Origin of the sequence: Pseudoalteromonas luteoviolacea NCIMB 1942 (genome assembly GCF_001625595.1) — a bacterium.
GTDB classification, from domain to species: Bacteria; Pseudomonadota; Gammaproteobacteria; order Enterobacterales; family Alteromonadaceae; genus Pseudoalteromonas; species Pseudoalteromonas luteoviolacea_A.
Window position 1 is genome coordinate 1 of sequence record NZ_AUXT01000214.1, and the last position, 57671, is coordinate 57671.

Annotated in this window: 60 protein-coding genes (1 of these 60 running past the window's edge); 26 read left to right on the forward strand and 34 right to left on the reverse strand. The window is 41.0% G+C overall.

Translation table 11 applies throughout. The features are described from left to right. From N482_RS21930 to N482_RS21975, 10 genes are all read right to left on the reverse strand, one after another. On the reverse strand, nt 1-5876 hold a 5876-nt coding region (locus N482_RS21930; RefSeq protein WP_196765370.1), incomplete at its 3' end, for a beta strand repeat-containing protein. After that, nucleotides 5876-7060, reverse strand: a complete 1185-nt coding sequence (locus N482_RS21935; RefSeq protein WP_081228170.1) for a TIGR03032 family protein — start codon at nt 7058-7060, stop codon at nt 5876-5878. The genes N482_RS21930 and N482_RS21935, both read right to left, overlap by 1 nt. 58 nt (nt 7061-7118) lie before the next feature. After that, nucleotides 7119-8192 (reverse strand): S8 family peptidase, encoded by a 1074-nt coding sequence (locus N482_RS21940; RefSeq protein ID WP_196765371.1) that lies wholly within the window; start codon nt 8190-8192, stop codon nt 7119-7121. Between the two features lie 90 nt (nt 8193-8282). Beyond that, nucleotides 8283-8831 carry a phage tail protein gene (locus N482_RS21945; RefSeq protein ID WP_063379084.1) on the reverse strand — a complete coding sequence of 183 codons (549 nt, stop codon included), beginning with the start codon at nt 8829-8831 and terminating at the stop codon, nt 8283-8285. Between the two features lie 13 nt (nt 8832-8844). Further along, nucleotides 8845-9372, reverse strand: coding sequence for a phage tail protein (locus N482_RS21950; protein WP_063379085.1), 528 nt, complete (start codon nt 9370-9372; stop codon nt 8845-8847). Nucleotides 9373-9386: 14 nt separating this feature from the next. Continuing rightward, nucleotides 9387-9935 (reverse strand): phage tail protein, encoded by a 549-nt coding sequence (locus N482_RS21955; RefSeq protein WP_063379086.1) that lies wholly within the window; start codon nt 9933-9935, stop codon nt 9387-9389. Nucleotides 9936-9964: 29 nt separating this feature from the next. Further along, nucleotides 9965-10270 (reverse strand): DUF6916 family protein, encoded by a 306-nt coding sequence (locus tag N482_RS21960; RefSeq protein WP_063379087.1) that lies wholly within the window; start codon nt 10268-10270, stop codon nt 9965-9967. Between the two features lie 57 nt (nt 10271-10327). Next, entirely contained in the window at nt 10328-10840 is a 513-nt protein-coding gene (locus tag N482_RS21965; protein WP_196763579.1) for a GNAT family N-acetyltransferase, read from the reverse strand. Nucleotides 10841-10882: 42 nt separating this feature from the next. Beyond that, nucleotides 10883-11503 (reverse strand): aspartyl/asparaginyl beta-hydroxylase domain-containing protein, encoded by a 621-nt coding sequence (locus N482_RS21970; protein WP_063379088.1) that lies wholly within the window; start codon nt 11501-11503, stop codon nt 10883-10885. Then, entirely contained in the window at nt 11503-12222 is a 720-nt protein-coding gene (locus N482_RS21975) for a hypothetical protein (RefSeq protein WP_063379089.1), read from the reverse strand. Before N482_RS21975 ends, N482_RS21970 begins: the two co-directional genes overlap by 1 nt. A gap of 559 nt (nt 12223-12781) precedes the next feature. On the opposite strand from N482_RS21975, the gene N482_RS21980 reads away from it, so the two are divergent. The 6 genes from N482_RS21980 (at nt 12782) to N482_RS22010 (ending at nt 21949) form a co-directional block, all read left to right on the forward strand. Continuing rightward, nucleotides 12782-16627, forward strand: a complete 3846-nt coding sequence (locus tag N482_RS21980) for a TOMM system kinase/cyclase fusion protein (RefSeq protein WP_081228171.1) — start codon at nt 12782-12784, stop codon at nt 16625-16627. Next, nucleotides 16628-16867, forward strand: coding sequence for a hypothetical protein (locus N482_RS21985; protein ID WP_063379090.1), 240 nt, complete (start codon nt 16628-16630; stop codon nt 16865-16867). 35 nt (nt 16868-16902) lie between these two features. Further along, nucleotides 16903-17859, forward strand: a complete 957-nt coding sequence (locus N482_RS21990; RefSeq protein WP_063379091.1) for a hypothetical protein — start codon at nt 16903-16905, stop codon at nt 17857-17859. Beyond that, entirely contained in the window at nt 17856-19418 is a 1563-nt protein-coding gene (locus N482_RS21995; RefSeq protein ID WP_063379092.1) for a hypothetical protein, read from the forward strand. Before N482_RS21990 ends, N482_RS21995 begins: the two co-directional genes overlap by 4 nt. 803 nt (nt 19419-20221) lie before the next feature. After that, nucleotides 20222-20611 carry a hypothetical protein gene (locus N482_RS22005; protein ID WP_155730677.1) on the forward strand — a complete coding sequence of 130 codons (390 nt, stop codon included), beginning with the start codon at nt 20222-20224 and terminating at the stop codon, nt 20609-20611. A gap of 732 nt (nt 20612-21343) precedes the next feature. Continuing rightward, nucleotides 21344-21949, forward strand: coding sequence for an outer membrane beta-barrel protein (locus N482_RS22010; protein WP_063379095.1), 606 nt, complete (start codon nt 21344-21346; stop codon nt 21947-21949). Here N482_RS22010 and N482_RS22015 read toward each other — a convergent pair. Beyond that, complete coding sequence (locus N482_RS22015; protein ID WP_063379096.1) at nt 21946-22827, reverse strand: LysR family transcriptional regulator; 882 nt, start codon at nt 22825-22827, stop codon at nt 21946-21948. The genes N482_RS22010 and N482_RS22015 overlap by 4 nt on opposite strands. A 105-nt stretch (nt 22828-22932) precedes the next feature. Between N482_RS22015 and N482_RS22020 the strand changes: the two genes are divergently transcribed. From N482_RS22020 to N482_RS22030, 3 genes are all read left to right on the forward strand, one after another. Further along, on the forward strand, nt 22933-24135 hold the full coding sequence (locus N482_RS22020; protein WP_063379097.1) for an MFS transporter: 1203 nt from the start codon (nt 22933-22935) through the stop codon (nt 24133-24135). Beyond that, complete coding sequence (locus N482_RS22025) at nt 24111-24641, forward strand: GNAT family N-acetyltransferase (protein WP_063379098.1); 531 nt, start codon at nt 24111-24113, stop codon at nt 24639-24641. Before N482_RS22020 ends, N482_RS22025 begins: the two co-directional genes overlap by 25 nt. A 181-nt stretch (nt 24642-24822) precedes the next feature. Then, nucleotides 24823-26775 carry a methyl-accepting chemotaxis protein gene (locus N482_RS22030; protein WP_063379099.1) on the forward strand — a complete coding sequence of 651 codons (1953 nt, stop codon included), beginning with the start codon at nt 24823-24825 and terminating at the stop codon, nt 26773-26775. A gap of 330 nt (nt 26776-27105) precedes the next feature. On the opposite strand, the gene N482_RS22035 is transcribed toward N482_RS22030, so the two are convergent. Further along, complete coding sequence (locus N482_RS22035; RefSeq protein WP_063379100.1) at nt 27106-27429, reverse strand: hypothetical protein; 324 nt, start codon at nt 27427-27429, stop codon at nt 27106-27108. A 331-nt stretch (nt 27430-27760) separates the two neighbouring features. Between N482_RS22035 and N482_RS22040 the strand changes: the two genes are divergently transcribed. Next, nucleotides 27761-28216: a hypothetical protein gene (locus tag N482_RS22040; RefSeq protein ID WP_063379101.1), complete on the forward strand. Its 456-nt coding sequence runs from the start codon at nt 27761-27763 to the stop codon at nt 28214-28216. A gap of 250 nt (nt 28217-28466) precedes the next feature. Here the strand turns inward: N482_RS22040 and N482_RS22045 are convergent, their stop codons facing one another. Both N482_RS22045 and N482_RS22050 read right to left on the reverse strand, forming a co-directional pair. Beyond that, a complete protein-coding gene (locus tag N482_RS22045) occupies nt 28467-28988 on the reverse strand; it encodes a hypothetical protein (protein ID WP_063371369.1) in 522 nt (173 codons plus the stop codon). A 477-nt stretch (nt 28989-29465) separates the two neighbouring features. Then, nucleotides 29466-29894, reverse strand: coding sequence for a cytochrome c (locus tag N482_RS22050; RefSeq protein ID WP_063379102.1), 429 nt, complete (start codon nt 29892-29894; stop codon nt 29466-29468). A 115-nt stretch (nt 29895-30009) separates the two neighbouring features. Between N482_RS22050 and N482_RS22055 the strand changes: the two genes are divergently transcribed. After that, nucleotides 30010-30624 carry a cytochrome b/b6 domain-containing protein gene (locus N482_RS22055; protein ID WP_063379103.1) on the forward strand — a complete coding sequence of 205 codons (615 nt, stop codon included), beginning with the start codon at nt 30010-30012 and terminating at the stop codon, nt 30622-30624. Nucleotides 30625-30667: 43 nt separating this feature from the next. Here N482_RS22055 and N482_RS22060 read toward each other — a convergent pair whose 3' ends face one another. The 8 genes from N482_RS22060 to N482_RS26170 form a co-directional block, all read right to left on the reverse strand. Next, complete coding sequence (locus N482_RS22060; RefSeq protein WP_063379104.1) at nt 30668-31306, reverse strand: 4'-phosphopantetheinyl transferase family protein; 639 nt, start codon at nt 31304-31306, stop codon at nt 30668-30670. Nucleotides 31307-31437: 131 nt separating this feature from the next. Continuing rightward, on the reverse strand, nt 31438-31719 hold the full coding sequence (locus N482_RS22065; protein WP_063379105.1) for an acyl carrier protein: 282 nt from the start codon (nt 31717-31719) through the stop codon (nt 31438-31440). Beyond that, entirely contained in the window at nt 31716-32879 is a 1164-nt protein-coding gene (locus N482_RS22070) for a beta-ketoacyl synthase N-terminal-like domain-containing protein (protein WP_063379106.1), read from the reverse strand. Before N482_RS22070 ends, N482_RS22065 begins: the two co-directional genes overlap by 4 nt. A gap of 1 nt (nt 32880) precedes the next feature. Beyond that, the gene (locus tag N482_RS22075) at nt 32881-34179 is read right to left on the reverse strand and encodes a beta-ketoacyl-[acyl-carrier-protein] synthase family protein (protein ID WP_063379107.1); all 1299 of its coding nucleotides are present in this window, start codon (nt 34177-34179) and stop codon (nt 32881-32883) included. 9 nt (nt 34180-34188) lie between these two features. Next, nucleotides 34189-34965: an SDR family NAD(P)-dependent oxidoreductase gene (locus N482_RS22080; RefSeq protein ID WP_063379108.1), complete on the reverse strand. Its 777-nt coding sequence runs from the start codon at nt 34963-34965 to the stop codon at nt 34189-34191. Then, nucleotides 34952-35884, reverse strand: coding sequence for an aromatase/cyclase (locus N482_RS22085; RefSeq protein WP_063379109.1), 933 nt, complete (start codon nt 35882-35884; stop codon nt 34952-34954). Before N482_RS22085 ends, N482_RS22080 begins: the two co-directional genes overlap by 14 nt. Before the next feature lie 133 nt (nt 35885-36017). Then, entirely contained in the window at nt 36018-36482 is a 465-nt protein-coding gene (locus N482_RS22090) for a hypothetical protein (RefSeq protein ID WP_063379110.1), read from the reverse strand. A gap of 2 nt (nt 36483-36484) precedes the next feature. Further along, the gene (locus N482_RS26170; RefSeq protein ID WP_063358301.1) at nt 36485-36685 is read right to left on the reverse strand and encodes a helix-turn-helix domain-containing protein; all 201 of its coding nucleotides are present in this window, start codon (nt 36683-36685) and stop codon (nt 36485-36487) included. 342 nt (nt 36686-37027) lie between these two features. Between N482_RS26170 and N482_RS22105 the strand changes: the two genes are divergently transcribed. The 7 genes from N482_RS22105 (at nt 37028) to N482_RS22135 (ending at nt 41074) form a co-directional block, all read left to right on the forward strand. After that, a complete protein-coding gene (locus N482_RS22105; RefSeq protein ID WP_063379112.1) occupies nt 37028-37450 on the forward strand; it encodes a MarR family winged helix-turn-helix transcriptional regulator in 423 nt (140 codons plus the stop codon). Between the two features lie 89 nt (nt 37451-37539). Beyond that, complete coding sequence (locus N482_RS22110; protein ID WP_063379113.1) at nt 37540-38055, forward strand: hypothetical protein; 516 nt, start codon at nt 37540-37542, stop codon at nt 38053-38055. After that, nucleotides 38052-38675, forward strand: coding sequence for an antibiotic biosynthesis monooxygenase family protein (locus N482_RS22115; protein ID WP_063379114.1), 624 nt, complete (start codon nt 38052-38054; stop codon nt 38673-38675). Before N482_RS22110 ends, N482_RS22115 begins: the two co-directional genes overlap by 4 nt. After that, entirely contained in the window at nt 38672-39316 is a 645-nt protein-coding gene (locus N482_RS22120; protein WP_063379115.1) for an antibiotic biosynthesis monooxygenase, read from the forward strand. Before N482_RS22115 ends, N482_RS22120 begins: the two co-directional genes overlap by 4 nt. Before the next feature lie 8 nt (nt 39317-39324). After that, a complete protein-coding gene (locus N482_RS22125; protein WP_063379116.1) occupies nt 39325-39894 on the forward strand; it encodes an antibiotic biosynthesis monooxygenase family protein in 570 nt (189 codons plus the stop codon). 15 nt (nt 39895-39909) lie between these two features. Continuing rightward, nucleotides 39910-40626 (forward strand): SDR family NAD(P)-dependent oxidoreductase, encoded by a 717-nt coding sequence (locus N482_RS22130; protein WP_063379117.1) that lies wholly within the window; start codon nt 39910-39912, stop codon nt 40624-40626. Nucleotides 40627-40651: 25 nt separating this feature from the next. Then, complete coding sequence (locus N482_RS22135; protein WP_155730679.1) at nt 40652-41074, forward strand: hypothetical protein; 423 nt, start codon at nt 40652-40654, stop codon at nt 41072-41074. Nucleotides 41075-41173: 99 nt separating this feature from the next. Here N482_RS22135 and N482_RS22140 read toward each other — a convergent pair whose 3' ends face one another. The 4 genes from N482_RS22140 to N482_RS22155 form a co-directional block, all read right to left on the reverse strand. Continuing rightward, complete coding sequence (locus N482_RS22140; protein WP_155730680.1) at nt 41174-42223, reverse strand: hypothetical protein; 1050 nt, start codon at nt 42221-42223, stop codon at nt 41174-41176. A gap of 6 nt (nt 42224-42229) precedes the next feature. Further along, nucleotides 42230-43285, reverse strand: coding sequence for a hypothetical protein (locus N482_RS22145; RefSeq protein WP_063379120.1), 1056 nt, complete (start codon nt 43283-43285; stop codon nt 42230-42232). Nucleotides 43286-43576: 291 nt separating this feature from the next. Next, nucleotides 43577-44620 carry a diguanylate cyclase gene (locus N482_RS22150; protein WP_063379121.1) on the reverse strand — a complete coding sequence of 348 codons (1044 nt, stop codon included), beginning with the start codon at nt 44618-44620 and terminating at the stop codon, nt 43577-43579. Between the two features lie 249 nt (nt 44621-44869). Continuing rightward, nucleotides 44870-45643 carry a helix-turn-helix domain-containing protein gene (locus tag N482_RS22155; RefSeq protein WP_063379122.1) on the reverse strand — a complete coding sequence of 258 codons (774 nt, stop codon included), beginning with the start codon at nt 45641-45643 and terminating at the stop codon, nt 44870-44872. Between the two features lie 114 nt (nt 45644-45757). On the opposite strand from N482_RS22155, the gene N482_RS22160 reads away from it, so the two are divergent. Genes N482_RS22160 through yiaA form a run of 3 tightly spaced genes read left to right on the forward strand, consistent with a single transcriptional unit; the run spans nt 45758 to nt 47396 of the window. Continuing rightward, complete coding sequence (locus N482_RS22160) at nt 45758-46105, forward strand: hypothetical protein (protein ID WP_063379123.1); 348 nt, start codon at nt 45758-45760, stop codon at nt 46103-46105. An 11-nt stretch (nt 46106-46116) separates the two neighbouring features. Then, nucleotides 46117-46932: a DUF2145 domain-containing protein gene (locus N482_RS22165; RefSeq protein WP_063379124.1), complete on the forward strand. Its 816-nt coding sequence runs from the start codon at nt 46117-46119 to the stop codon at nt 46930-46932. A gap of 2 nt (nt 46933-46934) precedes the next feature. Next, complete coding sequence (yiaA, locus tag N482_RS22170; protein WP_063379125.1) at nt 46935-47396, forward strand: inner membrane protein YiaA; 462 nt, start codon at nt 46935-46937, stop codon at nt 47394-47396. A 34-nt stretch (nt 47397-47430) separates the two neighbouring features. Here the strand turns inward: yiaA and N482_RS22175 are convergent, their stop codons facing one another. Next, the gene (locus N482_RS22175; protein ID WP_063379126.1) at nt 47431-47856 is read right to left on the reverse strand and encodes a GNAT family N-acetyltransferase; all 426 of its coding nucleotides are present in this window, start codon (nt 47854-47856) and stop codon (nt 47431-47433) included. A 436-nt stretch (nt 47857-48292) separates the two neighbouring features. Between N482_RS22175 and N482_RS25050 the strand changes: the two genes are divergently transcribed. Further along, complete coding sequence (locus N482_RS25050; RefSeq protein WP_155730681.1) at nt 48293-48433, forward strand: hypothetical protein; 141 nt, start codon at nt 48293-48295, stop codon at nt 48431-48433. 62 nt (nt 48434-48495) lie between these two features. On the opposite strand, the gene N482_RS22180 is transcribed toward N482_RS25050, so the two are convergent. After that, on the reverse strand, nt 48496-48975 hold the full coding sequence (locus tag N482_RS22180) for an ester cyclase (RefSeq protein WP_063379127.1): 480 nt from the start codon (nt 48973-48975) through the stop codon (nt 48496-48498). A 129-nt stretch (nt 48976-49104) separates the two neighbouring features. Between N482_RS22180 and N482_RS22185 the strand changes: the two genes are divergently transcribed. Further along, entirely contained in the window at nt 49105-49503 is a 399-nt protein-coding gene (locus N482_RS22185) for a winged helix-turn-helix transcriptional regulator (protein ID WP_081228176.1), read from the forward strand. A gap of 12 nt (nt 49504-49515) precedes the next feature. Here N482_RS22185 and N482_RS22190 read toward each other — a convergent pair whose 3' ends face one another. Beyond that, nucleotides 49516-50583 (reverse strand): Kelch repeat-containing protein, encoded by a 1068-nt coding sequence (locus N482_RS22190; RefSeq protein ID WP_063379128.1) that lies wholly within the window; start codon nt 50581-50583, stop codon nt 49516-49518. A 215-nt stretch (nt 50584-50798) separates the two neighbouring features. Next, entirely contained in the window at nt 50799-51185 is a 387-nt protein-coding gene (locus N482_RS22195; protein WP_063379129.1) for a thiol-disulfide oxidoreductase DCC family protein, read from the reverse strand. A gap of 249 nt (nt 51186-51434) precedes the next feature. Here N482_RS22195 and arsH point away from each other — a divergent pair, with 249 nt between their 5' ends. Together arsH and sigZ are read left to right on the forward strand one after the other, a co-directional pair. Continuing rightward, nucleotides 51435-52178, forward strand: coding sequence for an arsenical resistance protein ArsH (arsH, locus tag N482_RS22200; protein ID WP_081228184.1), 744 nt, complete (start codon nt 51435-51437; stop codon nt 52176-52178). 46 nt (nt 52179-52224) lie between these two features. Next, nucleotides 52225-52782: an RNA polymerase sigma factor SigZ gene (gene sigZ, locus N482_RS22205; protein WP_063379130.1), complete on the forward strand. Its 558-nt coding sequence runs from the start codon at nt 52225-52227 to the stop codon at nt 52780-52782. Between the two features lie 454 nt (nt 52783-53236). Here sigZ and N482_RS25330 read toward each other — a convergent pair whose 3' ends face one another. Next, the gene (locus N482_RS25330) at nt 53237-53410 is read right to left on the reverse strand and encodes a hypothetical protein (protein ID WP_196763644.1); all 174 of its coding nucleotides are present in this window, start codon (nt 53408-53410) and stop codon (nt 53237-53239) included. Nucleotides 53411-53466: 56 nt separating this feature from the next. Continuing rightward, on the reverse strand, nt 53467-53664 hold the full coding sequence (locus N482_RS22210; protein WP_063379131.1) for a hypothetical protein: 198 nt from the start codon (nt 53662-53664) through the stop codon (nt 53467-53469). 434 nt (nt 53665-54098) lie between these two features. On the opposite strand from N482_RS22210, the gene N482_RS22215 reads away from it, so the two are divergent. Further along, nucleotides 54099-55292 carry a CobW family GTP-binding protein gene (locus tag N482_RS22215; RefSeq protein ID WP_196765372.1) on the forward strand — a complete coding sequence of 398 codons (1194 nt, stop codon included), beginning with the start codon at nt 54099-54101 and terminating at the stop codon, nt 55290-55292. A gap of 417 nt (nt 55293-55709) precedes the next feature. Here the strand turns inward: N482_RS22215 and N482_RS22225 are convergent, their stop codons facing one another. After that, nucleotides 55710-56993: a sensor histidine kinase gene (locus N482_RS22225; protein ID WP_231100913.1), complete on the reverse strand. Its 1284-nt coding sequence runs from the start codon at nt 56991-56993 to the stop codon at nt 55710-55712. Next, on the reverse strand, nt 56990-57671 hold the 3' portion of the coding sequence (locus tag N482_RS22230; protein ID WP_063379135.1) for a sigma-54-dependent transcriptional regulator. It continues 644 nt past the right edge of the window; the window shows 682 of its 1326 coding nt (coding positions 645-1326); the start codon falls outside the window, past its right edge; the stop codon is at nt 56990-56992. Before N482_RS22230 ends, N482_RS22225 begins: the two co-directional genes overlap by 4 nt.

A 57671-nucleotide genomic window follows, 5' to 3' on the forward strand; every position in this document is an offset into this window, starting at 1 on the left:
GCTTTGGTGTCCACCGTAATCGGCAATTGTGTCGCTGCTGTATTGTTATTACCCGCTGCATCCGTGAAGGTATCTGCCGCAATATCCAAGGTTGCGTTGGTTTCTGAATTCGCCGTGGGTGTCAACAGCACGCTGTACTGTGTGCTCGACGTGGCACTGAAATTACTCAGTGTACCGCCACTCACTGTGATATCGGATGATGCAAACGTACTGCTCGCTTCACTCAGTACAATACTTATCGTCGCCGTTTCGCCCACTTTTAAGTTGCTATCTGAGGCGCTGAATGTGGTTACCGTCGGTTTGGTTTTATCCAGTGTCGCCGTATCGGTAACCGCCGTGGCTGCATTACCCGCGGTGTCGCTTACTGTCACCGACAAGGTTAAATTACCATCATTTAGCCCGCTGATATCCGACAAGTTGACGGTTTGGCCCGCGCTGGTGATATTGCCATTGCCTGTCACCGCCGTGCCACCATTATTACTGCTCAAGGTATAGCTGTATGTGGCCCCTACTTCTGCACTGGTAAAGCTAAAGCTAACACCACCCGTCTCAGCGCTGTTATAACTGGTATCGTTTAAGGCCACACTATGCCCGCTGGGCATGGCGGTATCTAAAGTGCTATTGGCAGTGACCGCAGTTGCTGCATTACCTGCGCTATCCGTTAAAATCACTGACAGGGTCAAGGTGCCATCATTCAGGGCACTGAGATCTAAATTGGTAAGCTGCTGCCCTGCCGACGTCACAGTGCCATTACCCGTGACATTGGTGCCACCGTTACTGCTCGAAATGGTATAGCTGTATGTTGCCCCCACTTGCGCACTGCTGAAAGTAAAGGATGCCGTGCCTTTTTCAGTGTTCGAGTATAAGGTGTCGCCAAACGATACGCTGTGACCGCTTGGCGCCTGAGTATCAACAGTGAGTGATAAATTACTCGCGGCGCTCGTCGTATTACCCGCATTGTCAACTGATTGTGCCGAGATCGTATGGCTGCCAACCTGTAAAGTAGATGACGTAATACTCCAAGCGCCACCGGAAACTGTGGTACTACCTATATTGCCATCGAGATTAGAAGACAAATTAATGGTGTCACCGGTAGTGCCCGTACCTGTGATTGTTGGCGTTGTATCATTGGTAATATTATCTGTAGTTGAACTACCCGAATCGCTACCGGAGGATAGATCAGGAGCGCTAGGTGCGTTTGGGGATGTGGTATCTATGATCACACTTAATGCGCTAGAGGCACTACTCTCATTGTTACTAGCGTCAGTCGCTTTTGCAGTGATTGAATGCATTGTCGCTGTTAATGTACTGGACGTAATTTGCCAATTACCACCTGTCGCAGTTGCGCTTCCAAGCACTGTGGAACCGGTTTGATCACTGTAGAGCCTGACGATGCTGCCCGACTCTGCTGTTCCGCTAAATGTTGGCGTTGTGTCGGAGGTATTATTGTCAGTATTGGAACCACCGGTATCTGAGCCCGAAATTAAATCGGGTGTCGAGGGCACATTCGGGGCTACGTCATCCGATACTGTTACAGTGAATGACTTTTGAAATGTGGTCGTTCCATCATTGGTTTGAATACATACGATATAGCTACCAGCACTAAGCGCCGCCTGTGTTTGTAAATTGGAGCTACTAATTTGAAAACTAGCGTTCCCCGAGTTCGCGGAGCAAGTACCGCTTGCGCTGCTGCCGCTGGTCACAAGTGTATAAGATTGGCTATTCCCGATATCAACATCGGTGGTAGAAAGACTACCCACATTAGTGGCTGCACCTGTAGCTGATTGATTTATACTCGATGCCGACAGCGTGATGTCCGTTGGAGCATCATTTTGAGCAGTTATATTCACAACCGCTTGGTTCGTACCAGTACTATTTGCAGTGCTATCGTTAAACGTATAATCGAGCGTGACACTTGAAGGCGGATCTTCCGAGGTACTAGCATAAGATACCGACTGCATCACACCGTCAACAATTGCAGAGGTTGCATTGGCATTAAATGTCAGTACTAAAGTGCCCGCAGAGTTAGTCGTCACTGTGCCCACACTGGTTCCATTATAAGAAAATGAACTGCCTTGTGTCAGGGTGCCCAGTAAATTTAAATTAGCAAATACATCTTGTGCATTAGCACCGCCGCTTCTAGAAATGGTTAATGAAGCCCCATTATAATTACCATTGCCGCCATTAAGTGCATCAAGTTCTGTATCAGCTACAGTCACATCGCTGTCTATCGCAACTGCTGAGCCATTCTCTGTAAAAGTGGACAACCCATTGAGCGAGCTGAAAACTGGCTTATCATTAGCTGCTATCAAGGTGATCACAGTGTTGGCACCACTGTCAGTGACAGTATAATCAAGCCCTGCACCTGGCGAGTTCGACAGCGTCAACGCAATTTCAACACTCGTAAAATCAGTAGCATCGGTATCGACTTGTAATGTGCCACTACCATTAAAACGGACATTACTGGTCGTTAAGCCTGTAACACCTGTGACTGTAATCACATCGCCTACGGCGAGATCGGTGATCGTGTCTCCATTTAAGTCCGACGCGCTACCAATAAATGTATCGTTACCACCGTTGCCAGTCATCGAGTCAGTACCTGCACCAGGTCGCAACGTGTCGGTGCTATTCCCGCCGGTGAGCATATCGTTACCAGTTAGATTAGTAGCTGAAATCACTAAACTATCACCAGCAAGGGCGGAGGCATTAATGGTGACACCAGCATTGATTGCAGAACCAGATGAATTACTTATGGTTACACTTCCCCCATTTGAAGAGAAGTTATCGGTAATGGTCAATGACGTAACACTATTTGACCCCAAAGAAATATTTTCTACGCTCGATACGCTTGTGGAGCCAAAGTTAAAAGTCCCACCGCCAACAAGATTCAAAGTTTCACTACCCGCAGCACCATTAATAGCCGTAGAAAAATCACTGATATTCTGAGCATCTATGGTCACTGACGCGCCACTTGCTAATGACAACGTGCCCATATTGGTAAAACTTCCACCAGTTGTATTCGCGCCATTACTCGCTGATACAATATCGGCTACAGAGGCCTCACCGGTCAAGCTACCTGTAAAGCTCTGCCCCCCGATATTGAAAGTCACTGCATCACTTGCAGAGGTTGCAGTAACACTCGTTGTCGCGCCCACATTGACTGTTCTGGTATTGGAAGAGTCATCACCGATTGTGTAGTTTTCAATGCCTGAAAGCGTCGTTATATCTCCATCACCACTTATTATGACTGTTTCAGACCCACCCGCTGTTACAGAGCCATTAAAATTACCATGCTGATTCGCAGTCATGGTCACCGACGCACCGCTTACCAGCGAAAGGTTAGTTACATTGGAGATTGTCGCGCCGCTGATGTTTGCACCGTTCGACATGCTTAGCGTATCAGCATTGGTATTGTCCCCGGTAAGTGTGCCTGTATAGGTTAACGTGCCAATATCAAAAGTGACTGAATCACTTGTGCTGCTTGCTGTCACAGAATGGCCAGCAGCGGCAACAGTCACACTTCGTGTGTTTGAAGAATCATCACCAATTACATAGTTTTCTATACCTGAAACCGTTGAAAGATTGCCGTCACCGCTGATAGAAATGGTTTCAGTTCCCGCTGCCGTAACTGTGCCTGAGAATTGCGACAACTGAGATGCACTCATTGTTGCCGATGCGCCACTTGATAGGATTAAATTCTCAAAACCAGACACTGTTGCACCAGCGATACTTCCTCCGTTTCCTACAGATAGAGTATCTGTACCCGAGCCACCAGCAAGTGTACTAGTTGCTGTCAAAGTGCCAATATTGACCGTATCATTGTTTGTGCTACCAGTCAGGTTTTGGCCAGCGGCACCTAAAGTAAATGAATTTGCAACAAATAATATGTATGACTCAATTGCCGAATTACCCGTTAACCCGTTAGTTGCAGCCGAAATCGTAATCGTATCTGTACCTGCTGCCGTAAAGGAGCTGAAACTATCATGCTGGGCTTCGGTCATAGTAACCGACGCACCTGAGTTCAATTCTAGTACTTCAACATTAGATACTGTCGCCCCTGCGATATTTGCACCATTTGACAAACGCAATGTATCCCCGCTACCACTACCCGCATTAAGTGTGCCCGTAGCAGTTAAAGTGGCAGCGTTAATCACATCATTGGCACTACTACCCGTTACATTTTGGGATGCGCTCCCCAAAGTTAAGGTCATCGCAGCATTCAAAACATAGGTTTCAATGTCAGCATCAGCGGTCAACTCACCATTACCATTGGCACTAGATATCGTGAATTGATTTGTATTGACACCATTTATTGTCGTAAAAGACTCATGTTGAGATTCCGTCAGTGTCAGATCGCCATTGTTTGCCGCGTTTAGTGTTTCAAAGTTAGTAAGTGAAGTGAGCCCACTGATATCGACCCCATCAGACACATTGAGCGAGTCTGTTCCGCCGCCTCCATCAGCTGTAGATCCTGATGCATGTGAAGTTTGCGCAATAGTCAGTGACTCATTTTCACTGGTAAACAAAATAGCTGGATTTAAATTTACGCCGGTTGTGGTATTAAACGATGCGCCAGAAGAGGTTGTCGATGTGACGTTGGTAACACTCACCGTTGACGTGCGTGAGACACTGTTATCAGTGCCATCATTGACAACCACAGTCACAACCCTAGCCGTCGTACTTGGTGTAGACGATGTGTTGTTGAATGTTATTGCATCCAAAAAGGTTTGAACCTGTGCCAAGGTCGCAGTTGCCCCCGCAATCGATATCGTGTCTTGCAAAGTGATATCTGATTTGCCGCTCACGCCATTCAAAGCATTTTGAGCTGCGCCGGTTACATTCAAGCCTTCAGTGGCTCCATCTTGATCATTTGTGAGTGATACCGTAATCGTTTTTATTGTATCTGACTCTGCATCAGTCACACTGGCACTATTGGTAATGCCAACACCACCACTGCCCTCTGCAAAAGAAGACGACCGATTATTACCACCAGCCGTAGAGTCTAAATCCACTACCGGCGCCGTATTAGCAGCTGTCACAGTGGCGCCGACTTTAAAGGTGTAGGCTCCCTCATTCGGGTCATTGCTGGTTATCGTAACCGTCGCGTTGGGAGAGCCAACGGTTGTTGGGTCAAGCTGCACAACAAAGGTTGTGCTTGTCACGCCATTGAGAGAGCTAGAACCTGGTTGACTCGAAATGGAAAAGTCACTAGAAGCTGAAATACTTACTAATGGAGAGCCACTTAAAGTCAGTGTGGATGCCGCTATCACATTTTCGATAGTGAACGTACGAGTAAAGTTACTGCCACCGGTTTGGTGCGAACCAAAATCCGTGTGGTTACTCGCACTTAAAGTCGTAGTCCCAGAAGTAATCGATTGGTCATTCCCTTTCAAATTGATATCGGGGTCAGGAGTCGCCGCGGTACAATCATTGGTATCTGGGAACCAAACACCAGGACCCGGGCCAGCTTCACAACTTGCTTGGCTACCATAGGCAGTCGTACAACCAAAACTAACTTGGCAAGAGGCGGCGAGTTCTTTAGCAATGCTCACTTCACCATTGACCTGCGTGGAATTCACACCTCCACTATCAAGAAGCCCTTGTTCAGCTAAAAACGCCAAAGTGGCAGACTTTGCCACTTCTTCAACTACTGGCGTCCTATTTTGATTGTTAATATCAAATGCTTCCGCTTTTCTTCGCTCACTAGCCGCCATTTGCTGAAAATACTCGGCATCACCGATTATCATTGAATCTAAGCGTGGTACGTCATGAGATGATGTAAAATAGCTATCAGTAATACTGGGAGAAGAATTGGCGACGACGAGAGAAGGGATCATCACGCCCAAAATAGAAGTCGCCATATCAAGCTTTTTCATTACAGTACCTCCTGCGTATATTCATACAAATGCGCTGAAATAGCGTCATCACCACTGGTCATTTCAGGGTAGGTCGAGTTCGGAATAATGCACAAGTCATAGAGCTGACTTACATCACCTTTAAATTGCAATTTGGATAGGATTTTGCCATCGCGTTTGTTGATAACCCATATACCGCAAACAGTATCATGCTCAGTATGTGATTTAGTCAAAGGAATGTCACTCACCACTTTGGTTGCCCTTACATGACTAGTTGCTACTAACACGAGGTCACCAAAAAATGTTAACCCGCGGGTAAAACCAGGTAAGGTACAAACAATACTAGTTTCTTGTGTAATTGGGTCGAATCTAATCACTTCTCCCGCCCCTGAATTACACAGATAAACCTCTCCCTCATGACATCTGGGAGAATGAGGCATAGACAAACCACTGAGTAAAATTTCGTTTTTTTCCACGTCCATCAATGACCCATTGAGCTCAGTTCGCCAAGAGTCTTGATGATCAAGGGTATTAAATGTGGTGACATACTTTGGTTTTCCGTTGAGCATCGCCATACCGTTTAAGTGGCATCTGTCTTCAGGTGCTAACTCACTGATAAAGTGAGGCTTCCAACGTGCAGTAAAACCATTTTCGGCTGACAAGGTAGCAAGGCAAGAAAAGCTCGAGTTAACAACCCATAACCCTTCATCACCCCAAGCTATATCATGGGTATTCAGGGTGCCTGTTGTAAGAGACGAGCGCTCAGTAAACAACACATCGCACTGTTTTATCGCATTTATCTGCTCAGCTCTAAGTTCTTTAAAGGTCGCTGTATCTCGTTGCTCATCGCGTAATTTACTGGCTAGCGAGTCAAGTTCATCTAATTGGCCGCTAATTACACTGCTGCGTGACATACTACTGGCTTTAAAGTTGACAACCCGGTTGACTGTACTTACCAAAAACCTGTCTTCACTGACACTTAACCCCATAGGCCGAACAAACTTTTTAACGCCGCAGCTAAGCTTATTTTCTCTACTTCGCAGCAGCATCACGGCATGTGACTGGTAGCTAGAAACAGCCAGAGAAATACCGAGTGCTTGGAGAATTTTAGGAAAGTTCTCACTATACTCGCTCGCAAAATCAATATTGACGAAATCACTTTCATCACTCGTGCTTCCATAGCCTTGTTCCTTATACCCTTGCATGTCTATACTCCTTAGCGAACGGCCTACTCTATCCGTTCGACAATCAAACAAGCTTGTTTTAATTTTGATTTTTTAGCCCAATTTCACTGCTCGAAAGGCCACACCCTAACAAGTACGAAATCTCCCCTGTCACCATCGCAGCTGCTGAGGAAGTGCCACGAACAGCTATATTTACAGTTTGCTTTTTAAGTAAAAAAGCAGCAGGTGCATATAAATCTACACACTTGCCATAGTTAGAAAATGCCGCGAGAGACCCCCCCTCTGAAAGAGCCCCCACGGTTGTTACACCTTCAATCTCAGAAAGCCTATTACCAATACATGCATCTTGGGCGTGATTACCTGCTGATACGACAACAAATGAAATACCGCTATGGCTTAATCCATAGCGAATAACGTTACCCAACACTTGAGAAGCCAAAGGTAACGTCCAGCTACTATTAATGATGTCTACATGCATTTTTTGAGAAACACTGAATGCCAGAATCATGGCCGAGTTAAGTGTACTGGCTTGATGAATAGCCACAAGCTCTGCAATGCCTGTTGAGTTTTTCTCTAACCTGGATTGCAATTGAGTTGCAATTACCCCGGCAACCACATTGCCGTGGCTCGCACCCGCTTTTTCTTTGTGAGGGATTATGCGTTGATTGTCCGCATCATATTCAAGCATCACATCAAAGGCTGATAGCCATGGTTGAGACAGGTCAAAGCCATCGTCAATAATCGCAATACGTTTAGGCTTTACAGATGAGCGACATTGGAAACCCTTCAACCGTTCAAACTGATTGTTTTGAATCTCTCGATGACGGTTTTTTGCTGGTTGCTGAGTCTTTCGCACTATTGCGAAGTCAGGCTGAACAGTACCAGTATAAGGTAAATTGTCAATTCGATTGTATGTTTGTATAAAAGCATCAATAGACGGGGTTACTAAAACAATAATTTCATCACCTAGTTCAGCCAATACCTGAATTTTAATGACCCCCTCAACCCTATCCAGCTGATATTTATGTTGCTTATTAATTTGAACGACAATTTTTTGATTTAAATATAATTGCAGCCCGACATTGCTGTTAAACACATTTTCTTGTTGTGAGGTATATAACTCAATGCTCTGCTGATAGTTTTGAAAAGTCAAAAAAGGTTGCTTGGAGTTATCCGAGGCGATAACTCCATAACTTAAAAGCATTATTAGACAATAAATGAGTCTCACTGTCTGGCTGCCTATCTAGCTTCTCGGAGGGAAAATACCATCTATGCAAATACAAAATTGTACAGCTAAGTATGGTTGTCTATTTTCATGAGCCTGATTTTGCCCATTACTCAGAACAGCTTGCGGATTTAACGTGATATTTGAACCGCCAAGGTCGTCCGAACTATAGACTCGTGCTACGCCTCCTGTTGTCGCTCTGGCAGCAGATAAAAGCCCTGTACCATTAGACCTATCGACAAGACCATCCTTAATTGTTTTACCTGCATATAATTCATGAGTATGCGAAGGTAACTCGCTTTCCATCAGCACAACATCTGGTAAACCGACTCTATCTCCTAAGTCTCCTGGAGACAAACCAGGTCCAGTACCAAACATAGTTGGGCTCCTGCCTTGCAAATCTGGCATTTGCATATTCGTTTGACCATTGCCACCGTACGTCGTGCCAATAACCGCGAAGAGCGCTTGATTTTGAGATATATCAACGAACTGCCCGTCACAAAATGTGTAACCAACCGGAGCGAAGGTGTAAGGCAACATATCAACCTGACCAATAAATGGATCCATTGTAATACTCCTTTTAGTTGCGAGACGGATATAGTCCGTTCATACAAATAATAAAACCGAGATACAGCATCGGCATTCTGTTTTCATGTGCTTCATCGCCGCCAGTTGCACCAATCGCGCGGCTGCTAAATGGATTTGTTTCTAAACCAGCCATCGAATCGGGTAAAAAGTGCAGCTCACTACCCACGTAAGACTGCCCATCCACAGGGGCTTGTAATTCAGAAGTGGCACTTGTAACCTGCACAGTATGACTATGCGCTGGCAATTGCTCTGTCGACAACACAACTTGTTCAACCCCAAAACGCTGCCCTAAACCGCGATTTGTCAGGCCAGGGCCTTGACCATCCCCCACCGGGATTCGCCCACGCATATCAGGTAACCCGTAGGTAGTGCGGCCATCGCCACCATAATAGGAACCCAATAAGCTAAACAAAGATTCATTGTCAGTTATCGTTTGTAACTGGCCAGCACAATAAGACCAATGGTACGGAGAGTACACGCCAGCAAACATGCGAATTTCTCCTAAATATGCATCACTCATATCTTGTTCCTTTTTTAATTTCTCGGCGGGTATGTACCATTGAGTGCAATAATAAAACCAATAACTGTGGTTGGCTGCACGTTTGTATGAGATGCACTTGACCCCACAGTACCCATGCTTTGAGATGACAACGTGTCAAGGCCTCCAGAATTATTGGCATAAAACTCCTTCACCCCTGTTGGAAACTGCGTATTTGCCGCCGATATTGTGTAACGAGCAGTTGGGTCTGAGTTACTAAAAGGCAAAAAGCTGTCGCCTTCTAACGAGTCGACTTGAAAATCATGATTGTGACCCGTTTGCGCATCATTCAATATCACGTCTTCAAAACCGCCTTTCTGCCCTTGCTGAACAATACCATAATTGCCCTGATACACAGGTGCTCGCCCTCGCATGTCTGGCAGGCCGAAGTTCGTTCGTGCGTCACCACCAAAGGTACCTCCAAGTAGTGAAAATAACGCCAGATTATCATTCACGGGGATTAGCGCGCCATTGCATGCAGCCCAGTGTACTGGTGGAAAGTTAAAGGCAATCATCTGTATCATGCCTAAATACGGATTAACCATAAAAACCACTCCTTACTTTTGATTTGGGTTTAACCCACTTCTTGATTGCGCTTTCGAGAAATAATGATCTGATATTTATCCACATCGTGAATGCTCATAAACATCGGGTACTCACCAAACGCGCTGTGCTTAAACAGATAATTATCTTGAAGTAGTTGGTTTTTAGGATCTCCAAGCAATGAAATACTAAAAGATGAAAACTCTTCCGTATCAATTTTGCCTTTCTCAACCCTACTGATCGCGAGCTTTCCAACTGGTTGTTCATTTTGCAAAGAGAATACATCGACCTCTTCACCCACCAATGAATTCATTAGCTCTTGTGTCACTTTTTCCATTTATTGCTGCTCTTGTTTTTTGATTAACAGTGGCTCTGATCAATTAGCAAAACCGAATTAAACGCCTACAATGCTCTTCATCGCGGGAGGGTACCAAATCATCAACTCATAAGGAGGCTGAACCTCTAATATTTGAAATCCGAGCTCTAAATACAATCGTTTAACACCCAAATTATGGCTCAAAACAGATAAGGTCACTGGAATAGCAGACTGCGCCGCGCAGTGTTGAAAAGACTGAATAATTGCTCGCCCAAAGCCGTGACCTCTAGCCGCAATCAAAAAGCCGATATCAATCAAACGGATTTCATTGTGGCCAAAATCTAATGTCGCTTTGCCTATTGCTTCACCATGCTTTTCAATAATAAAGTACATGGCGTTAGGATACTGAGCCCCATAGCCTTGAGTTTGCGCTTTAAGCTGCATATCAACAATAGACTCAATGAAATCACGTTCACCATCTATACACTGCAAATCCTGCCTTACTTCTCTGTGCAGCTTTTCAATAAATGGTTTATCACTCGCTGTTGAAGGGCGGATGTGAAGCCCTTCTGGTATGGTAAATTGCACCATATTCCTTATCCTCTTTTGTGCATTTGTTGAGTATATGCAGCTTTAAAATTTTTGCTCGGAACTTTTTATGATATTTTTCAGCCAATCCTCTACTTTACAGTCAATAACCAAATTGACTCTCGATTCAGCGCCTAGATTGGATACGCTATGTACTAAATGTGCATTCAAGTACCACACATCACCACGCATCATTGGTACCCTTTGACCATCCACTGTGAAGTCAACATGATCAATACCACTGATTGGTACATGAATTCTCGCTTCGCCGTATTCCATAGAGACTTGGTGGTCGTTATGCGGCAGTATCTTGCTGCCACCTTTAAGCCTCATCAGCCTGACTGATTTCAAAGAACATTTAAATTGCGCTAAAAATAAAGCCAGCGCAGGAAGGCTTTTCATGGCCGGTAGTGGTGTAAAGGTTGCGTCTGTTTGTTCAATTGAAAAGCACTGCAATACAGGATGCGCCCCGACATGCTCCTCTTTGCTATACAGAGGTAACACATCCCAAGAGCCGCTATAGCATGCTTGATTAACATGCTCATACCATGGCGAATTGAACAGCTTTTCAACTTCTGTGGTGATGGCTTCGAGATCAATCCACATAGCTAGCTTTGCAAATGCAATAGGTTGTTCTAAGCGATCAAGCTGGGCTCCCATATTCATTAACCTGCGGGCCTTCCATACATATCAAAGGTATAAAGAATATCCCTGAACTTGCCACCCAATAAACGTATTGTTTGATATCCATCAATAGAAGACAATGTTGCGCCTCTCTCAAAAGCGCTCGGCGCATAGCTGAATTGATAGATACCTTGTCCATCAAACACTTTCACATTGTTTGAATAAGCATTTAAAACGTGGACTAAACCTCGCTCATCTGAAGTTATCGATTTAATGCCACTTAACTGATGGGGTAACTCGATACCAAACTCACCAAATATGTTTTGTATCTGGCCATGAAAATTAATCACATAAATTGAGTGTGTATTTCCGCTTGCAATAAATATTCGCTGTCGTTTTTCATCGACTGCAAAATCCCTGATATGGCCAACTTTTTCAGGCAGTGGAATTGAACTAAATTGCTCCCCCAGCCCATTAAATATGGTAATGCCTCTGGAAAGCTCAAATAAAATATACACATGACTCGAATAGCGCCTTGCTATTACAGGCTTCAATGAAACTTCTACGGGGATATCTTGTGGATTTTTAACTAGTCGAGTAGGAAATGGCAGCTGTAACTGCAACAAATCGTCATTAGATAATCTCTGAGTGTACGCGTTTAATTCAGAGTCATTTAACTGAGCCCATAGACGCCCAGATGACAAAAATACACTTGTTGCACACACAGATATTGATGACTTCAAAAATGAACGACGTTCCATAACCAACCTACCTAGTATCTTTGTTAGACGATCGAATCGATTATTACAAAATACAACATAATAATAAATTACACGATATTACACCAGACCATATAACTAATTAATTCATGGTAAAATCACTGCCCAATTAACATTTAGCAATCCATATGGGTAAGCTAGTATGGTAAGAATTTTCTAAGTAGGGCAACAATTTACAAAATCACAACCATACTTTGCTTTAGAAAAACTTGTTTACATGCTTCATACAACCATGTATACCTAAAAAATAGTTTGCATCACAGACCACGAGGGTTTGGCGCAATATATTCAATAATTTTGAAATAAAGAGTATATAAACTCCTTTTTCTACCTTTGCTTTGAAAGCTAATCAATACCAAAATTCAGGATAATCAATGTTGCACCATTATTTCTTACTAGGTCAAAAATCGTATATTTTTTCGATGCCAAATTAAATAGAACTTGTAATCGTCATCTCCAAAAAAACGATGTAATATTCGCACTGGCGAACAATAACAATCATATTCTGGCAGCAGATAAATAACTCGAAGAAATAAGTATCATGTCACTAACTCATTTTTCTGACCCATACATAGAAAACCGCTTCGACTCGACTCAATATGAGCTTCTTTATAAAATTGGTGAAGGTGGTTTCGGCAAAGTATTTAAAGCTAGAAATAAAAATACTGACCAAACGGTGGCGATTAAATTTCTCGCTCTCGAACCCCATTTAGAAGAAGCAAAGAAGAAACGCTATATTGAAAGGTTCAAACGAGAAACGGCGTTAAGTGGACAACTAGAGCATCCACACATTGTTAGATTATTAGACAAAGGCCAGGTTGATGAGCACTTACTATTTGGTGTTTTTGAATATGTAGAGGGTCAATCTCTGCGTGAATATTTAATGCAAGAAGGCGCATTAGATGCAGTTAATGCCACTGATATCATGCTACAGGTATTAGATGCATTAATTCATGCGCATAAAAAAGGCATTATTCACCGAGATATAAAGCCTGCCAATATCATGCTTTCAAAGTCTGGCGCTAAGACACATGCCAAGATCCTAGATTTTGGTATCGGCACACTCACACAAGAGAACCGACATCAAGACTTTTCAACCATTACCCTAACGCAAGAAACAATCGGCACCCCCTCTTACAGTGCACCCGAGCAACTAAGGGGAGAGCCTGCGTCTGAAAAAACTGATTTGTACGTATGGGGTCTGGTTCTTTTAGAGTGTTTAACGGGTATACCAGCCGTCACAGGATCGAGTGTCGCATCTATTTACCACAAGCAGTTAAGTGATGTTCATATTCCTATTCCAAGTGCGCTTTTAGGACACCCGCTATCAGGCCTTTTACGCCGAGTCTTGCAAAAAAATGCCACAGAGCGCGTGATTTCTGGTCAAGAGATCTTCTCTGAATTAAATTTGATGAACGTCTCTAACTTAGTAGGTATTTTAGCTGACGTTCAAGCGCAACATGGCTACGATGACAATACGGTTGTATTGAGAAATGATGACCCAAACAGCCCGCTTGCTCATGACTACACGACACTCACAGAGCGCAAACAAATCACCGTACTCGCTCTGAGGTTAAGCGCAAAACGACTCAATGATAGCGCCAAAGATTTAGATATTATAGACACGCTTTTCAAATCTCAGCGTAATCACTGTATCGATATTGCAACACGTTTTGGCGCATACCATGTCGGTAACTTAGCAGACACAATGCTGTTTTATTTTGGCTATCCAGTTGCCAGTGACAATGATACGAGATTGTGTGCACGTACAGCCTTAGAGGCAATTAGCGAACTTTCAAAACGCAACGCATTAATGCAAGAAGCCCACGGAATTCAACTTAATGCGCATGTAGGTATTCACTCAGGTATATTTGTTACATACGCAAATGCAGTGCCTGAAGGAAACGTTGCAAATACAGCAATGGAGCTAGCTCGTCTTGCTGGAGAGAGGCAAATTTTATGCTCTGTGGAGTCACGCTCTATTTTAGAACCATATAGCGATTTTGACTATTTCGATAATATTCAAATTGGTTTATCTTTTGAGCAGCTTACTATATACAATCTCAAAGGTGAAAAACGCATAGAAGCATTTGGTTTTATGCGCGGAACCAAAACCAATCATAAATTGATAGGTCGTCAATTAGAGTTAGATAAAACACTGTCAGTAATTAACGGTGAAAATAACACTCGCATTGCACATATCTATGGTGAAGCTGGAATTGGTAAATCTAGATTACTACAAGAAGTAAGAGACAATGCCAGCAAATACCAACACTTAGTCGCGCAATGTTTGCCTGAACACCAGAATAACGCACTCTACCCTATTCTAAACCTGATAAGGTATTTATTTAACACAGACAACGTCCCCACCACAGATATCATACTGTTGTTTAGAGATTTTCTAGCAGAGTATGGGTTAACTCAAACAAGTATTGAAGCCACAATCCCGGTACTTATGGCTTGGCTTGCTATCCCGCTACCTGATGAAGCACAAACATCTTCTCACTCACCAGATGAACAAAAAGCTCTCCTGTTTACGGGACTAAGCGCTTTACTTCTGTCTCGCAAATCCGGTATTACAGAATTTAAGCTGTATATTATTGAAGATATTCATTGGTCTGATGCAGTTACTCTCGATTTTTTGCGTCATTTTGCAGGTCAATTACAAGACGGCAGCGTAATGATAAGCACATCTAGACAATCATGCCCTAGTAGCCTGCACGACTTAACACTGCTTGAAATAGAACTTAATAAGCTTACCAACAAAGCTACGACCGATTTCATAGAGCAGCTTTTCGAATGCAAACACGTTTCAGAAAATGTCCGCTCAGTGTTGGTCAAGCGCACTGATGGCATTCCTCTATTCATTGAGGAACTAGTGAGCATGCTCAAAGACAAGCGACTTATACACGAAACAAACGGTTCAATTACGTTTATCAGCCCTGATAGATTAGAGCAGGTACCGAGCAGCTTAAGAGAATCACTACAACAAAAATTAGATAACTTGGTGCATGCTAAAGAAACAGCACAGCTTGCGGCTACTATAGGTAGAGAATTTGATTACGCACTATTGGTTGAAGCTTCAACACTCAGTGAAGACCAAATACAAAATGACTTGAATGAGCTTTTAGAGAAAGAGCTGGTCATCCAACAAAGGCGTGTAGAAACTGATAGTTATATATTTAAGCATGCTTTAGTGAGAGACGCAGCATACGATTCCCAAACCCAAACCGAAGCGATAACAAAGCATGAATTGTTCTTGGGAGCGCTTGAGCGATTAGATCTCTATAAAGAGCAACCATTCATTACTGCTTTTCACCTACAAAAAGTGAAACAATTTGAAAAAGCAGCAAATTTGATGATCGAATCCTCCAACTCAGCAAAACAGTTATACGCAATTATAGAAGCAGAATCGTTTTTGCAAGAAGCATTGAGAATTTGTCTAACTGGAGAGCTCAGTGACTCACCGCTGTATATAAAAGTCAAAAATGATTTGGCTTCCATCCGGATTGCTGGAAATGGGTGGGTTGACGAACAGGCGAATCATGCACTACAAGAAAACTACCAAGCTCTCTCAGAAGACACAGAGGCTAAAGAAAGATTCACCACAACCCGTGGATTATGGCTACAGCTTTATGCAACAGGAAAAACTGAAGAAGCCCATGAAATTGCATTAGATCTCCATAAAAATGGCAACTGGGTACCAAACGAATTTAAACCTGTCATATACGAAATAATTATACAAACATTATTCTCAAAAGCTGAATTCTCTGAGATTTTGCGTGTACTCGACGAAATTCCTGACAACTTCTTTAAGAATGACTCAGAAACTATCTCAAATAATTTTGGTTTTTGTTCTGAGCTAGTCTGTATCGGCTTTAGAGCCTTTGCCGAGTTACACCTGAGTAACCAACAAAGTGCTGATGCCCTCATAGACACTCAAACACAGCTTGCAAAGCAAATAGGTATTATCGATGTCTTGGCTGCAACAAACGGCTTCCAAGCTGAGTACCATTTAAACAAGGCATTGCTCTGTGAACAAAAAGCCGACTTTTTAGGCTATATCCGTGCAGCTCAACTCAGCGCTCAAACAGGTATAGATCTGGCTAAAGAGGCTAAAAATGAGGGCTGGCAAGGTTATTGCGAAATGCTTTATTTCATAGCAAGTGTTAATGTCGATACGACCGTTGAGAAGTTTGAAGAAGGCATAAAGCAATTTTCTGGCTATTTATCTCACCGAGCATTTTACTACTCAATATTGGCTAAAATGACCTACTTACTACGCGGCGAAGTAAACACTCTATTCCTTGATATTGCAGAAGAGTCATGTGATATATCAAGTTCATTCTATGTAAAACCTCAACTAAATACACTAAGGAAAATTTAGATGAAAACTTATCCTAAAGGGTTACTTTCTTTTACTTATAACGCAGCTAACGATCCAGAAGTAAGAGAGCTTGTTCTGCAAAACCTACCTCAAGCAATGGCTTTGTTCGACCTTTCAGAATCACAACAAGAGCTAGTTCAGAAAGTAGTTAAAGAGTCATTTTTAACAGATGACCTTTGGTCACAATACTGCGAAGAGCTTCGTCCTGAAATTGACGATGATATTGCCAAAATCTGGTAATGGAGACATGCGGGGCGAAAGCCCCGTATCACCTTATGAATAATCTATCTCAACTACATCAGCAACTATGCAGCTCCCATGGCTTTTTGATAAATCAAAATAACCAAGAGGCAACTAAATACTTAGCAGACAAAATCCCACAATTCACTAAAGGAGTATGCTACGAATATAGGGCTGCTGAGCTTAATCACCCATGTGACTTTCTAGTCGCTTATGACACTTCAGAACAAACGGTTAAGCAACTGAGGGCGCTTTTCTCATCAATAAAACAACACCAATCTCAAAGTATCAATCAATTTTTAGATTTGTACGATCAGCATCGCTGCTTGAGAGACATACAATTAATCTGGCTAAGCTTCGATTGGAGTAAAAACCATTACCCTGTGATCCCCACGTTTTATGTGAGTACTCAACATTACAGCTATGTGCAAGGCGAAAAGCTAAACGATACCGTGGATTATGCTTTATCGACCTTGGCGCCTCAGTCTCTTAAGCTAGGTAATGCGCTAGTTAGGAAGTTAGATTGGGGTAAACTAAACCATATCGGATTTACTTTTGCCAGAGAAAGCTTAAAAACAAAATTCACCATCACACTTGATTGTGACAAAGTACTGCAGCAGCTTAAACTGCTAAACTGGCAAGGCTCATTTGATAAACTCACACCGATTGTAGACATCGCTTCACAGCTTTCCAAAACTATACAAATTAGTATTTCATTTACTGATGTTTTAAGTAAGAAAATTGAGGTTGAATTGCCTTGGGTTAGGCAATCCAGTGCAAATTATGTAGACGCTGAATTTATTAATAATGTTATTCGCTTATGTAATGGTGATACCAATTACGATAGACTAAGCGAGCTCACAAAATGGTTAGAAAACAACCCTAATAACAAAGCCTTTTACACCAAATTCTCAATTTTTGAAGACGATAGCTGTAACTTAAAAAGCTACCTCCATTCTAGCCCACAACCGAAAAAAAGGTTATTTGGATGATTAAACCACTTTCTCTGTTTTCAGGTGCAGCTATATTGAGCCTGCTCAGCACAAACTTGTTTGCAACACAGCAATATGCAACATTTCCAGATTGGCTAAGTAAAAATAGCTGTGACTATGAAAACCACAGTTTATTTCTCCCTGATGACATTACTACGTTGCCTTATTTCCCGCCAGATGCGTATAACAAAAAAATCTGTAGAACAATTAAGCCTCTGACTCCAAGTGACAGTGATTACCAAAAAAAACTATCGTTTCTTACCAATCAATATGACCTGTTTTCATGGGCTCAATTTATTACGTTAAACCGTGAAGTTGATAAACAATTTAAGGTCACAGCTAAAAACTTACAAAGCTGTACAAGCGGTGAATGTAATACGCCTATTTGGTTTCACTGGAGAGATACAGACAGTGTTTTCATGGAAAACGGTTGCACTCCAGCCAAGTGGGACTTTACCAAAAATGCGGCTATTAACCCTGCACTAAAGGCAATAAGTCAAGTTGCACCATCGGGCATGGACATCAGCCAAGCTATCTTAATAGATCAAAATAAACAACCCGTTTATTACCAAAAACTTTTATCACCTAATATCTTTAATTTGGTGGCCCAATTTGAAAACCAAAGCGCGCTCGTTAAACCTTATCAACTATATAACATAGATGGTCAAATAGATTACTTGAAGAGTTATGGGCAAGTCATCGCCAATACTGGCGGATACGTCAATTGCCCTGATGATGTAAATAAAATATGCAACAACATACCAGCCTTGGAAAACTATGGCCCTACAGACAATACTGGTGGATTAACTGTAAAAGTCGCATGGAAAGTGTTGGGGAAGAATGACGACCCAAGTAAATTCATACACATGAAAAAAAGCGTAAAAGTATATGAAAATTTGGACAAGGGGGAACAAAGTAAGTCAACCAAGACAGTGACAAAGACATTAGGCGTTGTCGGCTTTCACATTATGCATAAAACGGTTTCTTCGCCAAATTGGATCTTCACTACATTTAGTCATCAGGGCAACATTGCAAGCAAAGACCCTCTGTTCAATGATCGAAATTGCCCTACCTGTCCAGTAAACCTTGCCAATGGGGGTGAAACCAAAACGCAGGTAACAAGACTGGAACACCTCAACCCTATTACGGAAGAAATTAATAGCTTTGTAAAACAAAAGTTAGCCACAGAAAATTCCGTCCTTCAGTATTACAATTTAATTGGTACACAATTCTCGACTGATAGTAGCGATCCAGAGCGTCAGAGCTTACCAGAGAAAATAGCTAACTATTCAGGCGGCTCTCCTTACCCTGTATTCCTCACCAATGAGGTACTTGAAACCTTCCTTCAACTAGGCAATACACCAATGGGTAAAGATCAGGAGTTATTTTATAAAAGTTCATCTTGCATGAATTGCCATGTCAGTGGAGGGTTTGCAGCTGCGGCAATTAAAAATGTTCCTGAAGATCAGCGTAAGTCTAGCTATTCAGTTTCACCTACAGACTTTATGTTTATATTTGAAGATGCACATTGGTTAAATAGCCAAGCGTGCAATAAATAAGCACCAAAAACACCAAGCGGTGTAAACAGCTTGGTGTTTGAATCGATAGAGATGAATTAAGCCCTCAGTTAGGGTTGTACCTCTCGAATAAAGAGCACTCCAAAATGAGCAACCAACAAGTTTACGCAGCATTTATTGAACTTGCCGACAAGCTCCCCCATGACAAAAGCACACATGCCAATTTGTAAAATTACTCAATGACAAAGATCGTAATGAGTTTTTTTGTGATTATAAAATAATGTTAGACGACCAAATCGAGCAAAAAGCATATTTTTGTATTCAAAAAGACGAACAGAAAGAACTAGCTGTGTTTGCTGATTTACTTGAAAGTGCGCTTTAACATTTCTTGCTGGCCATTGAGCAGTTATTAACTATTTCATTTGCCCGATTGATACCGTAATCATGATTACATACTGGTTCAAAGGGTCAACTGGAAAACTTCCTAGGTTATAATTTATATGCTGCGATCTGGTAGTTTATAACTGCTCTTTGTAATCGCGTTTAGCTGCTCAGCAGCTAAACCATTGCCAAACCATCAGCTGCATGATGTTGATTGCGAAGATTATGCTTCGGTCACGAAAGAACCGAGCCCTTGCTCTCCTGCCGCCATAGGCGGGGGTCAGGTAGGCAACGGTCAAGGGTTTTTAACATATTCACTTAAGCACTTTTATGCTATCAATTGTCCAACTGAACAAGGCAAAACTATAACTGACCCAATCTAGCTGAGTAAAGCTACGAACCATCTTGGTTCAAATTTACCACCTCGATTTCAAAAGTTATACGAAAACACACCACTGTTTGTTGTGTCTCCCTCTAAAAACCCACAGGGCAAAGTGCTTTACGACAGCCAAGGCAGGCCAGCTTATTATAAAACACATATTAATTCAGAAGCGTACCACCCCTTTACACGCTCATCTGATGATATTCCGCTAAAGCTACCAACAGGATCAGAGAGCGCTTCATTGCAAAAACTCGGGGCTATAGCTCTAAAGTCAGCTTGGAAGTTGATAGATGAAAAAGATCCGCACACTTACATTACTACACCTGCTTTAGTTGTCTCTGCGCAGTCAGAATACAAATGTGATTTAACAGAACTCGCACTGATCAGCCTTCATGTCGCCAGCAAAATGGCGCCTTTGAGGTATAGCGAACACTTTTATCAATATGCAATGCAACCAAGCGTACATTTTTAAATGTATCTTCTTGGTCTTAGGCAACATATGAGCACAAATTTAATGCACCAACAAAAAGTGACTTAACGGACTTACATTCAAGTAAAAATACTTACTGATCTCTCTTTAATGCTAAAATGTTGACTTCAACACAGCAACAAAAACATGCTTTAACAACAATGGGGACTTCGATATGAGCCTAAAAGCGCAAGCTGCTTGTATCTTAAACAAGCCCCTATTGTCAGGCACCGCTATAACAAGGCTAAAGTAACACAACTGAGACATTAAGATGGAAGACATATCCTTAGCGTCTTGTAAAAAGTGCGTGGAGTTAGATAAAAATGGGAATTATGTTAAACAGTGTGATTACTTAGACAATACCGCTTGCAACCTGTATTTGATGCAGAAAATAGTTCGTACAAACACTTACAGATACTAAGCAACTACATTTTAGAAAATGTACAGTGGGTCGACTCTAGAGGAGTGCCTAGACCTATTGCAACCAATCAGGGTGAAGTATTATTGAGAAATATCGCATTATAGCCATTCACGTTAGACTCTAATTGTGTTTCATGTCACGTAAGTGCACAAACAGGTGGTTTTGTGTTCACTCCAATGAATCGTTAAATTATTTACGATAACAGTGACATCACATAAAAATGAAAATTTGGGGCATACTTTATTTTTTCAGCCTCTCCTTTTATTCATTTATTTATGCCAAAATAGCCACAGACCAGCATATAAGGACAATATATGAAAAATATTCTTTGCCTAATTACGAGCTTGGGCTTACTAAGTTCTGTCAACCTTGCACACGCTGATGACTCAGGATTTGGCGTTTCTGTGTTTGGCGGCTATTCAACTAATCACGACCTAACAACTAGCAAAAACTTCAAAATAGACCTTGAAGACAATAGTCATTTCGGCTTTTCAGCGGACCGTATCGTTAATAATACGCGATATGGACTATTCTATAGCTTCAATGAAACTGAGTTTGCTGACAACGCTATTGCTAAAGTAGATATGGAATATTTACTGTTTCAAAGTGCCATTGAAAGGCAAATCAGCCAAAATATCAACTACTATGTCGGCGCACAAATCGGTGTCAATAGAGTTACCCCAAACTTTGCTGAATCCGATGACTTCTTCGCTTCTGGTTTATTTACGGGGGTTGATTACTCTATTGGTGCAGGTTTCCATGCTTTCACAGAGCTACGCTGGATGGCGACCATAGTCAAAAATTCATCGTCAGTTGTTTGCGATGATAACCCGCAAACGACCGATAACTGCATCTGGCATTTTGATGGTGACGTGTTAAACCAGTTTCAGCTAAGTGTCGGTATTAATTACCGCTTTTAACTGCCCAAGCTGCGTTTTAGCTCATCAATGAAAAGACGGGTTTTATAGGGCGTGAAGCTAGAGTTTGGATAGTAAGCCCAAAGCTGCTTCACCTCTGATCTTAAATTTGGCAACACGGGCACTAGCGCGCCTTGCTTTATTTCTCTAGCAACGTATTGAGGCGAAATAAAAATAAGCCCCATGCCCTGCACCGCAGCTTTCATCATGGCATCCAAATGGTCAGAGACAAAGTTATAATTATTGAAATCAAATAGCGTCCCATCTTCTAAAATAATGCCGCCTTTTTTCTGATAATAATTACTCAGCAGCATCTTGTGAGATGCCAGATCTGCCACCGTTCGGATCTCCTCACACTGTGACAAATAGCTTGGCGCACCAAACAGCATCATTTGATAATCAATTAGCCGAGTCCCTTTATGTGCAGCGGAATCAAATTCTTCATGGTATCGCGTGATTACAAGATCATGTTCAAGATCAGGTGGGGCGCCCGGCGTCAAAACATTGAGATGGATTGTTAAATCAGGGTACTGCTCCAAAAACCGCTTTATATTTGGCATGAGTACGCTACTTCCTATCGCCTGAGTCGCAGCAATTTTTAAGGTGCCTTGAGGCTTTAGCTCACTGCCCTGCGCTTGCTCTAACATGTTTTCAAATTGATTAATCCACAGCCTTGCATTTGGAAGAAACTGCATGCCGTTTTCATTTAAACTCACCTGCCTTGTTGTTCTAATGAACAGGGTTTGCCCGAGTTGCTTCTCTAACCAGTCAATTCGTTTGCTCATAGCAGAAGCTGATATGCCCATGATATCGCCAGCTTTTGTAAAGCTTTCCATATCTGCAAGCACCACAAAGCTGCGCGCTGCGTTTAACCAGTCCACATTAATTCCTCACAAGAAAAAGTCTTTTAATTATTACCTTATTTTTAGGACATTAAAAGCACGATATATTACTGGCTACATTTCCTAGTCGTATTCCGGAGAATCATGAATAGGTACATCTCCTTGGCCGCTTTATTGACCTCTTGCTCTCAACTAGCTAGCCAAATTTTTATGCCTGTCCTTCCGGATATAGCAGACAGCCTTGCTTTGTCACCTGGTGCTAGCCAAGCAATTATTATTAGCTTCTTTCTTTCTCTAGGTTCAGCGCAACTTCTCGTCGGGCCACTGTGTGACAAATACGGCGAACGGCCAATATTTGTCGCAGGCCAAATCATATTAATTATAGGAACTTTAATCTGTGCTTTGGCTGACGGGGCAAACAGTTTTATGGTCGGCCGAGTATTGCAAGGTGCAGGCTGTGCAGCCCCAATTTTAGTAAGCCGTGCTGTTTTATACTCATGCTTTCAAGGCGCAAAGCTTAACAGCGCAATGGGCAGTCTAGCTATTTCAGCAAGTCTTGTTGCACTCATTACCCCGTTAATGGCTGGTACGTTAGCGGAACTGCTCTCATGGCAAGGCATGTCTTTGATGTTAATTTGCTTTTACATCTGCATTTTTCTATTTGGTTTAGCTACGTTCCCAAAGCCCAAAAAACGCCTCGTTTCATTAAAGCCCGCTGCACTCGTGGAGCAATATAAATGTATCGCCACAAGCCCCGCTTTTATACCCGTGGCATCGCTAAAATGGGCGCCAACATTTTTATACTTAACATTGCAGCTCTACCTCCCCTTTTTCTTGCGTAATGAGTTTACATATTCCACAGAGCAAATAGGACAAGCCATGATGACTTCTATGTCTGGGTTATTGGTGGGCTCAACTCTTGCCAAATTCATGCAAAAACGCACTCATCATCTAAAAATCGCGATGTATTTGTGGCCAGCACTGCCAATAAGTGCCCTCACCTTTTTGTTTTTTAGTGAACATGTGCATGCAGTTATTTTTGCCCACTGCGCCATTATGTTTATTTTTGGCAGTTACTTTCCTAGTTACATGTATTACGTTGGCCACTTTTACAAATCACGCTCTAGCACAGCAAATGCGCTAGTGGGGGCAACAGAATTACTGTTATTTTCAAGTATTGCTTGGCTTGCTAATCAATACTTAATTACAGGCCCTAGCTCTATCGCTTTTTTAACTGCAGGATGCGCATTGCTCGTACTCATTTGTTTAAAAGCGCTCAAAAAGCAAGGTAATGAAAAAATCAGTCAAAAAGGAGTTAAGTTATGCGATTCGAAACTGCAAGGTTAACAGTTAGGCCTCTACAGCAAAGCGATTTAACGGATGTATATCAATCAAGAAAAAACCCTGATACGTCAAAATATATTGGTGATCCAGCAACAATAGAAGATGCCAAGCTATGTATTAAAGAAGCGACTCTACCCTGGCAAGTTATTGACCATCAAAAAATGATGCTAGCCATACGGTGTAAAACAACAAACCAGTTTATCGGCGAATTGTTATTTAAGTTCACCCAAAAACAGTGCCACATTGGCGAGATTGGATATCGCCTGAGCCCGCTGCACTTGAGTCAAGGCTATGCACTTGAAGCGGCGAGTATGTTTATTTCACATTTATTCGAACAATTCGAGCTCAACAAAGTCGTCGCAGTTTGTGCGATAAATAACATTGCATCATGGCGGTTAATGGAAAAATTAGGCATGCGCCGAGAAGGTGAATTACGCGATAACATGTACTTACAGGGTAGCTACCACGACAGTTTTCTTTACTCTATTTTGAGACGAGAGTTACAATAATGGCTCTTTGAGATTCATTTGGTCCTTCGGAGCTTCTAAATCATGCAATTTGTACTCGCGTATATGCAAAACCATTACCAATTTAGCAATATATCTCATCATTAAATTTCTTTATATCTCAAGTACACAGGTCAGAAAACAGCATCTATACTGTTTAAAAGCCAAATAGTTGGAGCTATATATGAGAATGCGGCAAAAGCTGATCGGCAGCTTTGTACTGACAGTCATTATTCCTATTCTAGCAATATCAATAATGAGTATTACCCGCACCAAGCAGGAGTCGAACACCAGCTTTATTACAACTTCTGAAAATGAAATCAGGCAAGTAGAGAATGCATTCATTTTGTTTTTTGAACAAATGAAGAATAACGCCCGCTTTTTAGCACAGAGCGAAGCTGTGGTGAATGTCGCTAAAAACACTACCACATATTTTGGCGACGAAAAGATGATGGAGCCTGAGTCTTCAGGACCCGAAGAAGCGGCTATATTTAAACTTTTTGAAAGCTTTGGGGTCACCCATCCTGAACTTTTGTTTGTGTATCTTGGTACACCGCATGGTGGCTTTATCCAATATCCTGTTGAGCCCTTGGGTGGCTATGACCCACGTAAAAGACCTTGGTATCAAGAAGTCACCCAATCCCAATCTGATGTTCTCATTACCGAACCTTATCAAGGGGTTACAGGGCAGGCAATGGTGTCTATTGCAACCGCGATTAAACGTTCAGGAAGCTTAGTTGGCGTGCAATCTCTTGATGTTACGCTGGCCACTTTGACTGATATTGTCAGTAATATTCAGCTTGGACAAACCGGCTATCTCATGTTGTTAGATGGGAATGGCACTGTGCTGGCCGATCCGAAAAATCCCGAAAGTAACTTTAAAAGTGTATCCTCCCTTGATGGCCCCAAATACAAAGCTATTAATAACCCCTCTGACGATACTTTGATAAAAATTGATACTGGAGATACAGTTTTGCAAGCTAGGCTTTATCACTCCAAGGCGCTCAATTGGACATTTGTTGCACTGATTGAAGAAGATGAGATTCTCTCTTCAGCTTATGCTATGTCATACAATATTGGACTCATCTCTATTGCCATGTTGGTGTTGTTTATTTTCATCGCCATCGCATTAGCCAATAAAATCGTTTATCCCATCGAAATGGTTTCTGATGGTCTTAAAGAGATTGCACAAGGTGAAGGTAACCTATCGAAAAGGTTACAGGTCATAGGCAATGATGAAATAAGTGAGCTCGCCTCTTGGTTTAACCAATTCCTTAACTCTATCAATGGCCTAGTTAGAGATATAAAAAGCAACGCCAGCAACCTAAATGCCCAAGCGCAGCAATCTCATAGCAGCGTCGATGATATTCGTGGTCAGTGTCATCATCAAGCAAGTACATCTCAACAAACGGCACAGCACACACAAGCCATGGAAAACATGGCCATGACCGTTAATGACAATTGCACTCAAGCATTGAGTGAGATCTCAAATACAGACAGTCACGCAAAACAAGGTAATGCGCTTATCCAAAGCACCGTGAGTCAGGTGGTAACACTCAATGATTCTCTTGATAGTTCTGCACAGGCAATGAGCGAGTTAGAAGGACAAAGTAAAGACATCACCAATATTTTAGAGGTGATACGTACAATCGCTGAACAAACCAACTTACTCGCTTTAAATGCAGCCATTGAAGCAGCTCGAGCGGGAGAGCAAGGGCGTGGCTTTGCTGTTGTAGCAGACGAAGTACGTACTTTGGCACAGCGCTCCCACGATGCAACGCAAGATATAGAAAAGGTGCTCACTAAACTGACAGATCAGACCCGTTCAGTATCGAAGCATATGACACTGAGTGTTGAGGAATCTAAAACCGCCATTGAGCAGTCAGATCAAGCGCATAGGGCTTTTGAAGAAATAGCCAATTCAATAGAAAGAGTAACACCGATTATTGCCAATATATCCCAACAAGCAGAGCAACAAGGCGCCTATGCAAGTGAAAGTAAAACACAAATCGAGGGCATTAATCAGTCCATACAGCAAGTGAGTGGCTCTACCGATTCCCTGTGCGATGGCGCCAAACAATTAGTCAAGTTTGCGAACAATTTAGACGAGTTAGTTGGCCGATTTAACGTAGATTAAGTCAGTTGATACACGCCCATTAGGTACGCTTTAATAACGTTGTTGTGGTCATTAAGCAGCCACAACAACCACTTACTCTGACTCCATAGCTCGACCCATTGATCCACCGTTTGAATTCATTACTTATCATGCCAAAATTCACGATGAGACAGGTTGGCAATGGGCTTTTGAGCAACTTCATATCAAACCCAACAACATAAACTGATTACCAAAACAGATTGCACAGAAGCCGAAACTAAAAAATCATTCGATATTGTAACAAGAGATTGATTGAGCGTCGCTCGCAATCGTTTTAATTTACCTTAGACACAGCTCTTAGCGGCCTTTTTCTTAAGCAATTGTATAGACCTTGCAGAAGTGCGTTGTCGCCCCCACCCATTTCGAAGCATCGTCATTATGGCCAAAAACCGATATTTTAGCGTCAGTGTGATAAGCAGCAAGTAAAATACTTACTGTCGTGTCGTATGCGGGGCTATTCTTACTGATCCAGTACCCCTTACATTTAGCCGCGGGCGTATTTAACGTAAGCGTAAAGTCTCCACCTCCATAGTTTGGGTAAACTTGCATGGATTGAATGGTCGTGTAAGTACTTTGCTCAAGCGCAGATAAATTTAGTGAAATTAACCCTAAAACGCAAAAAACTAGATTTTTCATATTTTCCTCAATGTATTCCAAGAAGTGCAATTTCCATTTAAAAAGTATACATCAACATAACGATAAAAATTCACAGTGAATAAAATGAAGCAGTACTGGAAAACTTATAACGAGGTGACCAAATATTAGGTTGGACACTACACACATATCGGTTGCAAACTCGTGGTTGAGCCTGTTTATGCCCGATTAAATAGGTGGAATTACAAATTGGCTTACCAAGATGTTTTGTTTAGAATATTGTCTTCGCAACAGTGACGGAAAGGGCATGATTACTTTATATCAATGACTCTGACCCCATTGATTTTTATATTTAAGACAAGGAACAATTAAATTGAAAGTTATTTTTATTTTGGCTTTATTTTTACTCACAGGATGTCAGAGTACAAAGATTGTAGCGCCTAAGCTACCTGATACAGTAAAAGAAAGTGATATTTCAAAAGTCGTACTGTTTATGGAGTCCAACCTAAAAATTGGAGAAAGTAGAGTGTATTTTGGTGAGAAAAAGAAGAATTATGCATCTTTTAACAAAAAAGGAAAAAAGGAGCTAATGCTGCTTTCTGGTGAATACAAATTTGAGATATGGTCCCCAGGCAGTGCCACACACAATTTAGAGGCAGTATTAGAGGGCAATAAAACAACATGCATTCGAATTTTCTCAAATACTACTAATTTAGTAGGTAAGTTTGTTGTTCCTTTATTGAGAAATTTAACCTCGACACATGAGGCCGAAGTTGTTGACTGTTACCAAATAAATAAACTTGCTGAAGACTCTGCAGAAAATAGTTAATATCACTGTCTTAATAAATGGGCGAAGCTGTATTTATCAACATTTTCAAACTTACAACTTGCTATAGATACAGCCTTCGCATTGTAATTACAAATTCACTTCAGTGTTCCAAAACAGCTCAAATCGCGCCTATTCTACATATATACTTTTATCAATTACTTTAAGTTCACAGTATAAAGCAACTCAATATTAATTGGGTCAAAAATTTTAAAGCTGCACTTTTGCGCGCCATTTCGCGTAAATTTATTTTTTATTCACATGCAGCAGGACCAATAATTGACTCATTTCTGGTAAGTTTTTTGGCCACATTAGGGTACCGATTTTCGAACTCTTTATAAGTTTGTACACGCTCATCTTTAACTAATATTGATGAGTTATGAGTAGAGAAAATAATATAATTGTTATATCCACCTACATCAAAGTACACATCACCGATATAATTTACAGTTCCCGGCTCTATTGTAAAAGTGCCCAAACAATCTAGATCGGGATCAACTAAGCCAGACCCCTGCATATACAATACTTGGTCAAGAGAATGTGTTCCAGCTGACATTGGAAATACAAATAACTTTTCACTGCCTTTCATAGCAAAGCTGTAATTATCTAAAATTCTATTTGTATTTCGGGTTAAGAAATTTGCTGAGTGTATGCCAGACATCCTAAATTTTGCGACAACTAACCCTGTATCTTCTTTGAGTGGCTGAGTGGGATCATACGTTTGGGCACACGCTGTTAAAATCAATGATAAAATAACAATCAGAAACCTAGACATTTAAACCTCGAAATGGCACTAACTAAACATATTATATTAAGCAATATACTTAGTATCTTAAAACCCAAGCATTGTAGCTCAAGTCTGTCACTATTGTAAGTCCGTCAATATTACTATCTGTTAATTGAGCTGCGCAAGTATAGTGCGAAATTCAGGCAATACATTTACTCGCTTTGAGAAATAGAGTTACTCGTTCTATAACGACATTTTAAATAGCATATAGTAATAAGAACCAAACGACGTAAGGCTTTGATTGACGAATGACTCGGCTTATTTAAAGTAACTCTTGCAATTGAGTAAAAATTAGTAGCTGCTCAACAAGCATTACCGATGTGGCTTAGGTGTCGCTTTTTCGTGCAATTATTTTGTTTTATTCTGACTTTAAAACTCGCGACCTGTTTAACTATACGTTAATTAATCACCCCAGTTTGTGCACATTTAAAGCGCCGCTAACTACTAGAAGCGCTTTAGTACTTTTCACCAAAATGAGCGATAACTTCTGTGGCAACTTCGGCACGTATCAGCCGCAGCCTCTAAGCCTTGAAGTGCTAAACGTGTGTTTTGTGTTGTACTGCCTTTATGTAGCAATTTAAACCCTTGGTCCATTTGAGACATCATACCTTCAAAATGCCCCCACTTTTCCCAAATACGTGGTTTAGCTCGGCTATTTTGGTGACTGCCCTTCGGAAATGCATTGAGTACAATATCTCCTTGTGCATTGAGCTGAGCACTGACCGCCAGTAACTTTTGCCATTTTATCTCCCTTGCATCCAACAGGTCCTCAGCTTCATCAACTAAAGACTCTATCGCCTCAAATGCATTTTGCCTAGATTCCACAGCCGTATTAACGCTATGTGCCGACGCTAATAAAGGTAACGCGATTAGCCATCGAGTGAATTTAACCATCTTCTCATTACTCCTTGATTGGTAGTTGCAAATCCAATATGTAAAGTCTAATATTCAACTGTTGCATTTGCAATGATTGCTTTTGCAAATTTATTGACCTGCAAAGGATTTTGTTATGAAAGTTTGGGATCTCGCTACACGTATCTATCATTGGCTTCAAGCACTTCTGTTTATGCTTTTAGTGTTTTCAGGCTTCAAAGGCACTGGCCCACATGAGCCATTAGGTATTCTTTTATTTACGCTCATTGTCTGGCGGCTACTGTGGGGGGTGGTTGGCAGTGAATCAAGCCGTTTTGGCTCCTTCATTAAAGGACCAAAAACGGTAATTCAATACTTTACAGGACGCTATCCACAAAAGCCTGGTCATAACCCAGCTGGAGGATGGATGGCAATTACCATGATTGCAGCGCTATTTATTCAATGTATAACGGGTATTGCAATGGCTGGGCTTATCTCACCACTGGACAATATACTCACCACAGAGCACCTAGATACAGTTTCTAAAATACACGATGCAGGTGCTAGATTACTTATTGCCATGGTGGCAATGCATGTCGGCGCCATCATTATTTACAAAATGAAGGCTCAACCACTTGTTAAAGCGATGTTTTCAGGTATTCAGCAACAACTATCAGATACTCAGAGTCTCTACTTTGTCTCTACGATTAGAGCTATTTTAGTTTTGATTGTTTCTGGTGCTGTAACAACCAGCTTACTTTTCATAGGCTAAGTAGAATTACCTTGGCCTTAGTATTTAAGGCACAAGGCTCATTTTATTTGGCAGATAGAGCGGGCATGGCCAAGCCTGTTTGTGTCTCCAATCTCATCGCTATTTGGCGCAACGTCAAAGGTTCCTCGCTCACCACACAAGTTTGGTCTAACTGAGTTACAGAGAAGAATTGAGCATATAGAAATTCTTTATTAATTTCGATTGCCTGATGCCCATGAAAACAATCTATGCCATCAACCCGAATATTCTCCAAACCAAATTCTAAACCTAAAGATTTCAATTTGAGCCAAGCCTCTTTAAGCGTCCAAGAGCGCAAAAAAACCTTTGCAGTGAGATTCTCAACCCTATCTTTTGGATGGGTAATCCAAGTGTAAACACTCAGCATTTTTTCTGGATAACGCAAAAATTCGATATCAATACCGCATTCTATGTGCGCAAGTAGGATCACAAGTGTTGACTTACTATGAGAGATACTCACATAAAGATGAGAAGCGCATCCATCTTCGCCCACAATATAAGGTTTACCACTTTTATTGGTTTTCACACGCAAGATTTTTTGTGGGTATAAATAATTAAGTAAGACCGCCAATGTCTTTTTTCCAACCCCTTTTGCAATCGCGAGCTCTTTAAAAACATATACGCAAGCTTGTTGAGGTGGTATCGCTATTTTTGATTTGTACATAAGCATCGATCATTTTTCAAAGTAAAAGGCCAGTACTATCAAGGGAGAACACCTGAAAGTACTGGCCTTTTTGCTCAACACTAATCTCTACCAGTTCTTCTAAAAAGATTTGGCTACTTTAATGGTAAGTCTTATACAACTTCCGCAGCACGCTCCTGTGCTTCGAGCACGTCTGCTATGCGTAAAACTTCATTAATTACATCTGAGATGGTTTCTATTTCACTGAACTTTAGGCCTCTCAATTTAAACCCAAGCTCTTTTTCCATATCAACGGCAACACAGACCATTTCTGTAGAATCAAGCTGCCATTCATCCTCTAGCTGTGATGCATCATTTAATTCAGATCGTTCGACATCCAAATATGCGCAAATGGCGTTGTATACAATGTCTGTTACTTGTTCTTTGTTAATCATGATGAAGTTCCTTTTTTAATAATTAGACTGCTGATTGCACCACCTAGGCTAGCGGTGTTTATAAGTATATGATCAATAATTTTTTTTGAATTTGAAGACTGTGCACTTAACTGAGTATACGCATTTTCTAGTTCTCCTAGTGGCAAGCTCTGATGCTTCAATAGTAAACAAGCACATGCAACATCCAGTGCACCTTCAAAACCTAATCCATGGCCAAAAATACGCTTTGGTACAACTACATTACTCTGTGGGTAAAGCTCATTGATGGCTAAAGCCTCAGCTTTGTCCACATCATGCAGCCCACACGCATCAGGTAAAATGACGTCTGGCGCTACGTCAAGCGACTTAAAGTTGCGGATAAAAGGTTGCTCAGTTGTGTTGTACTTGTCAGCATCGGTAGGCAGAGTCGCATTTGCAGAATCTCCCAGATAACCATAAATAGTTGCTCCCCGAGATTGCGCTGCACGCTTACTTTCTAGTACAAAGAAAACAGCACCCTCTGTAAACCCTAATTCATTACTCTGTTTAGAGAATGGGTTAAATTCTCCACGGCCAGTGTACTCACTCGTTTGCGCGAGTGCCGCCAACACAAAATCTGTGTTAATGCACTCTGTACCTCCAGCAATAGCTACGTCTATGTGCCCTTGGCCAATATGGTATGCGGCATCAGAAATACTATGCAGGCTACTGCTACGGTCACACATGTAAGTTTTTGAGTAACCTTTAAAACCATGGGTGATCGATATTTGGCCTTGTGCAGCTGCTGGAAACCAAGCGGTAGCCTGAAAAGGACTCACGGCTCTTGGGCCTTCACAATGCAAATTACGAAGTTCACGATCTGTATATTGCCATCCACCGAAAACGTTGCCTACAAACACCCCAACTTTGTCTTTATCCAAGTTATCTAATGGTAACTTGGCGTCACTCATTGCACGCTCAGAAGCAATTAGTGCAAATTTAGAAAAGTTGTCCAATTTGTTTCCAACTCGTGCGGGAATGCGTCCTTTGATCTGACTTTCAGATACAAATTCAGTTAAAATGCCGGTATGTGCACGCGTTAACTTTGAATCGCCTTGACACCAAGCCTGCCACAACGCCTCAGGGTCATTAATATCTGGTAAAAATAATCCAATACCTGTAATTGCAACTTCATTATCCATGTTATTCTCCCCAGCTCTGTGTATCACACTTACCAAACACCAACGCACTATGAATACCAGAGAAGCCACTTGCATCCTTTAACACATTCTCGATTTTGTGCGCTTGAGCTTGGTTTGCGACGTAATTTAAATCACATTGAGGATCTGGCTTTTGCATGTTGATCGTTGGTGGTACTTGCTGATGTTTCAATGCTAAAATTGCTGCAATAGTCTCCACAGCATTAGCCGCAGCCAACGCGTGACCAATTTGTGATTTTGAAGAACAGACTGGAATGTTATACGCGTGCTCACCCAGCGTTTTTTTCAGTGCATTGGTTTCGTTCACATCATTTTGAGGCGTTGAACTACCATGTGCATTAACGTGGTCAATTTTATCTGGACTCAATTGCGCATCTTGTAGGGCCGCAACCATGGCCCGATGAAGGTCATGCCCTTCTGGCTGTAAATTTGTCATATGATACGCATTACAAGTAGAACCAAAGCCCTTTAATTCAGCATAAATAGGGGCATTTCTGGCAATTGCATGTGACAACTCTTCCAAGACAAATATCCCACAACTCTCACCAAGAACAAACCCAGAACGCGACGTATCATAAGGTCGAGAAGCCGCTTCTGGGTTATCATTTGAATCACTTGTTAGTGCCCCTATGATATCAAAAGCACCAAATGCAATGGGTGTCAGCGGCGCTTCACTGGCACCACTTATCATCACATCAGCCAAGCCCGCTCTTATAGTATTAAATGCATGGCCAATGGCGTCTAGTCCAGCAGTGCACCCCGTAGCCAACGTTTGTTGTGGCCCGCAAGCATTCAATGTCTTGGCTATTTCGGATGTCGCAGTATGAAAGCATGCACCCGAAAGTAAATTCTGTGGCACACCGTCCAAACTAAATGGCGCTTTCCCATTGTCCGTTTGGCGCAGAAACTCTTCTTCCATAAATTTTGTGCCTGCAATCGCTGTAGCGATACAAATACCCAGTCTTTCGTTGTCAACATTGTTGTCTGTAAGCCCAGCATCCTCGACGGCCATATTGGTCGCTGCCAGTGCGAATTGAGCATAACGATCTAAAGATTCAATTTGCGTCTCATTTAGACCAAATTCGCTAGGTTCAAAGCCTTCGACAATACCCGCTATCTGCGCATCAAACTCAGATACATCAAACTGGCTGACATTTCTTACACCGCTTTTACCTGCAAGGTTGTTACGCCAGAAAGACTCCAAATTAAGTCCATTAGGCGCAATCACGCCCATACCTGAAACGACAACTCTGCGTTGTTTAGAATGGTGTTGATTCAACATGCCGACCTCCTAGTAATTGCCTAAGCCGCCACACACATTCAGTGCCTGCGCGGTGATCCCTCTGGCATGCTCTGAAGCAAGGTAAATCACCATACCTGCAACTTCACTTGGCTCAATATATCTACCGACCGGCACTCTAGCTTCAATCCTCGATTTGGCTTCTTCCACTGACACATCCCAAATACGAGCGTAATTACCACGGACTTTTTCAGCCATCTCAGTTTCAACAAAACCTGGGCACACTGCATTTACCGTAATATCTTGATTTGCCCGAGCAAGCTCTAAACCCAGCGCTTTACTGAAACCAACCACACCATGTTTTGAAGCACTATAAGGTGCACCATGAATAACGCCCTGCTTGCCACCTGTCGATGCGATGTTAATAATGCTACCACCCGCTTTAATGAGCGACTTTTGCAGTGCTGTTCTAGTTACAAAAAACACCGCATTTAGGTTGGTATTAATGGTTTCAAGCCACAACTCATCAGTAATATTGGCTGTCACACCACCACCAGAACGGCCAGCACAATTTACCAATATGTCAATGTGGCCAAATTCTTTTTCCACGCTATTAAATAGTTCATTCACTTGATGAGAGTTACCCACATCACAAGAGAATCCAGACACTTTAGATGATTCGGTCGCTAACTCTTGAACAACGCTTTGTAGACGCGCATTATCTCTAGCAACCAAAATACAGTTATCACCATTTTTAATAAAAAACTCTGCGATGGACTTCCCTATCCCACGTGAAGCTCCAGTAATTAGTACGTTACGCTGTTTCATGTTCAGTTCCTTTTAAACTTGAGTCGATGGCTTTCATAGTGCCAATACTGTTGTTGTTAATTGCAGTTTCAATTTTTGCTTTAGCTTGATCAACGGCAGTGTCTGTCCAAAAATCGGCATTCATAACAATGTTATGCCAAGAAGTGATCTCTACTCCTTCCTCAACTTCTTTCACTGTCCAATAGCCTTGATGCTCTAGTAGCGCTGGTGGTGGCGATGGTTGAAAATACGAGATTTTGCCACCTTCAACTTTTCTAATTGAGCGAATTTTTTCTTCTTTGTCCTCAACTTTTACAACCATGGTAAATTCTTGGTTTTCATGGTCTTGGTAATGCATTTGTACTTTTTCGCAATGTGGTAGTAGCTGTGGCCAATGTTTAGCATCTCTCAGTAATTGAAATACCGCCGACTTTGTATAAGGTAAAGTCATCGACGCTTCAAATTCATGACTGAGCACCTGTTTTTCAATTGCCTCTTTAATTGCATTCAACTCTTTGCTGCTGTTGCGCTCTATACATTCGAGCATGTAACTGTGAGCCTGTTCGCGTGTCTCAACACCTTCCACTAATCCAGCAACTGCCTCTTTCACTTCAAACTCATGTATTAGCTCGATTGAACAGCCATTATCTTGGACCGTTACTTGCCAAGTTCCATGCATATATTTTAAAAGTGACGATGGCTTAGTTTGCTTAAAACAAATTGTTCTGGCTTGGCGGTCAATTTCTCGCTTTGAAGTCCAAGAAAGGATACTGTCATTCGCAATTGCGGTTATTTCTATCACCTGCTCTGTTTGGGTTTCAGATACCACATTAGCAGCCAAACAAGGCGGAAATACCGATGGCCAGTTTTTTACATTTAAACAAAAAGAAAATGCGACTTCAGCTTCACAATTTACATTTATAGTATGATTAGTTTTCATGGTTATTCCTGTTTTCAATTGATATTAAAATTATTTAATTAATGAATTGAATAAACAACTGGTCGGGAGTACTGTTTTTCAGGAAATAAAAAAGGCGCTTGCGCGCCTTTAATTTAAAATAGTAAAAAAGCTACTAAATTGCAGGTTGCTCCTTGGGAGTAAGCTTCCGACTCAAACGCAATCCATCTCTAACATTTAGAGAAATCAAAAATATATTTACTAAACCAGCAAAAACCTCCACCGACTGAACCAAATAGAACTCAAAACCAAACAAGTCGGACTGAGCCAAATAATTCAAATAAAAAGCACAAGGAATAAGAACAAACAAACCATTCAAACCAATAAAAGGCATTCGTTTAGCTTTGGCCTTTATTTTCTTATTTTTACTTCCGTTAGCCATATTAAACCCTGACCCTGCAGTCACTATCAAACATGGTATCAATATAAATAAACCAGGAGATAAGATCTTACTTTTCACCTGTGCGACCAATGCATAATTACCTGTTAACTCAGAATACAAAGTTGCTGATAAAAAAACTAACAATGTCATTAGCGCTATCCCACCGGCCACTTTATGTGCTATTTTTTTTGCTTTCATTGCTATACCCTACTATCGTTATTAATAGCCTTTTGAAACATTTGAAACCGGCTATTTACTCCATAAAGCTTATATAAATTATTACAATGAAACTTCACTGTACTGAGTGATATATAAAGCTGGTTGGAAATTTGTCGATTGTTATAACCTTGCAGAATTAAGTCTAAAACTTGCTTTTGGCGTTTTGTCATATTGTCCTTCATGGTTTTCTCCTAAGAGCTAGTATTTGGCTCAGAACTGACTCTTGTTAAGTAGTTCCCTTTTATCCCTACAGCAACGAAAGCAGAACATATCTCCATTTGTTCACGTTGTATGGAAAGTGTTTCTAAATTGTGTAGAGACTGTATTAATTATAACCAACACATTTGCAACTGCAACAGTTGTAAATGCTAAATTATCATTTGCGAAATCATGTGGTACACTTACTCTAAATGTATGGCGGGCCTGTTATACAAGAGGGTTCATCAAAAAATTGGTAAGTTTTTTGCCACTTTTTAATGAGCAAATTAATGATCTACATCAACTTTTTATGAGGTGGTATTGTTTTGGAGAAATTTTCAAAAAATGACAGTCTAGGATGGCATATCGCGGTCTTAAGTAAAATAATGGCATCTATGCTAGAAGAAGAGCTTAAGAAGTTTGATCTAAAATTGGCGTATTGGCCAACGTTGATGCTTTTATGGGAGCAGGAAGGTCAAACTCAAACCGACCTCACCAATGCATGTCAAACGAATCACTACACAACAACAAGAGTACTAGATAAACTAGAGGTATGCGGCTTAGTAGAGCGTAGACTTGATCCGAGTAACAGGAGGGTCTTTAGGATTTTTCTCACTAATAAAGGTCGTGATTTAGAGACACCTCTTACCAAAATAGCGACAAATATCAACAACCAAGTTTTACAAAAGTTAGAAAATAAAGAACAAAAAAACCTACTTAAAATTTTAAAATCAGTAAACAATGTATGATTGTAAAAAACTATACTGTGGAGCAGTTATAGTCTAACAAATAATGCGTTACCTTATTTGACATAAATTACTCACCGATAGAGAGTGCTATGTCTGTAAGAATAACTTTTACAAAAGATAGAAATAAGATTGTTTCGCCTTTAAAAATCACTAAATTAGAAGGTAATTTTAAAGGCGAACACAAATATGGCAACTCAAAATATAATGAATTTCACTTTAACAAAGATAAGTACGGAAATAGTGAAGAACTCTACAAACTAGTCGATAAGCATGTCAAAAAAGGCAGGTTAAAAAACGCCAAATTTTGCGTAATAACTCTCTGCAAAATTAAAAACAAAGATTCAAATAAGTTTTTATCTCAATTCTTTTCAATCCTACCTCACATGAAAGAAAGTCCGGGGTTTGTCGATTTCAGACTATATAAATCGAGAAATAAAAAATCAAATTTTAACTATATAAACATCGCCACTTGGTCCTGCATAAAAGAACTTGAAAACACATTTTCAAAGATTCAAAAAATAGGTCTTGTTAAAGGTGGTTTTGATAGCACCAGCGAAGTAGCAATTTGTAACTTACCTGAAATAAAAAAAGGATTCATATCATGATATATAGAATTGACCTATTAAATACGAACCAGCCGAGTGATTGCCAAGTTATTTGGGAAGAAAGTGTAGAAGAACTTAAAAAGATAGAAGGCTTTAAATCTGCTGAACTGCTAAGAGTATATAAAAATATCAACCGTAGCAGATACGACCTAGTTAGCATTATTGAATGGGCAAATCGAAATAACTACCAGACAAGCACAAGCTATGAAAATACCTATGCGTTTTTACCTCCTGGCCAACTGCTTACACACAACAATATTTATGAAGTAATCAATTCTGGTGCTCAAACAGGTGTCAATCAAGCGCAAACAAATTTTGTCGTTACAAACCCTTATCGGATCAGTGAACAAGAGTCTGATATCAATGCGTCTATGTGGGACCAATCAAAAGAACACATGTTAGAAAAACAAGGGTTTGTTAATGCTCGACTATACAAACGGTTAGACGAAACAGCTCAATACTACTTCTTCAGCCGCGCTAACTGGCAAAGCGAAGCACTGTTTATGAGCCAGTTTGATGGGAAAGACTTTAAAGAAATCATTTCACAGTTTGAAGATACATTTTCAATTTGCTTTTCAAACTCAGTCGTATCAACTACAAAAAAGGAAATTCCAGCATGATCCAAGTTATAGACTTAATAGAAACGGAAGACAAAAAACAAACTCGTCTTTTATGGGAAACCGTTAGCAAAGAGCTTAGCAAACATAGCGGCTTTATCGCTGCTAACCTTTATGAGACATTTGAGTCTATTCACCCTACCGCCGATTATCAGTTGACTAGCTTTACCCAGTGGGAGGATCAAGCATCATGGCTAAACGCGAAATCTGCTGTTAAATCGAACACCGAGATCAAAGCTTTACTTGAAAAAAGCGACGCAAAATTTACTGCTTTCACCTCTGAGCTTAGAAGTTCAGATGCACGTCAAGAAGAACTAAATACGATTGGTCATCAAAACATGGTGTTGGTGGATGTTGTTTCCGTAGAACCTGAGCGTATGGATGCATACGCTTCTATGTGGAATAACGCGAAAAACTTCATGAAAGATAAAAATGGTTACGTTAGCGCTCATTTATATCAAACGGTCGATCCAAGCTCGGACATAAAGTTTATTAACATGCCAGAATGGAAGTCAGCGGAGCTATTTTCAACGTCGCTAAAAACCGAAGAGTTTTTCAACATAGTCGACGATTTTAAAGAGAACTTTTCTTTATATCTATCAAACAAGCTCTTGTCTGTGCTTCCCGAACAGCAGCCAAGCTAGAGGGCATCATGAATTACATCATTGATATTTATACGACTGATGACAAGAGCAAGTTGTGTCAATATTTATCCGATAATCTCACTGAGCGCGTTGAGCTTGCCGTAGAGATCTATACCAAATTTAAAGAGGTCAAGGATGCATTTTATGACGTTTTGGTCGTATATAAAGGCTTAGAAATCGAGCGTGATGTAGAGCAAATTAGCAATAATATTGACCAAAGCCTTTACAGTGCTCATGAACGTATTGCTTGTCGTATTGCCATTGAACTTGGTCAACTTCAAGACACGTTAGAATCTGGCTGCTGGCTCATTAACCCATTTGAAATCACTACACAGCAAATACCAGATGTGATTGATATGTGGGATAAAGCAAAAGACGACTTGATCCATAAACCAGGTTTTGTACATGCAAGATTGTTCCAAGCTCTCACTCCTCACCCTAAGTACAACCTGATCAATGTCGCACACTGGGTGTCAGAAAGCACATTTACCAAAGCCATTGAAGCGGATTCTTATTCATCCCATAGGCAACGGTCTTTACAATACAAATTGCATCCAGCTCTTTGCAAGTCAAGATAACTAAGGAAAATTAAAATGAACAAAGTAGCACTGATATCCGGCGCAAATAGAGGCATCGGAAAAGCTGTCGCAAGCTCACAGGCAAAGCAAGGAACCAATCTGATTCTTGTTGCTAGAAACCAGCTTGAGATTGAAGACTTGGCATATACACTACGCTCCCAACACAACATTAAAGTTGCTACGATTATCTGCGATATCCGCGATATTACAGAATCATCGGATCAAATCTCAGCGGCAATTGCACAAATGGGTGGCCTAGATATACTCGTTCACAGTGCGGGCATATTTCACTACGGAACCAGTATCGTTGCACAAGCCCAATTGAGCGAACTCTTTGACGTGAATGTTGTGGGAGCACAGCAGCTAACCAATATTTGTTTGCCCGATATTAAACAAAGCAATGGACGAATCGTGTTTATTTCATCTGTTACAGGTCTGCAAGGTTTTGCTCCAGTGGGTGGCTATGCTGCCAGTAAATTTGCGCTTGTTGGCTATGCACAGTCTCTGGCAAAAGAGCTTTTGGAAACAGGTGTAAAAGTGACCACACTGTGTCCTGATGTCGTAAACACTGATATGGGAAAACCTTCAGGACTTGCGGATGAGCAGATGATAGATCCTCAAGACATTTGCACAAGCATAGACTACTTGGCACAACTTTCAGATGCTGTTGTCATTGAACAAATAACCCTGAAGTGTCGAGTCATCGAGCAGATGATGAACGTGCGTAAATAGCCCATATTTAGATCAGAGGTGACTGATGAATAAGCTAGGAATAAAGTTCATGGTATCTGCCGCATTTTATGGACTAATTGCCATGTCAGTGGGAGTCTATATGGCCGCCACCAGCGACTATTTATTTAAGGCCGCTCATGGCCATTTAAACTTACTCGGATGGGTCACTATGTCGATTTTTGGCATTGTCTATTTTGTTCTTCCGGATTTAGCTTCGACCAAATTAGCGAAACTGCATTTTTACTGTGCGCACATAGCCGTACTCTTTTTGTCCGGGGGCATGGCTATATTTGTCCTATTTGGCTCGACAAATGTTGCCAAGGTAGGTGCAGTCTTCGCTATTTCGTCTATGTTATTGTTTTTATTTGGGCTAATAAAGTATGGCAGTGATAACACAAGCCTCCCGCACGCTAGCGTGATAGACAGTAAGCTGCCAATATCTGAATAGTAAAACAAACGTGGTGCGCACTTAGCACCACTTTCCGAATGATAAAGTCATTGATACACACCACAGTTAGCAACGCACTGTTGTCTTTATATTCAGATACTAGTTTTTAGCCCCCGCCAATCGTTCTAAAAACGCTAAACTTGCCCGCTCTGTTTCACTTGGCGTATAAGGCGTGCGGTCTAACTTTGAAATCTCTACATCCAATAAAGCAGCTTCCGTGATGTCACTCGTACCGTAACGAGTGCCCTCTCCCGGGACAGACGACATGCGTTCGATAACGAAGGTTTTTAATTCTAGTGCTTTTGCGCTCTTTGGAATGACACTTTGATGTGCTCTGAGAGTGATGATTTCTCCGCCCTCTCCCAATTTACGCTTACCAACTAAATGCGCCAGCGGTAATTCTCCATCATAGAGATTTGCACGCACGCGATAAATACCGGCCTTCTGAACATCCATCTGTAGTGAAATCACTAAATCGCTTTTCTCTATCCCCGTATTAGAGACATGTAGTAGTCGCGCACTCGGTTGCATGTATTTGGCATGGGCGACCAAAATTACCTCTTCGCCGCTAATATCCGCAATGGCCTTAATGCTAATGTCACCTACAGGCAGTTGTTCAGCTGCCAGTTTGGTTTGTGCACGCCCACCTATCACTTGCATTTCTACACTGTGAATCGTTTTCTTTTCTCCTACGAGGCCGACTTGTATTCGCGCATTTTGAATACCTTCTCCTTCTAACCACACCTCAACAGACTCCGGTTTAATAAACCTAAACTTATTCAAGGATAATGAAATGAGCTGGTCTTCACCGAATAAAGGGGTAGAAATAGGTATAAATTTATTGGGGCTAAGTCTGTCTTCGTCATTGACAGTAAGAGGTTGCGAATAGGGAGCAAACTTCAAAGATTTGCGATAACCTATCGCAATATTCTGCGCTGCGGTTTCAACTTGCATCTTTTCTATTGGCTCATTAGGTGTACTCTCAGCGACTTTGCTTTCACTTACTTCATTAGTCACTTTAGGATTACTCGCAACCGGTTTAGTTTCCCCCAAAACTATCGACTCAGCACTGACATCAGGCGTCATAGAAAACCAGATGATAAGTGCGATTAACGCACTTATCATCATCGATAAAGCCAAAATTCTCATGACTTTTTACTCAGGCAAAGCTGCAAACATCAATGCAGACATGCTTTGATTATCGGAGTTACGTACGTACGTGTATTGCTTTTTCCAAAGCCAAAAGCCTTCATTTTTTGTATAGGTATCAAAGGCAATTCGTTTATTAGGGGCAATATCAATCGCCGTGTTCGCAGCAGTTACTTTACCCTTTGCATTATCAATAATTATTGAAAGATGGTCATAGTTATCACTCATAAGCATCGGGTAATGATAGGGCAAGAAATGCCTTACACCTTTGTCTTGAGAGGTAACTTTTCCATCTGTCGCAATATTCAAACTACAGCTATCAAAAGATCCAGCCTGATTTGCGCCACAAGCAGAGTGCGTAGCCACAACGCTGTCATCTTTGCCTGGCAAAAATAGTTTTGTCGCGCCCAGAAACAAATCGCCGTCGGCTACAAAACGTAATCTTGGCGTACGGCTATCTGGAAAACTCGCAATTTGGCGTGCATTATTTACTTTTAAATCGTTCAATACACCAAGCGTTTCGCCAATTGAACGCCCTAACCAAGCTCTGATTGCAGCTTCTGTAAGTGGGTTAGATGCGCCATTTGCGACATTTACAGCTACATCAGCAAGTTCACTTCCACCACCCGCACCTGCTACATCAAATGTAGCAACAATATTAAGAGGTTGTAGTCCAGCATTCTCCAGCCAGTTTGCTTGATTGTCGATAATATATCTTGCAATCAGATCTCCTGTAGAATGAGTGAGTAAAATACACCCTGGTACACATATACCTTGCTCAGACATTGACTTTAATTTGGGCCAAAGATAATCGCTCGCAATCTTGCCTTCAACCCGTTCAAATGACGGCCAATCGATACGCTCATCCGCAAGCGCGCCCCAGTAGTCTGCCCAATAGGCTTCTGCGTCACTTTCTAGCTTACCCGAATCAATCGTAAATAATTGTTGGGCTTGAAAACCATGAATTAAAACGGTTTTGTATGCTTTTGCCTGAGTGTGCAAACTGACACACAGTATCGTTACTAAAAAACTAATAATGAGTATGTGGTTTGATAATTTCACTACTTATGCTCCTATTGTTGTATCCAATACGCCAACACACAACATAACTTCGTGTTCAACTCATCAAGGTTTATCAAGTAAATACTCAAAAATCAAACTTTATAAACAATTTAGTTACTTTTACGTTAACTAAAATGCATCTAAATTTTATGTGAAAATGGTCTAATATATTGATTTATAGGTGTATAAAATACAATCAGGAGAATATGAAATCAGGTAGTTTTATTTAGAAAAGAATAATAGAAAGGTAATTTAAAGGCCTCTTATGGGCCTTATAAAGTACATTTGCGATTAACCAGCTACTTCTACTCGATTACGTCCATGAGATTTAGCCAAATACAAAGCTCTATCGGCACATTCAACAAGGCTATGCCAGCTCATTTCTTTACCGTAAAGCGCAATACCGAAACTTGCAGTAATATGTTTTAAAACTTCACCCGACTCTTTGTCCTTAATAGAAAGCTTTGCAATATCTTCTCGGATTTTATTTGAAAACCCTACAGCCTCACTTATGCTCGAAAATGAGCTTAGAATACAAAACTCTTCTCCGCCATAGCGATATGCTTGCCCTTCTTTATCAGTATGTAACTTCAACTTTTGCGCAACTTTACGAAGTACATCATCACCACGCTGATGACCGAATTCATCGTTAAACTGCTTAAAATGATCAATGTCTATAAAAATCATGACCTTTTGAAATGAACTAGGCTCATTGCAAAACTTGACAATGTCATCATCAAACTTACCGCGATTATATAAGTCTGTTAGCTTGTCGGTGCTTGCTTTCGCCTGAGCATCAGTAAGCGTTTCTTGGAGCTGCTTAATCTCACTGTAAGCGACTTCTAACTTCTTTTGAAAGCATAAGGCATTATGCTGCATAACTATTGATTCTTGCGTAAGCTTAGAAACGTAGTTAAGCACATCATTATAGATCTCAGGTCCAGCCTCAACATTCTGCTTTTTAAGTTGATGCAATCCGACATGACATTCAGATAATACAGCAGAAAAGTCTTCTGAACGGCTTAGTGTATTGTTAATTTCCGCTTCAACATTATTTAATGTGTCTTTCACTAAATCAGACATTTCATGAAATAGAGCAAGATCTTGCTCACTTAAAAACTCATCAAATAACATTTTTGCTTGCGCTGGTGGACAAGTACCGTACTCAGCAAGCACTTGTTCTAGCTTCTTATTTAATTCTGGCTCTTTCCCAAGAACGTAACAATACCAAATCGCATAATTCATTGGCGACAGTGGTATTTGATATTTAACCATAAAAGGTACAGCCTGCTTTAAGCAGTTTGCCGATTGAGCGAAAGAGCTATTTTGTTCCATAGAAGACCCATCAAGCCGTTTCGCACAAAAACGGCGTTTATTAATAATTTTTGTTCTGCTTTGAGAGCCAATAAATTCAATACTAAATAATTAGAAAAAATTAATCAATGCTGTTTTTTACACTCTAATAACAATGGCTAATTTTGTGAAAATTGCATACGAATTAAGTACAAAGAATTACGCAGGAATAAATTATCTATACCTTTTAAACATAAGATCCGATTACAGGAACTTTTGATTGCAATTTATTCAACAAATAGAATTGGCTTTTTTATTCTCTGGTTCTGATGATTTTCTCAACATGTTTTTAAATTGACCCAATTGCCAAGGACGCATTGCCAACAGCAAGCCAACTCCCTGTCGCTTATTTAAAGGTAATTTAATGTCTTGTTCGTTAAGTTGAGCGACCTCTTTGGTCAACTGCTGTAATCGACGTTTAATGGTGGCAATCGTTGCATCACTATAACTCCCCCTCAAATAAAACCGATAGCTATCTTCTTGATTAAAGTCACCTTGTAGAAACTTTCCCAGCACTTGTTGCTCAATGTAGCGCTCTAAAGGCCCATCGGGGATCCAGCTAAAGCCCTGTGCAATCAGAAGTTTGTAATTATTGTTCGGTAAAAGCTGAATCATATTCAGCTTATCAAGCCTTGCTAACAACCTAACGCACTCCAATTCTTCAATTCGATAATGCGTAATAATATCTTCGAACAACCATCCATCTCGTACACATACAGCGACTAAAAAGAGTTTTGGGTTGTCCATTAGCTCTTGCTCTTGTTGTACAGTGAGCTGGCTAATTCGCGCCTGTTGCGCTTGAGATAATTCAAATAAGTCACAGAGAGTAAGCTGCAATAACTCGCAAATACTCTCCAGTTTGTAGAGCGAGAACTGTTCATTTGAAAACATCCGCTTGATAGTTGCTTCGCTCTGCTCAAGGTGAACAGCCACATCTTTATACGTGAGTTTGCGCTGTCTTAGTAGCTGCTTAATAGTACTCGAAATTAATGGGATCTGACTCATAGTATTAAATTTTGATACCTAAGGTTTCTAATATTAATACAATTTATAAATCAGTATACAACTCTGATCAGTTTGCTAGTTTAGTAACCATCAACGAGAAATTGGAGTTTTCACATGTTCAAACAAAAGTTAAAACAAACACTGGTAGCAAGCACGACTTTAATAGCTATGCAGATGACACCACAGAGCTTCGCCTCTGACAATGCCTCAAATGCAAGCCACCATACCAGTCAGGGAAGTAAATACAGTGCACTGACAATCGGTGATAGCGCAGTCGCTAGCGCTCAAGTATCAACGGCAGTTGTCGCAATACCGCTGGTCATTACAGGTGGATTAGCAATGAGCACGGGATCTGCAAGTGTATCTGCTGCTGAATCAATGATGGACGCAGCGAGCAACAAGCCTTTACCAATTTGCGAAGAAGTGGTTGTCGCAGGTCCCCCTCCTTCAGAGTCATTGTAGGGAGTCATAGCATGCGTAAATTCTTATCTATTGTGCTCGTGGCACTTTCGCTAAACAGCGTTCAAGTACATGCTGGCAGTACACAAACTGGTGAACCAAAGTTTCAGCCTAAAGAAATAGCACATTTCGCAAAACAAGTAGAGCGTTACAGTGCTGAAAAACGCGCTCACGTCTTTGTTATTGCAAGGGTTGGGCAACCTCAAGATTCCTTACCTAAAGGGGTAGAATTTACGCACGTCGCACTAGCTGTTTATTCACAAATTACCATGACAAACGGCGAAACAAAGCCCGGCTATGCGATACACAATTTATATCAATTGCATGATGATCCAGCTAAAAGTAGCTTGATTATCGATTATCCAACAGACTTTTTCTGGGCGGTAAAAGAACTAAAAGCGGGTATTGCCATACCGACATTAGCAGTGCAGCAAAAGTTATTAGAAGCCATCAATAATAATGTGCCAAGCAAAGTGCATAATCCGCGCTATTCACTCATTGCAAACCCGTTTAATAATCAAAGGCAAAATTGCACTGAGCATACTCTAAATATAATTAATGCAGCCCTTTACAAAACAACCAATATGGCGCAATTAAAAGCAAATACAAAAGCGTATTTCGAGCCACAGACGCTGTCTGTCAGTCCATTTAAGCTATTTTTAGGCAGTGTTTTTAAGGATGAAATTTACAAAAAAGACCACAAAGGTAAAGTTAAAATTGCGACTTTTACAACCATTAAAAATTACTTAGCAAAGCACAACTTACTCGCACATGCAGCGGTTATCACACCCGATATGCTACCCAGTGCTGAGAATTCACAGGAGATTTAATCATGGAACAATCAAGCAACTCACTTTATACCCCGAGTAAAGCCTTTAGTATCGCGTCAGTCGCAGTCTTGGTAATCGGCATCGCTACCTACATGGTTGGTCTATTTAATGCGCAAATGTTACTGAATGAAAAAGGTTACTACCTCATCGTATTGATGTATGGATTATTCTCAGCGGTATCATTGCAAAAAAGTATTCGTGATAAAAAAGAAAACATACCAACTTCAAAGATTTACCATCTTCTTAGTATGATATCTACCGCTGCGGCAATCGTATTGTTGGGTGTTGGGCTATTTAACGCGAATCTGCTGCTCAGTGAAAAAGGGTTTTATGGTATCGCCTATTTAATGAGCCTTTATGCAGCAGTTGCAGTACAAAAAAATATCCGTGACAAAGAAGCTTTAAAACAAAACATGCCAGAAGTAACAAAAGACGCAAACACGGATGTGACGGACAGCGAATAAATACTTGGTCGACCAACCTCTTGGCCGACCTAAATCATTCACACTTCATTATTGATTTTTCACCATCCATTGCCGTCTCTTTAAACCCGCACTTTTCATACAAGCGCAGCAAATGAGGTTCGCATTTTAAATACAGTGGTTGCCAGTTTAGACTTGTAGATTTCTTTTTTGCGTACTCGACTAACGCATTAGATATCCCCAACCCTCTATATTGCGTATCAACATATACGCCATCAAGCCATGCACATCCTTGTTGATATTTTATCTCCGCAGCCCCAGCCAGTGTGCCGTCAAGGCACACATAAAACCCAACCTTGTCATCTGTAGAAGTGACGAGCGCCAAGACTTCGTCATAACTTGCCCCTGCTCGATGCCTATCCCATTGCTCAAAATACCATTTTGCAATTTGTGCAGCGTCTTGATTACACTGTGTTATTTCCTTTATTTCGATATATGACATATTTCCATTGACAACGATTTTTATACACTGACTAGCAAGCTAATCAGCTTAAAGTATATCGGTATTGTACCTAAATTTAAGAATAGTTAAAAAGGACAAGTAAAAAGACAATAGAATAGGTCGACATTTAGGTATGCTAGAAAAGAGAAACGCGCTCGTAAGAGCGCGTGTTCAGTGCCGTGGCGAAGGGGTGGACTCCTACTGCGCTTAGCGCATTTCATACCCTTCACCTCATAAAACGTCACAAATAGATATTCGGATCACTGTCTGTGAATTTTATTCTTTAATACTTCACTGGCTAAAAGTACTAAGACTGCGTGAACTCAAAATAAAGCACAAAAAGATTGAACAAACGCCGGATAATTCAGGTCTGATGCAGTTGACCATCGACAAAACCGATTATCAAAATTTCACATACAGTAAGGAGAAATAAAAAGTGAAGAGTAAAGTTAAAAAAACGCTTAAATATTCCGTCACCACGGTCATTCTGCTTGGCGCTGCTTTTTACGCTTCAATGGAAGAATACCAAAAAGATAACTTATCACGTTTTCTGGAACAGGTAATTGCACCGAGCTGACATTCAACTCCATTTATTCTTTTGGTGATACAAACAGACAATGCATATCACCACTATTATGTTTAAAACACACCGTTTGAGTTCTTAACTTTACCGCCAGAAAAAAGGTTGTATAGCCGCATCGACAGGTCAAGTGCCTGAATCGAATCCCAATGCTCTACGAGTTTGCCATCGACAACCTTCCACGTATCAATGATGTTCATTCCCTTAGATTCATCGCCTCGATGTTTAGCTTTTAATGTGGCGTGAGAATGGACAATCACATGATCACCATCAACAAAGACATGCTTAACGTCGTAACTAAATTCCGGTGCTAGTTTTGTAAAATCACGCAATGTGGTGACCACGCCCGAAATGCCGTCAGCCATACTTCTATTGTGTTGCTTATAGGTGTTTTGACCGTAACGAGCGATGATCAAATCAAAGTTATGATCGTTCATGAGTAGCTGAACAAACTCAATAACCGCTGTGGCTTTTGCGCTCTGAGCTTCACTCCAATGAGGTTTGGTCAATTTTTTAATATCTATGTTTGGTGTTTGCATTTGGCTTTCCAATTCTATTCTTTGCGTATCAATAGCGCATACATTTAACTTTTAAAATGCAAGTTAAATTATTTGATTGCAAAATGCAAGTGAATTATGATCGGGAAATAATCACCAAAGAGACACATTATGCCGACACGCTCACAATGCCCTATCTCCAATGTGCTAGATCATGTAGGAGACAAATGGAGTTTGCTGATCATCAGAGATCTAATGTTTTTTGGTAAACATACATACTCTGACTTGCAGAATTCAGACGAAAAAATGGCGACGAATATTCTCTCAAGCCGGCTTGAGAAGTTAGAAGGCGATGGATTGATCAGCAAACAGTTAGACCCAAAAGACAAGAGAAAAAAGATTTATCGTCTGACAAATGCAGGGGTTGATATGCTGCCCATTTTGGTTGAAATGATAATCTGGAGCAGTAAATATGCTCCAGATCTGAATATACCAAATGAGCTCATAGACAGAGCCCAAATGGACAGAGCAGGGTTAATTGAGGATTTGACACAGCGTATTTTACAGTAACCCTAACTGTGATTAGTTTAATGAGAGGCGTTCAACAATGGCGGTTGTCCCAGTGGCGCCCGCCTCAACTGCACCGCCCAACAAGTAAATTTGTTTATTTAAAGTAACCGCCCCAAGACCATGACGTGTAGACGTCATAGGCAGAGCCATGGTTGACCATGCATTTAAATGTGGATCATAGCGCCAGATCTGATCAAAGGTACGCGTTTTCATCTCCTTTTGTCCTTCCAAGCCAGTTACAAAAGTGTATTCTTCTCCACCAAAAACATAAATCTTTCCATCAAGCACTGTACTTGCTAGCCCAGCACTGGCTTGAGGCATCGACGCCAATTGTTCCCATTGGTCTTTCTGAGCATTGTATCGCCATAACGCATTAAGATTTTTGAAATCCAACGCATTGACTCTCCCCCCCATAACATACCACTGATTGTACAACACCACAGAAGTTGCCGAATTACTGGCAATAGGCAGCGGTGCCGCTTTATACCATTGATCAGATTTCAGCACCCAATGCTCGTTTGTATCAACCAACTTACCATCTCTTTTCGTGCGACCTCCAGCCACATGAATCTGGCCATCAATCACACCATACACAGACTCACCCATAGGAATCGGTAGTTCAGGCCCTTTAGACCATGCATCATCAACTTCACTAAGCACAAATACCGATGACTTAACCTGCCATGCATCTGATTTGGTCGCATTAAATCCACCAATTGCATATAGCTTATCGTGATTTGCAATAAGTCCTAAATGGTGACGAGGCTCCGGCAAGACAGGCCCTCTTTCCCAGTTTTGAACGTTTTGGTCAAAAATATAAGTTTTGTCTGACGCTTTGAGATGTGCGAGAGCTGCCAGCTCTTTTTGGGTTTGTTCAAAAGCGCCAGCTACGACTATTTTATTGTTGAAAACGGCTGGGTAAACTTCTTGAAGAGGAGATGGAAGCATGGCAGACAGGTGCCAGTTAAACCCGTTGATATGTGATTGCTGAGGTAACGTGTTTGATTCCGATGAACAGGCTTGAAGAGTAAGCGCAATTACACTCACGATAACTACTCGAATACAAAAAAGGTGTTTCATATAAAGCCTTGGTAAAATGCATATGGCCCTAGTTAATCATAATTGACAAACTTATCTTCTGACTTTTTTCTCAATCTAACAGTTGCTTTAATTTATTCATAACTATTAATAGGTTAAATTACGTGAATATTTATCTACACATGCCAATATCACTCAAAACACTCCGTTTCTAACGTTAGTGGCAGTGGGTTAAAGGCGTTATGGAGACTGGGCACCTAACGCTTACAAACACCATTTTCACAACGAGACTTTCCTGTGAGCCAATATGAAACACGATACCGGTTCTTAGCGAATAACAAATAAAATTTATCCGCGACTGGTTTTATCACAGGCCATCGCAATGGGGCATAAAGCCATCCCATACCAACCAGTTGCCATGCTCTATGCGTAACATCAAGGCCTAGTACTAGATTGCCCTCTTTGTCTAGTGCATGCAAAATCGTGTTCGCCTTGTCGGGATCTATATTCTCATAAAAACTGAATTCTTCAGAGTAAATGTCCACAGTGTTGATGTGCTTGTGCGTGTCCCTCTTGGTAAGCGCAGTCATTTCTTTCACGCAAAGTGGACATGTGCCATCGTAAAATATTGTTAGTTCACTCATGCTTGTTTCCTATACTTTGCAGTCTAATACGTGCTTGCGTATCGATAAGATCATCACTTATAACGACACATGAGGTGCATTAAATACCACTTCAAATTGTTATCGCATATTTCAGACTATGCCAGTATCAAAACCGCGCGTCCACTGAACTAAGATATTGTCATATAATAATTTAAAAAAGTTATGATTAATTTCGTCCTTTTTGACATCGGCGCGTCTTATTGTGTGTTATTAATTTAGGAGACGTATATGAATTACCTGAACAGTGTCGAATTTAATTTGCTTCCCCCTACAACGCCCTTAAGTATACATAAACCTCGTGTATTAGTCTTATATGGGTCACTCAGAGAACAGTCTTACAGCAAGAAAGCAGCGCTAGAGGCCAAACATATACTTACTCATATGGGTGCTGAAGTAAAAATCTTTAACCCGACTGGCCTGCCGCTATTTGATAATGGCAACAGCGCCGCGCATGAAAAGGTGAAAGAGCTCAGAGAGCTGGTAAACTGGTCTGAAGCGCAAGTATGGAGCTCGCCTGAATTACACGGCAATATGTCTGCCGTGATGAAAAACCAAATTGATTGGATCCCTTTGTCACTGGGAGCTGTTCGCCCTACTCAGAGTAAAGTCTTGGCCGTCATGCAAGTCAATGGCGGCTCTCAGAGTTTCAATGCTGTGAACAACATGCGGATTTTAGGCCGTTGGATGCGTATGCTCACCATCCCAAATCAATCTTCAATTGCCAAAGCAATGAACGAGTTCAATCCAGATGGCACTATGAAAGCCAGCGACTTCAGAAATAGAGTGGTAGACGTGATGGAAGAGTTGATGCGTTTCACTTATCTTACCAGAGACAATAAACAGTTTATGGTTGACCGCTACAGTGAGCGTCAGACAGAGCAACAAGCTCAAATCAACAATAGCAAAGGCTTGACCGATATATTAGAGACTGCACAAAAAGCCAAACCTGTTGCTAAGGCAGGATGCTGCTAAACTTTTCAGGCAGCATACTTTTGTGCTGCCATTCTGAGATTACGATATGACCATTGAACAGATTTGGGCCCAGTACAGTCAAGCTTTAAAAGCGTTTTTGCACACAAAAGTCACAAACCCAGAAGACGTGGAAGATTTACTACAAGAAGTGTTACTTAAAACTCATTTAGCCATTGAAAGTCTGCACAAACCAACCAGTATAAAAGCTTGGCTATTTCAAATTGCCCACAACACTGTGATTGATTACTATCGAAAAAATGGCATTAATAATAACGCCCAACAAGATATAGCTTGGTACAATAAAGAAGAGCGTAACGTCAAAAAAGAACTCACACAGTGTATAAAGCCTTTTATCCAAGAGTTGCCCGAGCAAAGTGCCTTTCTTCTTGAAGTCATTGAGTTAGAAGGTAAGACACAAAAGCAGCTAGCAGATGAAATGAATGTCAGCTATTCCACCCTAAAGTCTCAAGTCCAAAAAGCCCGCAAAGAGCTGCATGATGTATTCAATGCCTGCTGTCAGTACGATATCGACAGGCAAGGAAATTTAATTGAGTATCACCGCAAACCCAACTTTAAATTAGAGGGCAATAAATATCGCGAATAGAGCCACGCTGAAGGTTAAGTAGACAAACAAGAGAAAACACTCAGTATTTGCAAGGCCGCTAACATACAAAATGCATTCAACATTCCATGAAAAAGAAAACCAAAAATACAAAGCAAACTTATAGATACACAAAGGACAGCCGCGGTTCTATGACTTATCACCAGCCTAGGCGCTCTTATCAGCTCTATCGCGCAGGCAAAAATGCACAGTACAACGCCAATTAGTATGAATATATCCGTCGCATTATTCTCAACAAGGTAAAAAGGGACATTTTGTGCCCAAATACCACTTTGTGGCGAAGAAAATGGACTAATCACATAACTAATCAAAGTGCCATAGTTTGCGAAGCGTAAAAATTTTCAAAGCTTAACTTAGTCATAACTATCAGCGAAATGGGCGCAGAAAGCGTTCGTAGTATCTTTCAATATGTATGGAGAAACATGTTTAAATCATACTAAGCTCTGTTTGCGCGCTTTTTTCGTCCAAATAGCTTTAACCAAAATGCAGCTTCAAGTACAAACCCAAGTATAATAAAGCCAAAAAGGCCTGCGCTATTTCCGTAGCTGTAGGCACTAATAGCGCAAATCAATAAAACCAAAGCAATTAATATTCGATATACAACACTCATTGTTCATTTCTCCGTTACTTGCATAAACACCAGTTTATATCAGGTATACATTATTATCATACATATGTATGCAATTGCGCTTCAAACTCTTTTGGTAACTCAAACACTCTAAATTGTCCGTCAAATTGAAGCTTAAACTTAGACCTATTCGTTTTAACAATACATAACGACGAGCGATGCCTATCAGCAGATAAATCATCATGGGGCAACCAGCGACAGTCCTCTATCGGATAGCAAATATGAAACATGCTCATGCATTTACTCTTTCAGCGTAATCGTGATCTAAGATAAAACTTTGCAGTTAGTAAGCTAATAAAAATCTAATCATACAGCCTCATTATCGCCCGCAGCCGCTTTAGTTATTCAAAGCTAAAATACCAATTAGTAATACTATTAAGATTTGTTCACTGCTTATAAATTTCAAGTATTGCAAAGGCAGTCAGTGATTTTAGATTAGGGCACAAAGCACTTTCATCAGGAAGTGCTCAAACGGGGTAAGTCTTAGAGAATCAAAAATACCAGTCAAAAACCAAATACAGCCAAACAAAATAACTATCTAAACTACAGATACAGAAATTTATGTTATAACATAGCAAATTTAAGTTCATTCTAATCAAACACCAATTCGTGTCTTTTGAACATTCTGTTTTCCTAAGAAATCTGTTTTTGGTGTAAAAAGGTAAAATTGATGTCAATTCCAGTTACTATTTTACATGGCTTTTTAGGCTCAGGAAAAACCACACTGCTGCGCAGTCTCCTATCTCAGTCAGCTAAAAACGGCGTCATTCCAGGTGTCATTGTCAATGATATGAGTGAGCTTGATGTAGATGGAGTCCTTATCAAAAATACAGAGGTCTTCGACGATGACAGCAATCACTTTTTTACCATCAGTGGCTACAGTATAAGCAGTGCAAAGGGTCTAAAAGAGCTCAAACCAGCGTTAAATACGTTGAAGAAACAAGCGCAACCACCATGGATACTCATTGAAACTTCAGGCAGCAGCCACCCATTACCATTAATTGAGTTTTTTAAAGGTAACAAAGACTTTGCCTTGAAAGGGGTCGTGACATTGGTTGATGCCAATTGGCTAAAAGATGACTACCTATTCGCTCAGTCCCTTATACCAACATGGCAGGAAAATCTGAGTAAACAGGTACGGGGGATTGAAAATTTGCTGGTAGAACAAATCCTCTTTTCAAACCAAATATTTTTGACCAAAACAGATAAGCTCACTGACAAAGCTGTAGAGCAGATAGCTCAAGCTATCCACCCTATCAACCCGTATGCTGCCATCTCGGGCACTGCTTGGGGTAATATGGACGTAGCACAATTTCATCAATTCCCTGACTACAACTTTTTTTTAGTTGAACAGCTGATCTCCGAATTGCGTAGTACCGTCAATGCACCACTTACTCTGTCGGGCAAAGAGAATCAAAAAATAGTCTCCAAAGTTATTCGAGACGATAGGCCATTTCATCCAACTCGCTTGTGGGAGGTATGTCACAAGCACCTAACGCATGGTGTATTTCGCAGTAAAGGATTCTTTTGGCTACCCACTCGAGATGACATGTCTTTGCTTTGGAGCCAAGCGAGTGGCAGTGTCGGATTAGAAGTGATCGGCTTTTGGCGTGCGCCTATATTAAAAGATGAGACGCAAGATCTTGAACAAGCGCATTATGATATCCTCAAAAAGAAAGTCGATAAAATTGATAGCCGGTTTGGCGATAGGCGATGTCGTCTCACGGTCATAGGTCAGAAAGATGAAGCCTCGATCTTTGTAAAGGCGTTAGAAGCCTGCTTTTTAACAGACGAGGAGCTAAACTTTTGGAGAAATGGGGGCTCTTTCGAGGATCCTTGGCCAACAAACGTAGCGAAAATCTAATTACCTATTTATATACCTTGCAATAGCTCATATTGGTCCCTCATCATGGGGGATCCTCACTAGAACCTTTTCATTTTCGTATATTCTGTATCGTGCTGACACACTGACATCAAAGTGCATTAAATAAGTACTTGCAGTAAGAACTTGCCAATAAAACTAAATAAATGGCAGGAGCAATAAAGAAAAACGTCTCTAGTATGACAATATAGGCTCCGACTTCTATTATTTTACTGACCAAGTTGACAGCAAAAGTTCCGATAATAGCAACTACCAAAACATCAAGAAAACAAATGGCGTTAATAGGTTCAACAAGCAACATAACTCCACTAAGCTAATTTTCAGTGTTACTTTTGGTTTTAAAAACTTTTCACAACACTTATACATATCGCAAACGCCAAGCACAAAATGCGCGAGATCTTAAACAGGCATACATATGCGAGCAATTGCCCCTTGCTTATCTTGCCTGCTTTCAAGGGTTAACTCTCCCGATTGACCGCGTACAATCTCACGGCTCAATACTAACCCGATACCATTGCCTTGTTCTTTAGTAGAATAAAACGGCACAAACAAGTTATCTGAATGGCCCACCCCGATACCATTATCGATTACATCTAAATACCAATACTTGTCGCTACGGCTAATTGCCAAGGTAATTTCATCTTCTCCGGCCAATGCATTCGCTTGCTCAGCATTCTTTACCAAATTCAATAAAGCTTGCTCTAGTTGCTCAACATCACAGTGGATGGATTGTGCACCTTCGTATAGCCGCTTCACGTTCACTTTTGGAAATAAAGCTTGCAACCTGTCACTCAATCCAATTAAACACATAGACACCTTATGAGGTGTGGGCAATTGCGATAACTTAGAATAACTGGCCACAAATCCGAGCAAGTGCTCTGAGCGCTTTTCAATCACATCCAACATTGTATCTCTTAACCCAGGTCCGTCTTGCACAGTAAGATCTTTAAGAGATTGGGCCATTGAGTAAATCGGCGTAAGCGAGTTTCTGACCTCGTGATTAAGAACTCGCACAAGCTTCTGCCACGCCTCTTGCTCATTACGCCTTAATGAAAGTTCAATTGATACATATACCATTAAATGGTATTTACGCCCGCCTCGATACAACTCATGTTCAACGACTTTATAGCGTTGGTTTTTATGGCTCACCTGCCACTTGCCATTGTTTTGCTCTAACTTAAGTTCATGAATACCAAGCCCTGTAATTTGAAAGTCTTCATAAAAGCCCTTGGCTGCTCCGTTAAAGTGATACACCTGATAATGATGATCGAGTACTAATATGGGCAATTCCAACTCATTGATAAAGTCAAAAACAAACGCTTCATTTTGGGCATATTCGTAGCGTTTGTTTTGTATCCGTTGCGCGATTGTTTTTAAGTCGTTTTTTAAGTTTGCAATACTGCCTTGCCGATATTGCGCTAGCTGCCAAACAGTAAATTCTTCATTAGCAATGCTATCGAGCTGCACTGCAATTCTGTCAATCGTATTAAAAACACTGTGATAAGCTTTGTATAAAGCAAATACACTGGGGAATAGTATTGCCATCACCAATGTCAACATTTCTAGCCAATCCAAGGCAAAGTAAAGAGAAATGCCAATTACAATTATCGCAATGGTGACAATCGGTACGGCAAATAACTTAGTCAGGTTTGCCTCAAGTGAATTAGCTGAAGACCTCATCATATTTCTTTCACTTGAATATTAAACTTTTCAATTCGACGATATATGGCTGACTTGCTCAACCCCAAAAACTCTCCTGCTTTCACTACGTGCCCGTCGAAATGACTTATAGCCTTAGTGATAAGTTTTTGTTCGGCTTCTTCCAAACTCATTAATGGCAACGTTCCAGATTCTTCCCCATGGTTATCAAGAACAATATCATGCGCATCTATTATATTTTCGTCCGCCATAATCACAGCTCGCTCCAACACATGAGATAGCTCTCTGATATTACCGGGCCAATGATACGACAACAGTTTATTACAAGCCTGCTCACTTAAAGTCACTTCCCCTAATCCATATTTTTTTGCATGTGACTCAACAAAGAATGCCGCAAATTCGCGCAATTCCACAAGGCGCTCGCGCAAAGGTGGAAGTTCAATCACCAAGGTATTCAATCTAAATAATAAGTCCCGGCGGAAAGTACCCTGCTCAATGAGCTTATTCAAATCTGCGTTAGTCGCAGATATGATCCGAGCATTACTTATAAGCGTGGTAGAGCCGCCTACTTCTTCATACTCACCAGTTTCGAGTACTCGCAGCAACTTAGCTTGTAACCCTACCGGCAGGCACCCTACCTCATCCAAAAAAAGACTTGCATCATTTGCTAAGGTAAAGCGCCCTTTTCGGTGCTCTTTTGCA

What these genes read in the sequence shown, in the direction of transcription:
- N482_RS21935 (WP_081228170.1), bottom strand. Translation starts at nt 7,060, where the DNA reads ATGCAAGGGTATAAGGAACAAGGCTATGGAAGCACGAGTGATGAAAGT.
- N482_RS21945 (WP_063379084.1), bottom strand. Translation starts at nt 8,831, where the DNA reads ATGGATCCATTTATTGGTCAGGTTGATATGTTGCCTTACACCTTCGCT.
- N482_RS21950 (WP_063379085.1), bottom strand. Translation starts at nt 9,372, where the DNA reads ATGAGTGATGCATATTTAGGAGAAATTCGCATGTTTGCTGGCGTGTAC.
- N482_RS21955 (WP_063379086.1), bottom strand. Translation starts at nt 9,935, where the DNA reads ATGGTTAATCCGTATTTAGGCATGATACAGATGATTGCCTTTAACTTT.
- N482_RS21960 (WP_063379087.1), bottom strand. Translation starts at nt 10,270, where the DNA reads ATGGAAAAAGTGACACAAGAGCTAATGAATTCATTGGTGGGTGAAGAG.
- N482_RS21965 (WP_196763579.1), bottom strand. Translation starts at nt 10,840, where the DNA reads ATGGTGCAATTTACCATACCAGAAGGGCTTCACATCCGCCCTTCAACA.
- N482_RS21970 (WP_063379088.1), bottom strand. Translation starts at nt 11,503, where the DNA reads ATGAATATGGGAGCCCAGCTTGATCGCTTAGAACAACCTATTGCATTT.
- N482_RS21975 (WP_063379089.1), bottom strand. Translation starts at nt 12,222, where the DNA reads ATGGAACGTCGTTCATTTTTGAAGTCATCAATATCTGTGTGTGCAACA.
- N482_RS21980 (WP_081228171.1), top strand. Translation starts at nt 12,782, where the DNA reads ATGTCACTAACTCATTTTTCTGACCCATACATAGAAAACCGCTTCGAC.
- N482_RS21985 (WP_063379090.1), top strand. Translation starts at nt 16,628, where the DNA reads ATGAAAACTTATCCTAAAGGGTTACTTTCTTTTACTTATAACGCAGCT.
- N482_RS21990 (WP_063379091.1), top strand. Translation starts at nt 16,903, where the DNA reads ATGAATAATCTATCTCAACTACATCAGCAACTATGCAGCTCCCATGGC.
- N482_RS21995 (WP_063379092.1), top strand. Translation starts at nt 17,856, where the DNA reads ATGATTAAACCACTTTCTCTGTTTTCAGGTGCAGCTATATTGAGCCTG.
- N482_RS22010 (WP_063379095.1), top strand. Translation starts at nt 21,344, where the DNA reads ATGAAAAATATTCTTTGCCTAATTACGAGCTTGGGCTTACTAAGTTCT.
- N482_RS22020 (WP_063379097.1), top strand. Translation starts at nt 22,933, where the DNA reads ATGAATAGGTACATCTCCTTGGCCGCTTTATTGACCTCTTGCTCTCAA.
- N482_RS22025 (WP_063379098.1), top strand. Translation starts at nt 24,111, where the DNA reads ATGCGATTCGAAACTGCAAGGTTAACAGTTAGGCCTCTACAGCAAAGC.
- N482_RS22030 (WP_063379099.1), top strand. Translation starts at nt 24,823, where the DNA reads ATGAGAATGCGGCAAAAGCTGATCGGCAGCTTTGTACTGACAGTCATT.
- N482_RS22035 (WP_063379100.1), bottom strand. Translation starts at nt 27,429, where the DNA reads ATGAAAAATCTAGTTTTTTGCGTTTTAGGGTTAATTTCACTAAATTTA.
- N482_RS22045 (WP_063371369.1), bottom strand. Translation starts at nt 28,988, where the DNA reads ATGTCTAGGTTTCTGATTGTTATTTTATCATTGATTTTAACAGCGTGT.
- N482_RS22050 (WP_063379102.1), bottom strand. Translation starts at nt 29,894, where the DNA reads ATGGTTAAATTCACTCGATGGCTAATCGCGTTACCTTTATTAGCGTCG.
- N482_RS22055 (WP_063379103.1), top strand. Translation starts at nt 30,010, where the DNA reads ATGAAAGTTTGGGATCTCGCTACACGTATCTATCATTGGCTTCAAGCA.
- N482_RS22060 (WP_063379104.1), bottom strand. Translation starts at nt 31,306, where the DNA reads ATGTACAAATCAAAAATAGCGATACCACCTCAACAAGCTTGCGTATAT.
- N482_RS22065 (WP_063379105.1), bottom strand. Translation starts at nt 31,719, where the DNA reads ATGATTAACAAAGAACAAGTAACAGACATTGTATACAACGCCATTTGC.
- N482_RS22070 (WP_063379106.1), bottom strand. Translation starts at nt 32,879, where the DNA reads ATGGATAATGAAGTTGCAATTACAGGTATTGGATTATTTTTACCAGAT.
- N482_RS22075 (WP_063379107.1), bottom strand. Translation starts at nt 34,179, where the DNA reads ATGTTGAATCAACACCATTCTAAACAACGCAGAGTTGTCGTTTCAGGT.
- N482_RS22080 (WP_063379108.1), bottom strand. Translation starts at nt 34,965, where the DNA reads ATGAAACAGCGTAACGTACTAATTACTGGAGCTTCACGTGGGATAGGG.
- N482_RS22085 (WP_063379109.1), bottom strand. Translation starts at nt 35,884, where the DNA reads ATGAAAACTAATCATACTATAAATGTAAATTGTGAAGCTGAAGTCGCA.
- N482_RS22090 (WP_063379110.1), bottom strand. Translation starts at nt 36,482, where the DNA reads ATGAAAGCAAAAAAAATAGCACATAAAGTGGCCGGTGGGATAGCGCTA.
- N482_RS26170 (WP_063358301.1), bottom strand. Translation starts at nt 36,685, where the DNA reads ATGAAGGACAATATGACAAAACGCCAAAAGCAAGTTTTAGACTTAATT.
- N482_RS22110 (WP_063379113.1), top strand. Translation starts at nt 37,540, where the DNA reads ATGTCTGTAAGAATAACTTTTACAAAAGATAGAAATAAGATTGTTTCG.
- N482_RS22115 (WP_063379114.1), top strand. Translation starts at nt 38,052, where the DNA reads ATGATATATAGAATTGACCTATTAAATACGAACCAGCCGAGTGATTGC.
- N482_RS22120 (WP_063379115.1), top strand. Translation starts at nt 38,672, where the DNA reads ATGATCCAAGTTATAGACTTAATAGAAACGGAAGACAAAAAACAAACT.
- N482_RS22125 (WP_063379116.1), top strand. Translation starts at nt 39,325, where the DNA reads ATGAATTACATCATTGATATTTATACGACTGATGACAAGAGCAAGTTG.
- N482_RS22130 (WP_063379117.1), top strand. Translation starts at nt 39,910, where the DNA reads ATGAACAAAGTAGCACTGATATCCGGCGCAAATAGAGGCATCGGAAAA.
- N482_RS22135 (WP_155730679.1), top strand. Translation starts at nt 40,652, where the DNA reads ATGAATAAGCTAGGAATAAAGTTCATGGTATCTGCCGCATTTTATGGA.
- N482_RS22140 (WP_155730680.1), bottom strand. Translation starts at nt 42,223, where the DNA reads ATGAGAATTTTGGCTTTATCGATGATGATAAGTGCGTTAATCGCACTT.
- N482_RS22150 (WP_063379121.1), bottom strand. Translation starts at nt 44,620, where the DNA reads ATGGAACAAAATAGCTCTTTCGCTCAATCGGCAAACTGCTTAAAGCAG.
- N482_RS22155 (WP_063379122.1), bottom strand. Translation starts at nt 45,643, where the DNA reads ATGAGTCAGATCCCATTAATTTCGAGTACTATTAAGCAGCTACTAAGA.
- N482_RS22160 (WP_063379123.1), top strand. Translation starts at nt 45,758, where the DNA reads ATGTTCAAACAAAAGTTAAAACAAACACTGGTAGCAAGCACGACTTTA.
- N482_RS22165 (WP_063379124.1), top strand. Translation starts at nt 46,117, where the DNA reads ATGCGTAAATTCTTATCTATTGTGCTCGTGGCACTTTCGCTAAACAGC.
- yiaA (WP_063379125.1), top strand. Translation starts at nt 46,935, where the DNA reads ATGGAACAATCAAGCAACTCACTTTATACCCCGAGTAAAGCCTTTAGT.
- N482_RS22175 (WP_063379126.1), bottom strand. Translation starts at nt 47,856, where the DNA reads ATGTCATATATCGAAATAAAGGAAATAACACAGTGTAATCAAGACGCT.
- N482_RS22180 (WP_063379127.1), bottom strand. Translation starts at nt 48,975, where the DNA reads ATGCAAACACCAAACATAGATATTAAAAAATTGACCAAACCTCATTGG.
- N482_RS22185 (WP_081228176.1), top strand. Translation starts at nt 49,105, where the DNA reads ATGCCGACACGCTCACAATGCCCTATCTCCAATGTGCTAGATCATGTA.
- N482_RS22190 (WP_063379128.1), bottom strand. Translation starts at nt 50,583, where the DNA reads ATGAAACACCTTTTTTGTATTCGAGTAGTTATCGTGAGTGTAATTGCG.
- N482_RS22195 (WP_063379129.1), bottom strand. Translation starts at nt 51,185, where the DNA reads ATGAGTGAACTAACAATATTTTACGATGGCACATGTCCACTTTGCGTG.
- arsH (WP_081228184.1), top strand. Translation starts at nt 51,435, where the DNA reads ATGAATTACCTGAACAGTGTCGAATTTAATTTGCTTCCCCCTACAACG.
- sigZ (WP_063379130.1), top strand. Translation starts at nt 52,225, where the DNA reads ATGACCATTGAACAGATTTGGGCCCAGTACAGTCAAGCTTTAAAAGCG.
- N482_RS25330 (WP_196763644.1), bottom strand. Translation starts at nt 53,410, where the DNA reads ATGAGTGTTGTATATCGAATATTAATTGCTTTGGTTTTATTGATTTGC.
- N482_RS22210 (WP_063379131.1), bottom strand. Translation starts at nt 53,664, where the DNA reads ATGAGCATGTTTCATATTTGCTATCCGATAGAGGACTGTCGCTGGTTG.
- N482_RS22215 (WP_196765372.1), top strand. Translation starts at nt 54,099, where the DNA reads ATGTCAATTCCAGTTACTATTTTACATGGCTTTTTAGGCTCAGGAAAA.
- N482_RS22225 (WP_231100913.1), bottom strand. Translation starts at nt 56,993, where the DNA reads ATGATGAGGTCTTCAGCTAATTCACTTGAGGCAAACCTGACTAAGTTA.